The 55533-nt window shown below is 68.9% G+C and carries 56 protein-coding genes, 1 tRNA gene and 1 riboswitch (2 of these 58 running past the window's edge); of the genes, 33 read left to right on the forward strand and 24 right to left on the reverse strand.

Going from position 1 to position 55533, the window contains the following annotated elements; translation table 11 throughout:
• Both ACZ3IC_RS18140 and ACZ3IC_RS18145 read left to right on the forward strand, forming a co-directional pair.
• Window positions 1–347, forward strand: the 3' portion of a protein-coding gene (locus tag ACZ3IC_RS18140) for a type II toxin-antitoxin system death-on-curing family toxin (protein WP_467417341.1). 22 nt of this gene lie to the left of the window's left edge; 347 of the gene's 369 nt are visible here — the last part of the coding sequence; its start codon lies off the left edge, out of view; its stop codon occupies window positions 345–347.
• A gap of 164 nt (window positions 348–511) precedes the next feature.
• Complete coding sequence (locus tag ACZ3IC_RS18145; protein ID WP_467417343.1) at window positions 512–2293, forward strand: DEAD/DEAH box helicase; 1782 nt, start codon at window positions 512–514, stop codon at window positions 2291–2293.
• A 77-nt stretch (window positions 2294–2370) separates the two neighbouring features.
• Here the strand turns inward: ACZ3IC_RS18145 and ACZ3IC_RS18150 are convergent, their stop codons facing one another.
• The 4 genes from ACZ3IC_RS18150 to ACZ3IC_RS18165 all read right to left on the reverse strand — a co-directional run bounded on the left by ACZ3IC_RS18150 (window position 2371) and on the right by ACZ3IC_RS18165 (window position 6650).
• Complete coding sequence (locus tag ACZ3IC_RS18150; protein WP_467417344.1) at window positions 2371–3036, reverse strand: hypothetical protein; 666 nt, start codon at window positions 3034–3036, stop codon at window positions 2371–2373.
• A 43-nt stretch (window positions 3037–3079) separates the two neighbouring features.
• Window positions 3080–5377, reverse strand: coding sequence for a hypothetical protein (locus ACZ3IC_RS18155; RefSeq protein ID WP_467417345.1), 2298 nt, complete (start codon window positions 5375–5377; stop codon window positions 3080–3082).
• Window positions 5377–5823 carry a hypothetical protein gene (locus tag ACZ3IC_RS18160; protein ID WP_467417346.1) on the reverse strand — a complete coding sequence of 149 codons (447 nt, stop codon included), beginning with the start codon at window positions 5821–5823 and terminating at the stop codon, window positions 5377–5379. Before ACZ3IC_RS18160 ends, ACZ3IC_RS18155 begins: the two co-directional genes overlap by 1 nt.
• A 257-nt stretch (window positions 5824–6080) precedes the next feature.
• Window positions 6081–6650 (reverse strand): hypothetical protein, encoded by a 570-nt coding sequence (locus tag ACZ3IC_RS18165; RefSeq protein ID WP_467417348.1) that lies wholly within the window; start codon window positions 6648–6650, stop codon window positions 6081–6083.
• 312 nt (window positions 6651–6962) lie between these two features.
• On the opposite strand from ACZ3IC_RS18165, the gene ACZ3IC_RS18170 reads away from it, so the two are divergent.
• The 4 genes from ACZ3IC_RS18170 to ACZ3IC_RS18185 all read left to right on the forward strand — a co-directional run bounded on the left by ACZ3IC_RS18170 (window position 6963) and on the right by ACZ3IC_RS18185 (window position 12740).
• Window positions 6963–8579: a WxL domain-containing protein gene (locus ACZ3IC_RS18170; RefSeq protein WP_467417349.1), complete on the forward strand. Its 1617-nt coding sequence runs from the start codon at window positions 6963–6965 to the stop codon at window positions 8577–8579.
• Window positions 8580–8746: 167 nt separating this feature from the next.
• Entirely contained in the window at window positions 8747–10717 is a 1971-nt protein-coding gene (locus tag ACZ3IC_RS18175; RefSeq protein WP_467417350.1) for a hypothetical protein, read from the forward strand.
• 335 nt (window positions 10718–11052) lie between these two features.
• Complete coding sequence (locus ACZ3IC_RS18180; protein WP_467417352.1) at window positions 11053–11694, forward strand: IclR family transcriptional regulator; 642 nt, start codon at window positions 11053–11055, stop codon at window positions 11692–11694.
• Window positions 11695–11963: 269 nt separating this feature from the next.
• A complete protein-coding gene (locus ACZ3IC_RS18185; RefSeq protein ID WP_467417354.1) occupies window positions 11964–12740 on the forward strand; it encodes a YlbL family protein in 777 nt (258 codons plus the stop codon).
• Here the strand turns inward: ACZ3IC_RS18185 and ACZ3IC_RS18190 are convergent.
• The 8 genes from ACZ3IC_RS18190 to ACZ3IC_RS18225 form a co-directional block, all read right to left on the reverse strand.
• Window positions 12670–14046 (reverse strand): MFS transporter, encoded by a 1377-nt coding sequence (locus ACZ3IC_RS18190; protein ID WP_467417355.1) that lies wholly within the window; start codon window positions 14044–14046, stop codon window positions 12670–12672. The genes ACZ3IC_RS18185 and ACZ3IC_RS18190 overlap by 71 nt on opposite strands.
• Window positions 14043–14240 carry a hypothetical protein gene (locus tag ACZ3IC_RS18195; RefSeq protein WP_467417356.1) on the reverse strand — a complete coding sequence of 66 codons (198 nt, stop codon included), beginning with the start codon at window positions 14238–14240 and terminating at the stop codon, window positions 14043–14045. The genes ACZ3IC_RS18190 and ACZ3IC_RS18195 overlap by 4 nt, the downstream gene beginning before the upstream one ends.
• A gap of 45 nt (window positions 14241–14285) precedes the next feature.
• Entirely contained in the window at window positions 14286–14894 is a 609-nt protein-coding gene (locus ACZ3IC_RS18200; RefSeq protein ID WP_467417358.1) for a helix-turn-helix domain-containing protein, read from the reverse strand.
• A gap of 97 nt (window positions 14895–14991) precedes the next feature.
• Window positions 14992–15972 (reverse strand): glycine betaine ABC transporter substrate-binding protein, encoded by a 981-nt coding sequence (locus ACZ3IC_RS18205; RefSeq protein ID WP_467417359.1) that lies wholly within the window; start codon window positions 15970–15972, stop codon window positions 14992–14994.
• A gap of 1 nt (window position 15973) precedes the next feature.
• Complete coding sequence (locus tag ACZ3IC_RS18210) at window positions 15974–16870, reverse strand: ABC transporter permease (RefSeq protein WP_467417361.1); 897 nt, start codon at window positions 16868–16870, stop codon at window positions 15974–15976.
• The gene (locus ACZ3IC_RS18215) at window positions 16867–18066 is read right to left on the reverse strand and encodes an ABC transporter ATP-binding protein (protein WP_467417574.1); all 1200 of its coding nucleotides are present in this window, start codon (window positions 18064–18066) and stop codon (window positions 16867–16869) included. Before ACZ3IC_RS18215 ends, ACZ3IC_RS18210 begins: the two co-directional genes overlap by 4 nt.
• Before the next feature lie 79 nt (window positions 18067–18145).
• The gene (locus ACZ3IC_RS18220) at window positions 18146–18793 is read right to left on the reverse strand and encodes an ABC transporter permease (RefSeq protein ID WP_467417362.1); all 648 of its coding nucleotides are present in this window, start codon (window positions 18791–18793) and stop codon (window positions 18146–18148) included.
• A 15-nt stretch (window positions 18794–18808) separates the two neighbouring features.
• Complete coding sequence (locus tag ACZ3IC_RS18225) at window positions 18809–19282, reverse strand: Lrp/AsnC family transcriptional regulator (protein ID WP_467417364.1); 474 nt, start codon at window positions 19280–19282, stop codon at window positions 18809–18811.
• Between the two features lie 134 nt (window positions 19283–19416).
• On the opposite strand from ACZ3IC_RS18225, the gene hppD reads away from it, so the two are divergent.
• Entirely contained in the window at window positions 19417–20562 is a 1146-nt protein-coding gene (hppD, locus tag ACZ3IC_RS18230) for a 4-hydroxyphenylpyruvate dioxygenase (protein ID WP_467417366.1), read from the forward strand.
• Between the two features lie 126 nt (window positions 20563–20688).
• Here the strand turns inward: hppD and ACZ3IC_RS18235 are convergent, their stop codons facing one another.
• Entirely contained in the window at window positions 20689–22557 is a 1869-nt protein-coding gene (locus ACZ3IC_RS18235; protein WP_467417368.1) for a tetratricopeptide repeat protein, read from the reverse strand.
• A gap of 98 nt (window positions 22558–22655) precedes the next feature.
• Between ACZ3IC_RS18235 and ACZ3IC_RS18240 the strand changes: the two genes are divergently transcribed.
• Window positions 22656–24023: an FAD-binding oxidoreductase gene (locus ACZ3IC_RS18240; protein WP_467417369.1), complete on the forward strand. Its 1368-nt coding sequence runs from the start codon at window positions 22656–22658 to the stop codon at window positions 24021–24023.
• Window positions 24024–24046: 23 nt separating this feature from the next.
• Here ACZ3IC_RS18240 and ACZ3IC_RS18245 read toward each other — a convergent pair whose 3' ends face one another.
• Window positions 24047–24523, reverse strand: a complete 477-nt coding sequence (locus tag ACZ3IC_RS18245) for an SsgA family sporulation/cell division regulator (RefSeq protein ID WP_467417370.1) — start codon at window positions 24521–24523, stop codon at window positions 24047–24049.
• Window positions 24524–24734: 211 nt separating this feature from the next.
• Here ACZ3IC_RS18245 and ACZ3IC_RS18250 point away from each other — a divergent pair, with 211 nt between their 5' ends.
• Both ACZ3IC_RS18250 and ACZ3IC_RS18255 read left to right on the forward strand, forming a co-directional pair.
• Window positions 24735–26483, forward strand: coding sequence for an RDD family protein (locus ACZ3IC_RS18250; RefSeq protein WP_467417371.1), 1749 nt, complete (start codon window positions 24735–24737; stop codon window positions 26481–26483).
• Window positions 26484–26546: 63 nt separating this feature from the next.
• Window positions 26547–27296 carry an RDD family protein gene (locus ACZ3IC_RS18255; RefSeq protein WP_467417373.1) on the forward strand — a complete coding sequence of 250 codons (750 nt, stop codon included), beginning with the start codon at window positions 26547–26549 and terminating at the stop codon, window positions 27294–27296.
• A gap of 73 nt (window positions 27297–27369) precedes the next feature.
• Here ACZ3IC_RS18255 and ACZ3IC_RS18260 read toward each other — a convergent pair whose 3' ends face one another.
• A complete protein-coding gene (locus ACZ3IC_RS18260; protein WP_467417374.1) occupies window positions 27370–27735 on the reverse strand; it encodes a hypothetical protein in 366 nt (121 codons plus the stop codon).
• A 370-nt stretch (window positions 27736–28105) separates the two neighbouring features.
• Here ACZ3IC_RS18260 and ACZ3IC_RS18265 point away from each other — a divergent pair, with 370 nt between their 5' ends.
• Together ACZ3IC_RS18265 and ACZ3IC_RS18270 are read left to right on the forward strand one after the other, a co-directional pair.
• On the forward strand, window positions 28106–30505 hold the full coding sequence (locus ACZ3IC_RS18265; protein WP_467417375.1) for an immune inhibitor A domain-containing protein: 2400 nt from the start codon (window positions 28106–28108) through the stop codon (window positions 30503–30505).
• A gap of 124 nt (window positions 30506–30629) precedes the next feature.
• Complete coding sequence (locus tag ACZ3IC_RS18270) at window positions 30630–30974, forward strand: hypothetical protein (RefSeq protein WP_467417377.1); 345 nt, start codon at window positions 30630–30632, stop codon at window positions 30972–30974.
• Between the two features lie 69 nt (window positions 30975–31043).
• On the opposite strand, the gene ACZ3IC_RS18275 is transcribed toward ACZ3IC_RS18270, so the two are convergent.
• Window positions 31044–31628: an isochorismatase family protein gene (locus ACZ3IC_RS18275; protein ID WP_467417378.1), complete on the reverse strand. Its 585-nt coding sequence runs from the start codon at window positions 31626–31628 to the stop codon at window positions 31044–31046.
• Window positions 31629–31855: 227 nt separating this feature from the next.
• The gene (locus tag ACZ3IC_RS18280) at window positions 31856–33184 is read right to left on the reverse strand and encodes a nicotinate phosphoribosyltransferase (RefSeq protein WP_467417379.1); all 1329 of its coding nucleotides are present in this window, start codon (window positions 33182–33184) and stop codon (window positions 31856–31858) included.
• 78 nt (window positions 33185–33262) lie between these two features.
• Between ACZ3IC_RS18280 and clpS the strand changes: the two genes are divergently transcribed.
• The 7 genes from clpS to ACZ3IC_RS18315 all read left to right on the forward strand — a co-directional run bounded on the left by clpS (window position 33263) and on the right by ACZ3IC_RS18315 (window position 38146).
• Window positions 33263–33577 carry an ATP-dependent Clp protease adapter ClpS gene (clpS, locus tag ACZ3IC_RS18285; RefSeq protein WP_467417381.1) on the forward strand — a complete coding sequence of 105 codons (315 nt, stop codon included), beginning with the start codon at window positions 33263–33265 and terminating at the stop codon, window positions 33575–33577.
• Window positions 33578–33623: 46 nt separating this feature from the next.
• Entirely contained in the window at window positions 33624–34208 is a 585-nt protein-coding gene (locus tag ACZ3IC_RS18290) for a DUF2017 domain-containing protein (protein WP_467417383.1), read from the forward strand.
• A 328-nt stretch (window positions 34209–34536) separates the two neighbouring features.
• Window positions 34537–35976 (forward strand): amino acid permease, encoded by a 1440-nt coding sequence (locus ACZ3IC_RS18295; RefSeq protein WP_467417384.1) that lies wholly within the window; start codon window positions 34537–34539, stop codon window positions 35974–35976.
• Window positions 35977–36113: 137 nt separating this feature from the next.
• Window positions 36114–36545 carry a M67 family metallopeptidase gene (locus tag ACZ3IC_RS18300; protein WP_351201419.1) on the forward strand — a complete coding sequence of 144 codons (432 nt, stop codon included), beginning with the start codon at window positions 36114–36116 and terminating at the stop codon, window positions 36543–36545.
• Between the two features lie 143 nt (window positions 36546–36688).
• Window positions 36689–36814 carry a putative leader peptide gene (locus tag ACZ3IC_RS18305; protein ID WP_467417386.1) on the forward strand — a complete coding sequence of 42 codons (126 nt, stop codon included), beginning with the start codon at window positions 36689–36691 and terminating at the stop codon, window positions 36812–36814.
• A gap of 103 nt (window positions 36815–36917) precedes the next feature.
• Entirely contained in the window at window positions 36918–37196 is a 279-nt protein-coding gene (locus ACZ3IC_RS18310; protein ID WP_467417388.1) for a MoaD/ThiS family protein, read from the forward strand.
• On the forward strand, window positions 37196–38146 hold the full coding sequence (locus ACZ3IC_RS18315; protein ID WP_467417389.1) for a PLP-dependent cysteine synthase family protein: 951 nt from the start codon (window positions 37196–37198) through the stop codon (window positions 38144–38146). The genes ACZ3IC_RS18310 and ACZ3IC_RS18315 overlap by 1 nt, the downstream gene beginning before the upstream one ends.
• A gap of 241 nt (window positions 38147–38387) precedes the next feature.
• Here the strand turns inward: ACZ3IC_RS18315 and ACZ3IC_RS18320 are convergent, their stop codons facing one another.
• On the reverse strand, window positions 38388–38894 hold the full coding sequence (locus ACZ3IC_RS18320) for a type II toxin-antitoxin system PemK/MazF family toxin (protein WP_467417391.1): 507 nt from the start codon (window positions 38892–38894) through the stop codon (window positions 38388–38390).
• Window positions 38895–39071: 177 nt separating this feature from the next.
• On the opposite strand from ACZ3IC_RS18320, the gene ACZ3IC_RS18325 reads away from it, so the two are divergent.
• From ACZ3IC_RS18325 to rdgB, 5 genes are all read left to right on the forward strand, one after another.
• On the forward strand, window positions 39072–39824 hold the full coding sequence (locus ACZ3IC_RS18325; RefSeq protein ID WP_467417392.1) for an MBL fold metallo-hydrolase: 753 nt from the start codon (window positions 39072–39074) through the stop codon (window positions 39822–39824).
• A 264-nt stretch (window positions 39825–40088) separates the two neighbouring features.
• Window positions 40089–40322 carry a PTS sugar transporter subunit IIB gene (locus ACZ3IC_RS18330; RefSeq protein WP_467417393.1) on the forward strand — a complete coding sequence of 78 codons (234 nt, stop codon included), beginning with the start codon at window positions 40089–40091 and terminating at the stop codon, window positions 40320–40322.
• Between the two features lie 113 nt (window positions 40323–40435).
• Window positions 40436–41173, forward strand: a complete 738-nt coding sequence (gene rph / locus ACZ3IC_RS18335) for a ribonuclease PH (RefSeq protein WP_467417395.1) — start codon at window positions 40436–40438, stop codon at window positions 41171–41173.
• Window positions 41174–41296: 123 nt separating this feature from the next.
• Window positions 41297–41689 carry a hypothetical protein gene (locus ACZ3IC_RS18340; RefSeq protein WP_467417397.1) on the forward strand — a complete coding sequence of 131 codons (393 nt, stop codon included), beginning with the start codon at window positions 41297–41299 and terminating at the stop codon, window positions 41687–41689.
• A gap of 21 nt (window positions 41690–41710) precedes the next feature.
• Window positions 41711–42313: an RdgB/HAM1 family non-canonical purine NTP pyrophosphatase gene (rdgB, locus tag ACZ3IC_RS18345; RefSeq protein ID WP_467417398.1), complete on the forward strand. Its 603-nt coding sequence runs from the start codon at window positions 41711–41713 to the stop codon at window positions 42311–42313.
• A 54-nt stretch (window positions 42314–42367) separates the two neighbouring features.
• Here the strand turns inward: rdgB and ACZ3IC_RS18350 are convergent.
• Window positions 42368–42443, reverse strand: a tRNA-Leu gene (locus ACZ3IC_RS18350).
• Window positions 42444–42525: 82 nt separating this feature from the next.
• The gene (gene bcp / locus ACZ3IC_RS18355) at window positions 42526–42993 is read right to left on the reverse strand and encodes a thioredoxin-dependent thiol peroxidase (protein ID WP_467417400.1); all 468 of its coding nucleotides are present in this window, start codon (window positions 42991–42993) and stop codon (window positions 42526–42528) included.
• 128 nt (window positions 42994–43121) lie between these two features.
• Here bcp and ACZ3IC_RS18360 point away from each other — a divergent pair, with 128 nt between their 5' ends.
• The 3 genes from ACZ3IC_RS18360 (at window position 43122) to ACZ3IC_RS18370 (ending at window position 44339) form a co-directional block, all read left to right on the forward strand.
• On the forward strand, window positions 43122–43442 hold the full coding sequence (locus tag ACZ3IC_RS18360) for a DUF3618 domain-containing protein (RefSeq protein WP_467417401.1): 321 nt from the start codon (window positions 43122–43124) through the stop codon (window positions 43440–43442).
• A 61-nt stretch (window positions 43443–43503) separates the two neighbouring features.
• Window positions 43504–43842 (forward strand): GroES family chaperonin, encoded by a 339-nt coding sequence (locus ACZ3IC_RS18365; RefSeq protein ID WP_030923137.1) that lies wholly within the window; start codon window positions 43504–43506, stop codon window positions 43840–43842.
• Window positions 43843–43912: 70 nt separating this feature from the next.
• A riboswitch (guanidine-III (ykkC-III) riboswitch) is annotated at window positions 43913–43978 on the forward strand.
• Between the two features lie 40 nt (window positions 43979–44018).
• Window positions 44019–44339, forward strand: a complete 321-nt coding sequence (locus ACZ3IC_RS18370) for a DMT family transporter (protein WP_467417403.1) — start codon at window positions 44019–44021, stop codon at window positions 44337–44339.
• On the opposite strand, the gene ACZ3IC_RS18375 is transcribed toward ACZ3IC_RS18370, so the two are convergent.
• Window positions 44333–46732: a transglycosylase domain-containing protein gene (locus ACZ3IC_RS18375; protein ID WP_467417404.1), complete on the reverse strand. Its 2400-nt coding sequence runs from the start codon at window positions 46730–46732 to the stop codon at window positions 44333–44335. The genes ACZ3IC_RS18370 and ACZ3IC_RS18375 overlap by 7 nt on opposite strands.
• 170 nt (window positions 46733–46902) lie before the next feature.
• Here ACZ3IC_RS18375 and ACZ3IC_RS18380 point away from each other — a divergent pair, with 170 nt between their 5' ends.
• The 4 genes from ACZ3IC_RS18380 (at window position 46903) to ACZ3IC_RS18395 (ending at window position 50392) form a co-directional block, all read left to right on the forward strand.
• On the forward strand, window positions 46903–47703 hold the full coding sequence (locus tag ACZ3IC_RS18380) for an ABC transporter permease (RefSeq protein ID WP_467417576.1): 801 nt from the start codon (window positions 46903–46905) through the stop codon (window positions 47701–47703).
• Window positions 47696–48577, forward strand: a complete 882-nt coding sequence (locus tag ACZ3IC_RS18385; RefSeq protein ID WP_467417406.1) for an ABC transporter permease — start codon at window positions 47696–47698, stop codon at window positions 48575–48577. Before ACZ3IC_RS18380 ends, ACZ3IC_RS18385 begins: the two co-directional genes overlap by 8 nt.
• Before the next feature lie 38 nt (window positions 48578–48615).
• Window positions 48616–49650 (forward strand): ABC transporter ATP-binding protein, encoded by a 1035-nt coding sequence (locus tag ACZ3IC_RS18390; protein WP_467417407.1) that lies wholly within the window; start codon window positions 48616–48618, stop codon window positions 49648–49650.
• 61 nt (window positions 49651–49711) lie between these two features.
• Window positions 49712–50392 carry a DUF1707 SHOCT-like domain-containing protein gene (locus ACZ3IC_RS18395; RefSeq protein WP_467417578.1) on the forward strand — a complete coding sequence of 227 codons (681 nt, stop codon included), beginning with the start codon at window positions 49712–49714 and terminating at the stop codon, window positions 50390–50392.
• Window positions 50393–50615: 223 nt separating this feature from the next.
• Here the strand turns inward: ACZ3IC_RS18395 and ACZ3IC_RS18400 are convergent, their stop codons facing one another.
• Window positions 50616–51866: an SGNH/GDSL hydrolase family protein gene (locus ACZ3IC_RS18400; RefSeq protein ID WP_467417409.1), complete on the reverse strand. Its 1251-nt coding sequence runs from the start codon at window positions 51864–51866 to the stop codon at window positions 50616–50618.
• A 150-nt stretch (window positions 51867–52016) separates the two neighbouring features.
• On the opposite strand from ACZ3IC_RS18400, the gene ACZ3IC_RS18405 reads away from it, so the two are divergent.
• Complete coding sequence (locus ACZ3IC_RS18405) at window positions 52017–53399, forward strand: DUF445 domain-containing protein (protein WP_467417411.1); 1383 nt, start codon at window positions 52017–52019, stop codon at window positions 53397–53399.
• A 224-nt stretch (window positions 53400–53623) separates the two neighbouring features.
• Here ACZ3IC_RS18405 and ACZ3IC_RS18410 read toward each other — a convergent pair whose 3' ends face one another.
• Together ACZ3IC_RS18410 and ACZ3IC_RS18415 are read right to left on the reverse strand one after the other, a co-directional pair.
• Window positions 53624–53926 carry a hypothetical protein gene (locus ACZ3IC_RS18410; protein WP_467417412.1) on the reverse strand — a complete coding sequence of 101 codons (303 nt, stop codon included), beginning with the start codon at window positions 53924–53926 and terminating at the stop codon, window positions 53624–53626.
• A gap of 192 nt (window positions 53927–54118) precedes the next feature.
• On the reverse strand, window positions 54119–55138 hold the full coding sequence (locus ACZ3IC_RS18415; protein ID WP_467417414.1) for a GlxA family transcriptional regulator: 1020 nt from the start codon (window positions 55136–55138) through the stop codon (window positions 54119–54121).
• Between the two features lie 164 nt (window positions 55139–55302).
• On the opposite strand from ACZ3IC_RS18415, the gene ACZ3IC_RS18420 reads away from it, so the two are divergent.
• On the forward strand, window positions 55303–55533 hold the 5' portion of the coding sequence (locus ACZ3IC_RS18420) for a DJ-1/PfpI family protein (protein ID WP_467417416.1). Its footprint extends 492 nt past the window's final position; only the first 231 of its 723 coding nucleotides appear in the window; the start codon lies at window positions 55303–55305; its stop codon lies beyond the right edge, outside the window.

The following is a 55533-nucleotide window of genomic DNA, read 5'->3' on the forward strand; positions in this document are numbered from 1 at the left end:
AGCTGCTCAGCCTTGCAGAGCGTCTCGGGGCGGCCGAAGTGCGTGACTTCGGGCTGCTTGATTCGGCACTCGCCCGCCCGCAGGCGAGCGTATTCGGCCAGGACGCCTATCCGGACGTGTGGCAGAAGGCCGCAGCGCTCATGGAGTCCCTCGCGCGAAACCACGCGCTCGTCGATGGCAACAAGCGCATCGCCTGGTACGCCACCTGGGTCTTCCTGCACATCAACGGGCACCGGCTGAGCGCGGAATTCGATGTCGACGAGGCCGAGAAGTTCGTGCTGGACGTGTGCCAGGGAGTTCTCGACATGCCCAGGATCGCTGAACGGCTCCCCGGTTTCGCGGCGTGAGGCCGCTCTGTGAAGAGGGTCTCAGCGGGCCCGAACCGCCGCTCGTCCATACGGGGGTCCGGTCGGCCCCCCGGTAGGGTGGCCCGGTTGTCGTATCGCGTACGAGTCCGTCTCGGCCCGTACGGACAGCGCCCCACGTACCCGAGAGCCCCGAACCGGAGACCGTGACTACTACCGCCTCCCACCACCTCTCACCCGCCTTTCCCGGCCGTGCCCCTTGGGGCACGGCCGGGAAGCTGCGAGCCTGGCAGCAGGGCGCCATGGAGAAGTACATCCAGGAACAGCCGCGCGACTTCCTCGCGGTCGCCACCCCCGGCGCGGGGAAGACCACCTTCGCGCTGACCCTCGCGTCATGGTTGCTGCACCACCACGTCGTGCAGCAGGTCACCGTCGTCGCGCCGACCGAGCACCTGAAGAAGCAGTGGGCCGAGGCCGCGGCCCGGATAGGGATCAAGCTCGACCCCGAGTACAGCGCGGGCCCGCTGAGCAAGGAGTACAACGGGGTCGCGGTCACTTACGCGGGTGTCGGCGTCCGGCCGATGCTGCACCGCAACCGGTGCGAGCAGCGCAAGACCCTCGTGATCCTCGACGAGATCCACCACGCCGGTGACTCGAAGTCCTGGGGCGAGGCCTGCCAGGAGGCGTTCGACCCGGCCACCCGGCGGCTCGCGCTCACCGGTACGCCGTTCCGGTCCGACACCAACCCGATCCCCTTCGTCGTGTACGAGGAAGGCAACGACGGCATCCGGCGCTCCTCGGCCGACTACACCTACGGCTACGGCAACGCACTCGCCGACGGCGTCGTCCGGCCCGTGATCTTCCTCAGCTACAGCGGCAACATGCGATGGCGCACCAAGGCCGGAGACGAGATCGCCGCCCGGCTCGGCGAGCCGATGACCAAGGACGCCATCGGGCAGGCCTGGCGCACCGCCCTGTCGCCCACCGGCGACTGGATCCCCAATGTGCTGAGCGCCGCCGACAAGCGGCTGACCGAGGTCCGCAAGGGCATTCCGGATGCGGGTGGGCTCGTCATCGCCACCGATCAGGAGTCGGCGCGCGAGTACGCCAAGATCCTGAAGAGGGTCACGGGCGAGAAGGCCACCGTGGTCCTCTCCGACGAGAAGGCCGCGTCCAAGAAGATCGACCAGTTCAGCGAGGACGAATCGCGCTGGATGGTCGCGGTCCGCATGGTGTCGGAGGGCGTCGACGTGCCGCGCCTCGCCGTGGGTGTGTACGCCACCACCATCTCCACGCCGCTCTTCTTCGCGCAGGCCGTCGGCCGTTTCGTGCGCTCGCGCAGACGCGGCGAGACGGCCTCCGTCTTCGTGCCGACGATTCCGATGCTCCTCGACTTCGCCAACGAGATGGAGGTCGAGCGGGACCACGTCCTCGACAAGCCCAAGAAGGGCAGCGACGAGGAGAACCCGTTCGCGGAGGAGGACAAGCTTCTCGCCGACGCCGAGAAGCTGGAGGACGAGGAGACCGAGGACCAGCTGCCCTTCGAGGCCCTCGAATCCGACGCGGTCTTCGACCGGGTGCTGTACGACGGTGCCGAATTCGGCATGCAGGCACACCCCGGGAGCGAGGAGGAGCAGGACTACCTGGGGATTCCGGGGCTGCTGGAACCCGACCAGGTGCAGTTGCTGCTCCAGAAGCGGCAGACCCGGCAGATCGCGCACAGCCGCCAGAAGCCGGCCGTGGACGCCGATCTGTTGGAGAAGCCGGCCGAGGCGCGGCCGGTGGTCACCCACAAGCAGCTGCTGGGGCTGCGCAAGCAGCTCAACACGATGGTGTCGGCATACACGCACCAGAGCGGAAAGCCGCACGGGGTGATCCACACCGAGCTGCGGCGGGTGTGCGGCGGGCCGCCGAGCGCGGAGGCGACGGCCGGGCAGATCCAGCAGCGGATCCAGAAAGTGCAGGAGTGGGCCACCCGGATGAGGTGACGGGTGGAGTGGTCGGCCCGGGGCAGAGAGCGTCTTCCTGCCCCGGGCCGGCCCGTCTTCCCGGACGAGGGCAGCTCTCACGTACCACCGGAGGTGGCAGCGGGCACCTCGGCGGGCAGCTGTGCTTGGGCGGCGCAGCCCAGTTCCTTGGCCAGGCTTCGGGACACGGCGTTGAGGATCATCATCCGGTCCTTGCCAGTGCTGTCGGCGTTCATCTGCCCTTCCGAGGAGTACATGTCTGCCTTTACATACGGCGTGTTTCCCTCGGGCCCCTCAGTGGGGCATGAGAAATACAGATACGCGCCGTTGTCCGCTGCTGTATATGCGAACAGGCCGAGGGGGAAGACGGTCTCGTCCCTGTCCATGTTCTTCGCAGCCTTGTCCGGGTCCGGGTGCTTCGCCACCGGCTCGAAGTCGATCTTCATCAGCGGATACCCGCTGTCATTGCCGACCTTGTACAGGTTGCACTGGCTCCGCCGACCCCGCTCCTCATGGAGACGCTTCGCGGCCAATTCCACGGAGAACTTGTTCGGGTCCCCCATGTCATTGGTGCCGGTGAGTTCAGTGAACCGGTCGGTGTCGGCGATCCGTTCGAGCGCGGTCGCTGCCGATGCGGTCAGCGTTCCGTCGCAGACCTGGGACGCGGAGAGACCGCCTGGTCCCTTGTCGCTCCCGCCGCTGCACCCGGTGCCCGCAGCCAGCACCAGAGCTCCGGACACGGCCCAGCGCAGTGCTTTCCTCACCGATTTTCCGCCTTATGCATGTTTGGTCGTCCCAGTCCGTCGGTCAGTCCTTGTACGGGGCCCGGCCGCGATAGTCGTCCTGAGCCGAACCGGTGTTGAGGTAGCTGCTCTCGATGTCCCTCGTCCAGTTCTGGGGATCGCCACTCTGGTCCCATTTCGGGTTGCTGTCGATGTAGGCGTCATATGCCTTGCCCAGTTCGTTGGCGCCCTTCCCGTAGAACTCCTGACTGGTCAGCTGGGCCTTCTCCGTCGCGTCCTGCTCGGAGCCGTCGATGCTCTTGTCGACCTCGTGACCGATGAATGTATTCACCATGTCACCGACGGTGTCTGCCGCCATGGGGGCGACCACCAGGGCTGCGGCGGTGGAGCCGGGCAGCGGGATCGCCGCGATTCCGCCTGCCACCACCACGCCGGCGCCCAGCTTGACCCAGTCCCCGGACCGGCCGAGAGACTTGTTGGCCTGCTCGGCGTCGTCCTTGTACGTGGTCTCCGCCTGCTGCACGCGCGAGTGGTCCAGGATGCCGCGTGCCTCCGCGCCCGTCGTGAGCGCGTCCTTGGCGTGGTTGATGTTCTCCTCGCTCGTGGCCGGGTTGGCGTCCAGAGCACTCAGCGTGTAGAGGTGCTGCGCCGCCGTGACGACACCGTGCGAGGTCTCGTCCTGTCCCAGCACGCTGAGGAAGTTGATGGCGCCCTGCTCGCCGAAGTTCGCCCGTCCTTCGTACTTGGCGGGGAAGGATTCGCTGTCCTTCCCGTGGTCCCCGATTCCCGACAGGCTGTAGTCGATGTCGTCGATGTACGCCGCGCCCATCTTCCCCAGGCTGTCGGCCAGTTGTGACTGCTCGTGCAGCATTTTGGGGCCGTCCTCGCTCCCGTACAGGAACGCCACCTGCTCCATGACGCCTGCCGTAGCGGCCGTCCGGTGGTCTCTGCTGCCGGGGACCATGGGGTCCTTGCCGGACATCGGGTCGGCGTCGTACGCGTATCCGGTGGTGGCCGCTTCCAGAGCGTGACCGAGCGAGTCATGGCCGGCGATGACCTTGTTGTCGCCGTCGAGGGTGGCGTCCGGGAGCCAGATGCGGTCCTTGGTCAGGTACTTGAGGTGATCGTTCACCTCGCCTTCCTTGTCGACCGTCGCCCCCGCCCCGTCGGGCTGTGCGAAGAACTGGGTCGAGGCGTCGGGGTTGTGGCCCAGGGCTTCCATGAAGCCGGTCATCGGGTCCCGACCGCGGTCGTTCTTGCCGTAGAAGTTGAGGTCTCCCTGATTCCAGTTGTTGACCCAGGGACTCATGTCCTTGACGTTGCGTTCCTTGTCGTAGGCGATGAGCTTGTCGCCGTAGTCGTTGAGGAACTGGTCGTCGTAGTCGCCGAAGCGCATGAGGTTGCTCATGACGCCGAAGCCCGTCGGGTCGTTGGCGTCGTCGATGCCGAGCCGGTCCGGGCCCAGCTTCACCATCTTCTCTTCCCAGCCCTGCATCTTGTCGCTGTCGGAGAGCGTGGCCGTGCCCAGCGTGATGCCGAGATTCTTCTGGAGCTGTTTCGCCTGTTCGAAAAACTTCGGGTCCCTCCCGAAGCCCTGGTACGGGTCGGCGACTCCGGCGTAGAACTCGAGAACCTTCTTCGGTTCCACCTGAGTGGCGAACCGCTCGGCGAAGAGCGGGTCGTTCTTGTATGCGGCCAGGGTGGTGTTGAGAGTGTTGAGCTCGGTCAGCGTGACGTCATGCGGGTCCTTCTTGAGGATCTTCGCCACCTTCTCCGCCTCCGCCACCGCCTTGGCCGCGGAGTCGCGGTCCGAGTAGCTGGCATCGGAGAAGCCGTACTTGGCCTGGTCGACGATGAGTTTGAGTACGTCCGCCGCCGATGTGTCGCTCTCCGTGGCGTTCTTCAGAATGTTCTGGATTTCGTCCCGGAACGCTTCGACGTCCTGCTGGGTGTGCTCGGGCAGCGTGGTGCCCTTCGCTGCCCGGTCTGGGTGGATGTTCATGGTGACGGTGAAGGAGCCCTCGCCCATGTCCCGGACGGTGAGGTTCTTCTGCGCCCCGCGGTGGATCGCGGCGTTGAGCTGTGTGCGGTAACTGACGAGTTCCCCACGGGTGTCGGTGAGGATCTTTGTGATGGTTTCGGCCTGGGTGTGGGCGTCGGAGAACTCTCCGGCCGTCTTGTCCACGAAAGCGCGGGTCACGGTGGCATTTTCGCCGGCCCAGTTCGCTTTGTCCGACTTGGCTTTGAGGTCGTCCTTGGCGTCGCCCTGGAGGGTTTTGAGCTTTGCGACCATTTGTTCCCAGTCGGTGATGGCCGCGTCCAGGTCGGAGAAGTTCGCAAAGCGTAGGGAATCGAGGTCCATCAGTGGCCCGACCTCTCGTCGAAGCCCTTGTCGAGCGTGTCGATGTTGCTGACGATCGTGCTGATGTAGACCTCGTCGCCGGCGTGGGCGCCCTTGGTGTAATCGAGGTGGTTCGAGATGTGGGCGCAGGCGTCCAGCAGGGAGCGGACCTGGTCGATCCACCGTGAGGCCACGTGATCGAGGGCCGCGCCTATGGCGAAGGTCTCCGTCTTGAGGCCTCCGGCAGCCTTCTGGGTGGCGGCGCGGGCGTGGTCACCGGCCTTCTCGAGATCTCCGTACATCCGGTATGCGGTATTGCCGATCGCCGCCAGGTCCTGCTGATTGACCTTCAGATCGCCTTGGGGAGCCGGCCCTCCGCCGCCTGGTTCGACTTGGTTCAATTGCATCTGATTCGAGCGTCTCTCTGACGCCTCGGATTTCAGCTGCTCCCACTCGGCCCACGCCACTGTGGTTACCCTCCCCGTCGTCCCAATGATTCCCGTATGTCGCCCCTGCGGGCGATATGCGGCGCGTCATTTTATCAATGAGGTCGGGCAGTTGCTGTAAAAGTTGACCACGAATTGAAATGGTCAATCGCGGGGATGTGTGTCCGGCGTGGAGACGCCTGTGTGCCGGACGTGCGGCGGGCCGGCCTGGGGCGGGGACCGCGGTCCCCGCCCCAGGCCGGTGTCGTCGATGCGGATCGGGTGCGGCTCGGGCTCGGCTACCAGGTGAACGATGCGGACTGGTTGGCCGTGGCCACGCACGGAACCGTGGCCGACGTCGGGGACGAGGCCACGATCTGCAGTGACCAGTTGGTGGCGCTCGGAGGAGTGGCCAGCACCACGGAATTCGTGCTGTCACCCGCCGCCAGGGTGCCGGAGGTGAGCTTCAGCGGGCCCAGGGTGATCGGGTTGCCGCCGCTCATACCGGGGTTGGTCTTTCCGGAGAACTGCACCTGGCTGGTGACGCCGCCCGAGGTCTTGGTGAGCTTGAGCGTCGTCGTGATGCTGTTCGGGTCGGCGCTGGTACCGGCCGGCATCCTGATCGCGGTGGACGTGATCTTGATGGTCTTGGCCGTGCCCGAGTCGGCCGCGGTCAGGGTGGCGAGACCGCTGCCCCAGGCCCCGCAGTCGTACGTGGCCGTCGCGGTGAGCGGGGTCACCGCCTGGGCCGTCGGCGCCAGGGCGAGCGCGGCGGCCGCGGAACAGGCCGCGGCGAGCACGAGCGGGACGCGGACGCGTCTTCGGTTCGACGGCCGTACTCTCGACGGCCATAAAGAAGTGATCGACATGACGGGAGGAACTCCTTCCGGTTGAATTCAGCAGATTCGAAGAAATCGCCGTATGCGATCTCCTTGCGGATCTGCGTGCCGGGCCCGGCATGTCGGGTGCAGTGAAACTGTGATCTTCAGAGATGTCAAGAGATGTCAACCGATGCGTGGAAAGTGCTTGCAGAAATGCTTTTCGGGCGTTTCAGGTAACGATCATTCTCCGGATAAGGATCAGTCAATTCTCTCTTGACTTCTCTGCGTGCGGCCTCCTCAATGTGCGCAAATCAATGGGCCATGGAGGGGTGTCTGGTGATCCGACGACGAAGACCCGGTGTGACCGGGTTGCTCGCTGCCTGCTTCGTGCTGTCCCTGAGCTGCGTCGGGGCCACCGCCCAGGCAGCCGGGCCGGCCGGGCGACAGGCCGCCGGTACGGTCACCCCGACCGTGCACTGCACCCTGCCCGCCGGTCAGGGCGAGGCGACCGGCCCGCAGGAGATGACCGTCGAGCTGTCGCCCGCGGTCGTCGCCCCGGGCGGCAAGGTGCACGCCGAAGTCACGCTCGGCCCGTCCCCCGCCACCAGCCAACTCGCGCTGGACGACGTGCCGACCATCCCCAGCCTCGACCTCGTCATGTCCGGCGGGGCCACCGGCACCGTCACCGTGCGGGGCGCCGAGTTCACGATGGACATCCCGGCCGGGAAGCCCATTGAACTCCCGCCGTACGAGGGTGACTTCCTGGTCCCGGCGGACGCCTCCGGCGAGATCTCCCTCGCCCCGGTCCGTACGCTGACACAGACCAAGGTGCTCGGCTCGGTCTTCGAGACGCCCTGCGACGTGGTCGACGGGGGCGGCTCCATCGGCACCGTCACGGTGGAGGGCACCGGCTCCGAGCCCGCCACCCTGACCGCCCCTGCCGATCCCGTACGTCCCAACACGCCGGTGACGTTGGGTGGTTCGGGATGGACGCCGACCGGCGCACCCGTGCCTTCGCTCTGCGCGGTGGGCGGTGGTGGCTGCGATCCGCTGAAGTTCAAGGGTCACACCCTCACCATCGACAGTTACGGAACGCTGCACGGCACGGCCACCCTCGCGGAGGCCGGGGCGGTGCCGGACGGTGCGTACGAGGTGAAGGTCAACGACGGTACGAAGGAAGCCACCGCTCCCCTCACCGTCAGGGCCGTCGCGGCCGGCGACCGCGAGATCTCGCTCTCGCGGAGCAGCGGACCGGTCGGCAGCGTGATCACGGTCAGCGGAAAGAACTACAACCCGGACCGCTGGATCAATGTCATCGGCCTCGACGCGACGGGCACCGGGCTCGACGACAGCGCGGTCTACGTCAAGAGCGGCTCGGACGGCACGTTCGCCGTCGAGTTCACCGTGATCTCCGATGCCGTCGTCGCCGTCCAGGCCGACGAGGGCAACGACCCCGCCACCGTACGGACCACCCCGTTCACCGTCACCACGGACGGGGGAGGGGGCGGCGGCAGCGCCGATCAGAAGCTGAACACCTCGGTCCGGGCCGGGACGCTGTCCATGGTCCAGGACGGCGACACCGTCGACTTCGGTACGACGGTGCTGGGCACCGGCAGCGGTGTGCAGCGCTCCCGGCTCAACCGGGTCGAGGTGGAGGACGCCCGCGGCGTCAACAGTGGCTGGTCCCTGACCGCCACCCTCACCGGTTTCACCAGCGCCGACGGGGACACCATCCCGGCGGGCGCCGTGCGGTGGACGCCCAAGTGCACGGCGCAGAACGGAAGCGTGGGGGTGCCGGTGGCCGGATCGCCCGCCGCGCTCGGGAGTGAAGCGGCAAGCCTCTGCCGGATGAATCCGGACGGGTCCCGTCCGTTCACCGGCGGCCGGTTCGACGCCGACGCCGATCTCACACTGACGGTTCCCGGTTCCACCCGGCCCGGAGATTACAGCGCCACCCTGACACTCACTCTTCTCTGAGAGCCGCCAGGGGAAAGTCCCGGAGACGCCCGCCTGCTCCGTATCGCAAGGGAGCAGGCGGGCGTCGCCATTTCGAATACGCAGAATTCCCGTAGTCATGGAGGAGTCAGATGCTCGCCCGACCGAGATCGAGAAGACTGTCGAGACGAACGGAAAGAAAGGGTGCGGTGTTGCGCCGCGCCGTCGCCCTCACCGCAGGGGCCGTGCTCGCCTGGACCGGTGGGACCGTCGCACTCGCCCCCGCCGCCCACGCCGGTACGGTCACCCCGACCGTCCACTGCGCCCTGCCCGCCGGACAGGGCGAGGCCACCGGGCCGCAGCAGATGAGCGTCGACCTCTCACCGGCCGTCGTCGACCCGGGCGGCAAGGTCCACGCCAAGGTCACCCTCGGCCCGTCCCCCGCCACCAGCGGACTCAGCCTGAGCGATGTGCCCACCACCCCCAGCATCGACTTCGCCATGTCGGGCGGCGCGACCGGCACGGTCACCGTCACCGGACCCCAGATCAACCTCGACATCCCCTCCGGGAAGCCGATCGAGATCCCGCCGTACGAAGGGGACTTCATCATCCCCGCCAGTGCGAAGGGGCCGATCTCCTTCACCCCGGTACGCAATCTGACGCGTACGAAGGTGCTCGGCTCCACCTACGAGACCCCGTGCGACGTGATCAGCGGCGGCGGTTCCATCGGCACCGTCACCGCCGAGGGCACCGCGGGCCTGCCCGCCACCCTGACCGCGCCCACCACCGCCGTCCGGCCGTCCACCGCGGTCGCCCTGACGGGCAGCCTGTGGACCGCCGGTGCCACCCCCGTGCCCTCTCTGTGCGCGGCGGACGGCGGTGGCTGCGACACCGGTAAGTTCGCCTCCAGCACCCTCGCCATCAGTAGCTCGGGGGAGCTGACCGGAAGCGCGGTGCTCGCCGCCGCGGGCACGGTGCCCGACGGCTCGTACCTGGTGAAGGTCGGCGACGGTACGAAAGAGGCGACCGCACCCCTGACCGTCAAGGCGTATGTTCCCGGCGGGCCACGGGCCATCGCGCTCTCCCGCGCCGGGGCGCCGCTCGGCAGCGTCGTCCAGGTGACCGGCAGCAACTACTTCCAGGACCAGTGGATCAACACCGTCGGCCTGGACGCGAGCGGGGCGACGCTCGACGACACCGCCGTCTATGTGAAGAGCACCCCCGACGGCACGTTCAGCGCCGACTTCACCGTCTCCGACCCGGCCATCGTCGCGATCCAGGTCGACGAGGGCAACGACCCGGCCACCGTACTGACCACACCGTTCACCGTGACCGACGCCTCCGCGACGCTCTCCGCGGGCGCGGCGAAGGTCAAACCCGGCGGAACGCTCACCCTCTCCGGAGGCGACTGGCCGACCGGCACCACACCCACCGCCGCGCTCTGCGCCGCCGACGGCAGCGCCTGCGACAGCGCCCGGATCAGCGGCTCCACCCTCCGAATCAACGCCGACGGAACGCTCGCCGGTACGGTCACCGTGTCCGGATCCACCCCGCGCGCCGTGTACGCGCTCCAGGTCACCGCGGGAGGAGCGCAGGCCCGCACCCCGCTGACGGTCGCCCCGACCTTTGTCGTCCTCACCCCGTCGGCCGGGCCGAAGGGCACCGCCGTCACCGTCCTCGGACAGGGGTTCGCGAAGGTCGCCACCGTATCCATCGTCGGGCTGCGGGCCGACGGATCGCAGACGTCCGACCCGGTGAGAACGAAGGTGGTCGGGCTGGACGGGGCGTTCTCGCAGACCTTCACGGTCAACGCCACCGACACCGTCGCGATCCGGGTCCGGGAGGTCCTCGTCAACCCGCGCACCGAGACGGCGGCGTTCACCGTCCAGGACGGGACCGTCCCCGCCGGACCGTCCTTCGCGCTCTCGCCGCCCGAGGGGCCCGTCGGCACGGTGGTCCAGGTGGCCGGCCGGGGCTTCGCCCCCGTCGCCACGGTGTCGGTGACCGGCCGCACTGCGGACGGGAAGCAGACCTCGGACTCGTATGTCACCCGGGTCATCGGACTCGACGGCACTTTCGCCCTCAACTTCACCGTCCGCGACCCCGCGACGAAGGCGATCAGGGCCTGCGAGGTGCTTGTGAACGGAAAAATTGTGCAACAGTCGTTCACGGTGAGTTGACGCCCGTTCGCGTCCGGTGTGCGGAGCGACGCCGAGCTATCGGCCGACCTGGACGCGCGTAGACGTCCAGGTTGCGGCCGAGGCTGCGCTGACCGGCACTTATGCTTCACCGCCGCAACTCCGCTTTCGCTGACGCCCGGATTCTGAACGAGGTCTTCCGCTGAGCGGACTGGCTCGCTACTGTCCTAAAAAATGAACGCTTCGTGGCAACGCCGCCGCGGAGCGCAGTCGGTGCCTTGGCCAGGCCGGCGGCTTCTCCGTGTGTCGCCGCTGGGACGGCGGCGCACGTTCCATGGGAACCAGCCGCCGCCGCTCACCAAAGAGGAGAGGGCGTCGTGACCGCGGAGACCTCCCAGACGCTCGACCGGGGACTGAGGGTCCTCAAACTGCTCGCCGACACCGATCACGGCCTGACCGTCACCGAGTTGTCCAACAAACTCGGCGTCAACCGGACCGTGGTCTACCGTCTGCTCGCCACGCTGGAACAACACGCCCTGGTACGCCGCGATCTGGGCGGCCGGGCCAGGGTGGGCCTGGGTGTGCTGCGCCTGGGCCGTCAGGTGCATCCGCTCGTACGGGAAGCCGCGCTGCCCGCGCTGCGGTCCCTCGCCGAGGACATCGGGGCCACCGCCCATCTCACGCTGGTCGACGGCAGCGACGCGCTGGCGGTCGCGGTCGTCGAGCCGACCTGGACCGACTACCACGTGGCCTACCGGGCCGGCTTCCGCCATCCGCTGGACCGGGGCGCCGCGGGCCGGGCGATCCTCGCCGCCCGCCAGAAGCCGGTGGGCGAGACCGCCCTCACCCTCACCCACGGCGAACTGGAAGCCGGGGCGAGCGGGGCCGCGGCCGCACTGGTGGGGGTGACGGGGGTCGAGGGCAGCGTGGGTGTGGTGATGCTCACGGACTCCGTACCCGAACGGGTCGGCCCCCGCGTCGTGGACGCGGCCCGCGAGGTGGCGGACGCGCTCCGGTAGCCACCGGGGTAGCCGATCCAAGTCCGTCGGGATGGGCCGATCCAAGTCCGTCGGATGGGCCGATCCAAGTCCGCCGAGCAAATCAAGCCTGCCCGCATCCAGGCCCGTCCGGGTATCCGAGCCTGCCTGTCCGCATCCAGGCCCGTCCGCATCCAGGCCCGTCCGCATCCAGGCCCGTCCGGCGTTTGAGGGCGAAGCGGCCGGCCAGACGGCCGCGGGTGCCCCCACCGCCCCGCCCGCACCAGCGCCCCGGCGGTTAGATTGGGCGGGTGCTCACTCGTCTCTCGCGCCCCCGCACCCTCGCCCTGTGCGCCCTGCCAATCCTCGCCCTGTTCGGCGTGGCCGCATTCGCGCCGCTGCCGTTCACGCTGGCGCAGCCCGGCACGACCGCGAACGTGCTCGGGGACGATCACGACACCCCCGTGATCAGCATCAAGGGCGCGCCCACCCACCCCACCAAGGGCGAACTGCGGATGACGACGATCCTCGCCACCGGTCCCACCGCCGATGTCGGCGTCGGCGATGTGATCGACGGCTGGTTCCGTACGGACCGGGCGGTCATGCCCCGCGATTCCGTCTACCCGACCGGCGGCTCCGAGAAGGAGATCGAGAAGCACAACCTCGAAGACATGAAAAAGTCGCAGAACTCCGCCGTCGACGCGGCCCTGAACTACCTCGACATGCCCAAGGGCTCGGTCGACGTCACCCTGCACCTCGCCGATGTGGGCGGCCCCAGTGCGGGCCTGTTCTTCGCGCTCGGCATCGTCGACAAACTCGACGGCGGCGATCTCACCGGTGGCCGCACCATCGCGGGCACCGGCACGATCCAGGCGAACGGCGAGGTCGGCCCGGTCGGCGGGGTGTCGCTGAAGACCCAGGCCGCGCACCGCGACGGTGCAACCGTCTTCCTCGTCCCGAAGGCCGAGTGCAGGGAGGCGAGCGTCGAGCTCCCCGAGGGGCTCCGGCTGATCCCGGTCACGACCCTGGAGGGCGCGGTCTCCTCGCTCCAGGCGCTGGAGCAGGGTCGCAAGGTCCCGAGCTGCTGACCTCGGCGGCCGACGACGGTACGGAGGCCTTCGCCGCCGTGTCCCCGGACCCGGACCCGGCCCCGGAATCGGCGGTGTCCATCGTGCGCCACACCGGGAACACCAACGGGCTCAGCGTCGCCAGCAGGTACACCGTGCCCATCGCCAGCAGCGCGCCTCTCACGCCTGCGCTCTCCACCAGCAGGCCGGCCGCGAGACCGCCCACCGGCATGGCCAGTTCGCCGCCCGCCGTGAGGACCCCGGAGACCCGGCTGCGCAGCTCGTCGGGCACGCTCCCGTAGATCACCGTCGTCAGGATCGGGTTCAGCACCCCGCCCGCGATGCCGCTGAGCGCCATGGTCACGGCGAGCGGCAGCGTCGTCCCGGTCAGTGCCGCGACCGCATACCTGGGCGCGCCGCACAGCACCACGCACACCGTGAAGACGGCCCGTCGCGAGAAACGGTGCCCGAACGCCCCGTACAGCAGTGCCCCGGTCAGCCCGCCCGCGCCGAACAGTGCGGTGAGCAGCCCGATGTCCCTGGCCCCGCCCAGTTCGGCGGAGGCGTGCACCGGCAGCAGGACGGCGTTCCAGCCCTGATCGGTGCCGTTCATGAAGAGGACCATCACCACGACGGCCAGCAGCAGCCGGTTGCTCAGCAAGTAGGTGTATCCCTCGCGCAGTTCGGCGCGGTACGCCCGCAGCGAGACGGGCGCCGCGGCCTTGCGGGGCTCGGCCGCGCGTACCCCCCTCACCCCGGCCACGATCAGCAGCGCGGACGTCAGGAACGTCGCGGCATCCAGCAGCAGTACGGTCTCCGCGCCGACCAGTGCGATCAGTACGCCGGCCAGCGCCGCCCCGACCATCCGGGCGCCGCGCGAGACGGCGTCGAAGAGGCTGGCGGCGCGGGCGAGGGTGGTGCCGGCGTGTTCGGCGAGATCCGGTACGAGGACGTAGCGGGCCGTGTTGCCCGGGGTGTGCAGGAGTCCGCTGACCGCCATCAGCGCGCACAGCGTCCAGAACGCCAGGGCGTCCGCGTAGTGCAGCAGCGGGATGGCGGCCACGGCGACGCCGCACACCAGGTCGGAGGCGACGGAGACCCGGCGGCGTCCGATCCGGTCGATGACGGGTCCGCCGATCAGTGCGGAGACGACGATCGGCAGAGTCGCGCAGAAGGCGACGACGCCGGCCCGTCCCGCGCTGCCCGTGGTCTCCAGGACGAACCACGGGACACCGATGAGAGTGAGTGAAGTACCTGCCGTGGATATGGAGTTGGCGGACAGTACGGCGATGAGCGGTGTGCGGTTCCGGTCTCCCCGGCCGGTCATGCCGTACCGGGCACGACAAAGGTGCGGTCGGTGTGGCGGGGCAGGATGCGCAGCCCCACCTCGACGAGAACCCAGCCCAGTCGGGTGCGCAGCCCGGTGCGCGACGCAGTCGGCGCAAGGTGTGACTCCGCTGCCCGCTGCCGTAGTTCGGCGGCGCGCTGGTGGTGCAGCAGTAAATGCGTTTCGGGGTGCATGGCGGTGTCCTTCCGGTCGGAGGGGCTCGTTGCCCGGCGGGCTCGTTATTCGGCAGGGCGAGGGAAGAAGTGCACATGGCTGCGGACGGTGGCCGAGCCCTCGGTACCCTCCGGGACCCGGTCCCGGTAGCTCTCGATGAGGTCGTGGATCTTCTCGATCAGCTCCGAGGAGAGATCGGGGGTGAGACGCACCTTGAAATCACTGACGTCCCAGCCGCGCTGCCACTCCTCGGGCCATTCGTGCATCGTGCCGAGCCAGGTGTTCAGTTCCTGGGCGTGCGCGGTGGCGATCTCGTGGAGTACGACGCCGATGGCGCCGCGCACCTCGGGATCCGGGTGGCTCAGGAACCTGTCGCTGTTGAAGGCGGTGCCCGTGTGGGCGGCCCGCCACCAGCGTTCGCGGCCCTTGCCGCGTTCCGGGTCGTCCTCGACGAAGCCGTACGCCGCCAGTTGCCTGAGGTGGTAGCTGGTGGCGCCGCTTGACTCGCCGAGCCGGTCCGCGAGGCCTGAGGCAGTGGCGGGGCCGAACTCCCGCAGCGCGCTCAGCAGTCGCAGTCGCAGGGGATGGGCGAGCCCGCGCAGTGTGCGGGCGTCGACCATGTGGACGTTCTGATCGTCGGCGGGGCTGTCGCCGCCGTCCTCTGTTGCGGACATGACTCAACCGTAGAGTTGCAAAGCTCGCTTTGCAACAGGTTCTTTGCAACCACTTCTTTGCGTTCTGCCCCGGAGTACCGCCGGCGGCCGCAGGGATTCATCCCTGCTTGATGAACCCCTCCTGGATCAGCCAGTCCTTCGCCACCCCGTGCGGGTCCTGCCCGTCGACATCCACCTTCGCGTTGAGCACCTGGGCGACCTCCGTCGTCAGCTTCCTGCTGAGAGGGTCGAGCAACTGCGCGATCACGGGGTACTTCTGATAGGTCTTGGTGTGGATGACGGGTGCCGCGTTGTAGTTGGGGAAGAAGTGCTTGTCGTCCACGAGCACTTCGAGGTCCATGGCCTTGATGCGGCCGTCCGTGGTGTACACCTCGCCCAGCAGGCAGGAGTCGGCCTTCGAGACCTGGGTGTAGATGATCCCGGCGTCCATCTTCTTGATGTTGGCGGCCGGCAGAGACATCCCGTATGCCTTCTCCATGCCCGGCAGCCCGTCGTCGCGCGAGGCGAACTCGTTCTCCACGCAGATCGTCACCGCCGACGGGTCCATCTTCGCCAGTGCGGCGACATCGGAGAGCGTCCTCAGGTGGTACTCCGAGTTGTTCTTCCTACTGATGGCGAGCGCGTAGGTGTTGTTGAGGGTGGATGGCGTCAGCCAGGTCACGCCGTTCTTCCGGTCCTCGTCGCGGACCGCCTCCCACTGCTTCAACGGGTCGGCGATCGGGTTCGCATGGCCCAGATAGGTGATCCAGCCGGTGCCCGTGTACTCGTACATCGCATCCGCGTCGCCCTTGATGATCGCCTCGCGCGCACTGATCGAACCGGGCAGGTTCGTCCGGTCCAGGACCTCCGCACCGGCGGCCTTGAAGACCAGGCCGATCATCTCGCCCAGGATGATGTTCTCGCTGAAGTTCTTCGAGGTGACGGTCAGCGAGGCGCCGTCCAGGGGCTGCCCACGGCCGACGGAGCCGGGCACCACGTCGTCCACCATCGGCGAGCCGCTCTTCAGTCCGCACCCGGAGAGCGTCAGCGCCAGGGCCAGCGCCCCCACGAGCCCGGCACGCACCTGCCGCGGGCCCATCTCACCCCACCTCCAGTCCACGTGGCGTCAACGCCACCTCGACCAGCGAGGCCAGCCAGTCCACCAGCAGCGCCAGCACCACCGTCAGTACGGAACCGAGCACCAGCACCGGCATCCGCTGGGTCTGGATGCCCGAGGTGATCAGGTCCCCGAGGCCGCCGCCACCGACGAAGGTGGCCAGGGTCGCCGTGCCGACATTGAGTACCAGCGCCGTCCGCACACCGGCCAGGATCAGCGGCACGGCGAGGGGCAGTTCGACCTTGGTGAGCGTCCCCATCGCCGACATGCCGATGCCGCGCGAAGCCTCGACCAGGCTCGGTTCGATCGCCTTGAGACCGGCCACCGTATTGGAGAACACCGGCAGCACCGCGTAGATCACCATGCCGATGATCGCGGTCGACGGGCCGATGCCCAGCCAGATGACCAGCAGTGCCAGCAGACCGATCGCCGGGGTCGCCTGCCCGATGTTGGCGACCGCCGTGACCAGCGGGGCGCCCCTGCGCAGCGCGCGCCGGGTCAGTGCGATCCCCAGCGGGATGGCGATGATCAGCACCCAGAAAGTCGAGATCGCGGTCAGCCTCACATGCTGCCACCAGCGCAGCCGCACGTTGCCGCCGGTGAGCGAGTTCCTCGCGATCGAGTCGAGGTGGGTGTTGGTGATCCACAGATAGGTGATGGCCAGGACGATCGCGAGCGCGGCCGGCAGCAGCACCAGGTTGCGCCAGGTGATCCGGCGCCGCGGTGCCGGTGGCGGTGGGGGTTCCTCCTCCTCGTCGCGGAAGGCGTGGCCCCTGACGTCGTGATTGCCGGGCGGGCGGTCCTTGTCGGACGCGGGTGCCGGTCGGGGGGAGCGCGGAGTCCGCGCCGATTCGGGATTCCGCGGGGATTCGGGATTCATGAGCCCGCACCGCCCTCCAGCTCCACCTCGGTCTGGTGGGCGCGCATCTCCTCCAGGTCGTGCTGGTGCTCGATGGCGGCGAGCCGGTCGGCCTCCAGCATTTCGTGGACGGAATTCATCAGGGTCTGCATGTCGACGACCCCGATGAACTCGCCGCGCCGCCCGGTCACCGCGACCCGCCCGCCGCTGTCGATCAGCACCGCCTCCAGCGCGTCGTGCAGCGTCGCGTCGCGCGTCACCGTGTCATGGACCAGCTGCCCGGCACGCGCCAGTGAACCCCGGGCCCGCATCAGGTCGCCGCGCCGCAGCCACTTGTACGGGCGGTTCCTGCGGTCCAGCATCAGGAGTTCGTTGTGCATACTGCTGCGCAGCTTGTTGAAGATCGACTGGAGCGGGTCGTCGACCGTCACCGTCGGGAACTGGGCCATCTCCACATCCCGTACGCGGGTGAGGTTGAGCCGCTTCAGCGCCGCCCCGGCGCCGACGAATCCCGAGACGAAGTCGTCCGTCGGGTTGGTGAGGATCGCCTCGGGGGTGTCGAACTGCGCGATGTGCGACCGCTCCCGCAGTACGGCGATCCGGTCACCCAGCTTGATCGCCTCGTCGAAGTCATGGGTGACGAAGACGATCGTCTTGTGCAGCTCGTGCTGGAGCCGGATCAGCTCGTCCTGGAGGTGGTCGCGGGTGATCGGGTCGACCGCGCCGAACGGCTCGTCCATCAGCAGCACCGGCGGGTCGGCCGCCAGTGCCCGTGCCACACCCACCCGCTGCTGCTGTCCGCCGGACAGCGCACGCGGATAGCGCCCGTGGAACTCCCGCGGATCGAGGCCGACGAGATCGAGCATCTCCTCGACCCGGTTCTTCACCTTCGACTTCGACCAGCCGACCATTCTCGGTACGAGAGCGATGTTCTCGGCGACCGTCATGTGGGGGAAGAGCCCGGACGCCTGGATCGCGTAGCCGATTTTGCGGCGCAGCTTCACCGGGTCGATGTCGGTGACGTCCTCGTCGTTGATCCTGATCCGCCCGGACGTCGGCTCGATCAGCCGGTTGATCATCTTCAGGGTGGTGGATTTCCCGCAGCCGGACGGGCCGACGAAGATCACCATTTCGCCGGCCTTGATGTCCATCGTGACGTTGTCGACCACCGGGTTCGGATTGCCCGGATAGCGCTTGGTCAGGTTGTCCAGGTGGATGGTGGCGCCGGAAGCGGTCTTCGTCGCTGCGGCGGCCGTGCTCGCGTCGGCGGGGTCGGCGTTCCCGGAGCCGGTGGTCTCAGACACGAATCCCCCTAGGAATGGTGAGTCGCCCGAGCAGTACGTACGCGGCGTCCAGGAGCAGGGCGAGGATGACGATGCCGAGCGTGCCGGCGAGCACCTGATTGAGCGCGTTGGCGCTGCCCAGCGAGGCGATGCCGCGGAAGATCTCATTGCCCAGGCCGGGCCCCGAGGCATACGCGGCGATGGCGGCGATGCCCATCAGCATCTGTGTGGCGACCCGGATGCCGGTCAGGATCGGCGGCCAGGCGAGCGGCAGCTCCACCCGGAACAGCCGGGCAGGCCGCGACATCCCGATCCCCTTCGCCGCGTCGACGAGCGACGGATCGACGCCGCGCAGCCCCACGATGGAGTTGCGGACGATGGGCAACAGCCCGTACAGCGTCAGGGTGATCACCGTGGGCGCGACCCCGAGCCCGACCAGCGGGATGAGCAGACCGATCGCGGCGAGGGACGGGATGGTGAGGATCATCGCCGTCGACGAGATGGCCAGTGACCCCGCCCATCCGCTGCGATAGGTGACGACTCCGATCAGGATGCCCAGCACGGTGGCGATGACCATGCACTGGAATACCGCACTGACGTGCTGGTACGCGTCGGTGAGCAACTGCTGGTGCTGGTTGCCCAGGTATTCCCAGAAGCTCACACGCCACTCCTCGACTCAGTCGTTGTCCCCCGCGGCCTGCTCGACGAGCGGGATGACGCGCAGCGGCACCGGGTTCTCCATGACGATGGCCGTGGAAGCCCGGACAATGCCATCAAAACCGACAACCCGGTCGATCACCCGCTGGAGATCGGCGTTGGACCGCGCGACGAGACGGCAGAGCATGTCGCCGTGCCCGGTGGTGGTGTGCAGCTCCAGCACCTCCGGAACACCGGCCAAGTGGGCCCGTACATCGGCGCCTTGACCCTGCTTGATCTCCAGGGTCGCGAACGCGGTGACGGGGTAGCCGAGAGCCGCCGGATCGACGGTCGGGCCGAATCCGCGGATGACTCCATTCGACTGAAGCCGGTCGAGGCGCGCCTGCACCGTCCCGCGTGCCACGCCGAGCCGGCGCGATGCCTCCAGGACGCCGATACGGGGTTCGCGGGCCAGAAGTGCGATGAGCCGCCCGTCCAGATGGTCGATCGCCATGGTGCGCCTCCAGGGGGTCGGTGTGGTGGTCATCATGTACAGATAGCCCGGCCATCATGTCCATCCGCTGGGCAGATTGCCCAGCGGATGGGCGAACTGTTGCGCACCTTGCGAAGCGGCGAGAGCCTTCGCATATGACTGAGACTCTGCACACCACCCCCGAAACAGTCCGGCAGGCCGACCCCTTCCCGGTCAAGGGAATGGACGCGGTCGTCTTCGCCGTCGGCAATGCCAAGCAGGCCGCGCACTACTACTCGACGGCCTTCGGCATGAAGCTGGTCGCCTACTCCGGACCGGAGAACGGCAGCCGTGAGACGGCGAGTTACGTCCTGACCAATGGCTCCGCCCGTTTTGTCTTCACCTCCGTCATCAAGGCGTCCACCGACCACGGCCGCTTCCTCGCCGACCACGTCGCCGAGCACGGTGACGGCGTCGTCGACCTGGCCATCGAGGTACCGGACGCCCGCGCGGCCTATGCGTACGCGGTCGAGCACGGCGCCCTCGGCCTCGCCGAGCCGCACGAGGTCAAGGACGAGAACGGCACGGTCGTGCTCGCCGCCATCGCCACGTACGGCAAGACCCGCCACACCCTCGTCGAGCGCACCGGTTACGACGGCCCCTACCTGCCCGGCTTCGTCGCCGCGTCCCCGATCGTCGAGCCGCCCGCCAAGCGCACCTTCCAGGCCATCGACCACTGCGTCGGCAACGTGGAACTCGGCCGGATGAACGAGTGGGTCGGCTTTTACAACAAGGTCATGGGCTTCACCAACATGAAGGAGTTCGTGGGCGACGACATCGCCACCGAGTACTCCGCGCTCATGTCCAAGGTCGTCGCCGACGGCACCCTGAAGGTCAAGTTCCCGATCAACGAACCGGCGATCGCCAAGAAGAAGTCCCAGATCGACGAGTACCTGGAGTTCTACGGCGGCGCGGGCGTCCAGCACATCGCGCTCGCCACGAACGATATCGTCGCCTCGGTGCGCGCGATGCGGGCGGCCGGTGTCCAGTTCCTGGACACCCCCGACTCGTACTACGACACCCTCGGCGAGTGGGCAGGCGAGACCCGCGTCCCCGTGGAGATCCTGCGCGAGCTGAAGATCCTCGTCGACCGCGACGAGGACGGCTACCTGCTGCAGATCTTCACCAAGCCGGTCCAGGACCGTCCGACCGTCTTCTTCGAGATGATCGAACGCCATGGCTCGATGGGCTTCGGCAAGGGCAACTTCAAGGCCCTGTTCGAGGCGATCGAGCGCGAGCAGGAGAAGCGCGGAAACCTCTGATTTCGGGCAGACGATTTCGGGCAGACGGTTCCGGGCGGCCATGGAAATCGCCGGACGGCCCGCACACCGCGGACCCGTCCGGCGACTGAACCGACCCAAGAGTGAGGCGAAGAACCGCGACCCCCGTCAGCGGCGGCCCGACGCCTGCGGGGCCGGGGCCGGGGCCGGGGCCGATTCCGGGGCCGGGGCCTCGGCGGGCGCCTGCTGCTGCGGGGCCGGTGCGGCAGGCTGCGGCTTCGCGGACTCGGATGTATCCGGCTGGGCCTCTGCCGCGGGCTTGGGAGTCGCTGCCCGGTGGGGTGCCGCCGCGGGCCCTGCCGCCGTCGGGCGCTCGGGTGCCGCCGCGGGCCCTGGTCCCATCGGGCGCTCGGGTGCTGCCGCGGGCCCTGCTGCCGCTGCCCGGCCGGGCGCAGGGGCGCGCTCGGGTGCCGCCGCGCGCTTGGGTGCCGGGGCGGCCCGCATGCCCTGTGGGCCGCTTGCCGGAGGGCTTCCCAGGGAGTCCAGGGCCTTCCGGGCGGCCGGGCCTTCCAGCGGTGAGAAGTGCGCATTGGTGCGCAGGGCTTGCTCCAGATTGCGGCGCGCCGGACCGTAGTCCCCCAAGGCCTTCTGGATCGCGCCCAGGTGGGAGCTGTACAAGGCGTTCTGCCCACCCGTGTCGACCGCCCGCTCCGCGTACTCCAGCGCGGAGGACGAGTCGTCGGACAGGTGCAGCGCCCAGCCCAGCGCGTCCGCCACCGCCGCGCTGCGGTGCTGCCGGGCCCACTCCGCCTTCAGCACCTCCACCGCCGCCGCCGGATCCCCGTGAGCGGCCTCGAAACGGCCGCGCAGGAGCGCGTTGTCCACGCCCTGGCCGCCGTCACCCGAGAGGGTCTCGCGCAGCCGCGTGTACTGGCCCTGGGCATCGTCGTCCCGGCCCAGCGACTCGTACAACTCGCCGAGCTCCAGCATGTACTCGGGGCGCGGGAGGTCGGCCAGCGCCGCCTGGTAATCGCGCTCCGCCTCGTCCGTACGGCCGAGCGCCACCAGCGCCCTGGCCCGGCCCGCGAGCGACGGATGGTGGGCGCGGTCGGCCCGCAGCGCCGCGCCGTACTGCTTCACCGCCTCCTCGGGCTCGCCCCGCTCCCAGGCCAGTTCGCCCAGCAGGTACAGGCATTCCGCCTTCTGCGCCGGTGTGACGGCCAGATCCGCCGCGTCCTGCGCGTTGGCCAGCGCGTCCCCGCGCCAGCCGCGATCCCGGTACATCTGCGCCGTGCGCATGAGCGCCGAGGCGCCGGGGCGAAGGGCCGTGAACTTCTCCACCGCCGTGCCTGAGGCCTTGTACTCGCCGAGCCCGTTGTACGCGTCGATCAGGACCGGGTACACCGTCCACTGCTTCGGCTGTCGCGCCCGTACCGTCTCGCCCCACTTCTTCGCCGTGGCGAAGTCCTGCCGGGCATTGGCGAGCGCCGCGAGTGCCACCCAGGCCGCTGTGTTCCCGTTCTCACCCGGCTCGACGTCCAGCGAGCGCTTCAGCGCCTGCTCGGCCCGGCCGAAGTACGCCGCGTCCGCAGAACGCTGCCCCCACTCCACAAAGGCCTTACCGAGCAACGCCCACGACCGCGCGTCGGACGGATGCGTGCCCACCCACCGCTGCCGGTCCCCGATCAGCGCCGTCAGATCGGAGAGCGAGGCGGGATAGCCCATGTCCGACGCCTTCAGAGCACGCGAAACGGGACCCGGAGAGGGCGGCGGCGCGGACTTCTTCTCGTCCTCCGGCACGGCCACCATGGCACCCGTCACCAGCACCGCGCCCGCCACCACACCCATGGCCGCTCTGCGCAGCGTCGTACGCAGCGAGAGGGGTGGCAGCTCGGCCGACGACGCCGGGTCCATGGGCGCCGGGTCCATGGGTTCGGGGTCGGTTCCTGCGGGCTCAAGGGAAGGGCCAGGGGGAGAAACAGGGGGAGGCTTCGTCGAATCGACGGACTCCGGGGGCTGCTGCGGCATGACATCCATGCCGATCACTCTGCGTCAGTACGAAGAGCACACCGCGTCTTGCGAAGGCTGCGGCAGACGGGTTCACACCAATGGGCCCCGGGTGCCACGCTTGGATCATGATTGGTCTTCTCGAACAACTGCGTGCGGGGTTGCCGGTCGAGGCCCTGATCACCGATCCGGACGTCATCGCCTCCTACGCCCACGACATGGCGAGCTTCTGCGACGCGGGCACGCCGGCCGTCGTCGTGCTCCCGCGCACGGTCGAGCAGGTTCAGCACGTCATGCGCACCGCCACGGCCCTGCGCGTCCCGGTCGTCCCGCAGGGAGCCCGTACCGGTCTGTCGGGCGCGGCCAACGCCTCCGACGACTGCATCGTGCTGTCGCTGGTGAAGATGGACCGGATCCTGGAGATCAACCCGGTCGACCGGATCGCGGTCGTCGAGCCGGGCGTCATCAACGCGGTGCTGTCCCGGGCGGTCAACGAGCACGGTCTCTATTACCCGCCGGACCCCTCCAGCTGGGAGATGTGCACCATCGGCGGCAACATCGGCACCGCGTCCGGCGGGCTGTGCTGCGTGAAGTACGGGGTCACCGCCGAATACGTACTCGGCCTGGAGGTCGTCCTCGCCGACGGGCGGCTGCTCACCACCGGCCGCCGTACCGCGAAGGGCGTCGCCGGATACGACCTCACCCGGCTCTTCGTCGGCTCGGAGGGCAGCCTCGGCATCGTCGTCAAGGCCGTGCTCGCGCTGAAGCCCCAACCGCCGCAGCAGCTGGTCCTGGCCGCCGAGTTCCCGAGCGCGGCCACTGCCTGCGATGCGATCTGCCGGATCATGGAACGCGGTCACACTCCGTCACTCCTCGAACTGATGGACCGTACGACGGTCCATGCCGTCAACAGGATGGCCGACATGGGCCTCCCCGACACCACCGAGGCGCTTCTGCTCGCCGCCTTCGACACCCCGGACCCGTCGGCCGACCTGGCCGCCGTCGCCGAGCTGTGCACCGCGGCCGGCGCCACCGAGGTGGTCCCCGCGGATGACGCAGCCGAGTCCGACATGCTGCTCCAGGCCCGGCGGATGTCGCTCACCGCACTGGAGACGGTCAAGTCGGCCACGATGATCGACGATGTCTGCGTACCGCGCTCGAAGCTCGGCGCGATGCTCGAGGGCACCGCGGCCGTCGCGGAGAAGTACGACCTCACCATCGGCGTCTGCGCGCACGCGGGCGACGGCAACACCCACCCCGTCGTCTGCTTCGACCACACCGACGCCGACGAGTCCCGGCGGGCCCGCGAGTCCTTCGACGAGATCATGGCGCTCGGCCTGGAACTCGGTGGCACGATCACCGGCGAGCACGGCGTCGGCGTCCTGAAGAAGGAGTGGCTCGCGCGCGAGCTCGGCGAGGTGAGCGTCGAATTGCACCGGGGCATCAAGCAGGCGTTCGACCCGCTCGGGCTGCTCAACCCGGGCAAGGTGTTCTGACGGCCGGCCAGGGCCGCGCCCGCTCACGCGTCGCCGTCCTGCCACTCGTCCGACATCCACGGGTCGCTCAGCCACAGATCGTCGGCCGGCAGCGGCGCGAGCAGCTCGGCGAGAGCATCATCGATGCCGAGCTGCTCGGTCTCCGTACCCGGCGGAACCAGCCGCAGAGTCCGCTCCACCCAGGTGGCCACCGCGGTGGACGGCAACTCCAGAAGCGCGTCGCCGTCGGGCGAAGTCAGGGCCACGAAAATGACGTCGCGCCGGTCGACCTTGGTGGGCCAGATCCGCACGTCCCCCTGGCCGCACGGCCGGAACACGCCCTCGACCAGCAGATCGCGGGCGAACGTCCAGTGGACGGGGAAGTCGGAGCCGATGTGGAAGGCGACGTGCACGGCGTACGGATCCTCTGTGCGGTACGTCAGCCGGGCAGGGACGGGGATGCTGTGCTCGGGCGACAGGACCAGCTTGAGCTCCAGCTCGCGTTCCACGACGGTGTGCATGAGTGCGTCCTTTCGGTACCTGTGGGCCGGTTCCGCGACCGGCCTGCACAGGGAGAGAGCGCCCTCCCCGCCACCTATTACGCGACTTCTGGAAAAACTTTTGGGTGACCGGAAAGTGGCCCAAACTCCTGGACCGGCCCAGGGGTACGCGGGCGTCTGATAGATGTGGACCCGTTGTATTGAGGCCTCGAAGAGATACGGGACCACGGTGATGAGCGCCCCAACCCCGGCACCCGGTGACAAAAGCCCCCGCGAGGGGTACTACCCCGACCCGTCCATTCCCGGATATGTCCGGTACTGGAACGGCGCTTCGTGGGTGCCCGGCACGAGTCGGCCCGCCCCTCAGCAGGGCGAGACGATGCCCGCGGCGCCTCCCGGACCGTCGGCCGAACCGCAGCCGCAGCAGTCGGCCCCGGCTCCCACGACGGCCGATGCGCCGGTGGACGAGACCGGCCCGGTCTTCCTCGACGAGGAGTCGTACGCGGACAACCGCCCCGAACCGGCCACCGTTTGGCAGGCCGACGCCTCGCGGCAGACCGGCTTCGGCGGCGAACGCGACCGCCGGGTCTCCTGGGGCGGCACCGGGCAGCCCGGCGGGCAGAGCGATCCGGGCCGCCAGGACGATCCGGGCCGGCCGTCGGGTCCGGAGTCCGGGGCGGGGGCCGGACCGGGTCAGGATTCCGGCCGGGGGCAGGATTCCGGCCGGGATTCGCGTACGCCTGCGGACCGGGCCCCGGTCGATCGTGTGCCCGCGAACCGTGTGCCGGCCGACCGTGCGTCGGCCGACCTTGCTCCGGCCGACCTTGCTCCCGCAGTCCGGGAACCCGCCGGCCGTGCCCCTGCGGACCCCCGCCGGCCAGCCTCTCCGGATCCGACGGACGGTGCGCTGCCGGGCTTGCGTGACAGCAGCGGCCAGGCCCCCGAGAACACCGTTGCGATCCGGGTCGACCGCCCGGGCCGCCCCGGCGGCGCTGACGCGGGCGGACCGCCCGCCGACGGTACGGTCACGATGCGCGCCGTGGGACGGGGCGCCCGCCTGCCCGCTCCCCGGACGGCGGAACAGGCGCCTGCGGACGGGACGATGGCGATCCGCGCGATCACTCCCGAAACCGACGCGCGGCCCCCCGCCCCTGCCCCCGTGCAGAACCCGGCCCAGAACCCGGCCACCCGGAATCCCGCTACGGCCCCCGCCCCCGCCGAGCTCAACAGCCCTCTCACCCAGCGCCCCGGCGGCGGTGACGCCTCCTGGGTGCAGCAGGTCCACCAGCTCGCCCAGCCCACCCCGGCGTCCCTCCCGCAGCCGCAGCCGCAGCCTCAGCAACCCCAACCCCAACCCCAACCCCAATCCCACCTCCCGCTTCAGCCCCAGCAGCCTCAACCACAGCTCGGTGCGCAGGGTGGACAGCCGGATCAGCCCGTCGTGCCCTGGAAGCCCCCGGTCAACGACCACTTCCAGCAGCTCGCGCAGGCCCAGGCATCGGCCAGGCCCGCCGGTCTCGGCAAGCGGTTCGCCGCTCGGCTCGTCGACACGGTGGTGCTGGCCGCGCTCGTCGGCGCGATCGGCTTCCCGCTCGTTTCGCGGGCGATGGACCACATCGACGAGAAGATCAGCGCGGCGAAGCTGTCCGGTGAGACGGTCACCGTCTGGCTGGTGGACTCCACCACGGCCGGCCTGTTCGGTGGGGTGCTCGGCGCGTTCCTCGTGCTCGGCGTCCTGCTGGAGGCGCTGCCGACCGCGAAGTGGGGCCGTACGCTCGGCAAGAAGCTCTGCGGACTCGAAGTGCGGGACATCGAGTCCCACGGGGCCCCGTCCTTCGGCGCCGCGCTGCGCCGCTGGCTGGTCTACAGCGTGCTGGGCATCCTGGTGGTCGGGGTGGCCAATGTGCTCTGGTGCCTCTTCGACCGGCCCTGGCGCCAGTGCTGGCACGACAAGGCGGCGCACACCTTCGTCGCGGGCTGAGACCGTTCCCCCGAACGCACCTGAGCCGTTGCGGGCGCCCATGGGCCGGGGTGCACTGCCCCCATGAGCAACGATCAGCCGACGTCCGGTCAGCCGCCCGAGGACGACCCGTTCCTCAAGAAGCCGCAGGAGCCGACGGAGCCGCAGGGATCGCAGGGGCCGCAGGGGCCGCAGGGGCCGCAGGGACCTCAGGAGCCGCAGGGACCTCAGGGGCCTCAGGGACCGCAGGGACCGTCATCGGGTTCGCCCTACGACAGCGCTCCGCCTCCGCCGCCGTACGAACCCGGTGCCTACGGCGGTATCCCGTACGGGGGCGCTGATCCGCTGGCCGGTATGCCACCGCTCGCCGATCCCGGCAAGCGGATTCTGGCCCGACTGATCGACTTCCTGATCATCTCGGTCCCGCTGTACCTGATCTCGTTGCCGTGGGGCGGCGCGGTCGAGATGACGGACAACAAAGCTGACAACACCGACTTCAGCGATGTCTTCAGCCAGACGTACAGCGGACACCAACTGCTCTGGTCGCTGATCGGGCTCGTGGTCTACGTCGCGTACGACACGTACTTCGCGCACAAGGACGGCCGGACCATCGGCAAGCGGCTGCTGAAGATGCGGGTCGCGATGCTCAACGACGGCCGGGTGCCGGATACCGGTGCGGCGTTCCTGCGGGCCGTGGTGCTGTGGCTGCCGGCGCTGCTGTGCTGTGCGTGCCTGTGGTGGCTGATCAACATCGTGCTCATGTTCACGGACAAGCCGTACCGGCAGGGCGTCCACGACAAGGCGGCGAAGACGGTGGTCGTCCAGACCAACTGAGGCCCCGCTCACGGCCTCGGTCTCCGCACAGGCTCGGTTCTCGAACCCGTACGGAGACCGAGGCCGTTGTCCGTCAGTGCCGCAGGGAATGCTCGCCCAGGAGCTCGTTCACACGCGCCGCGGCACGCTGCTCGGCCGTGCGCGCCGCCGGGATCGGGGCATGGACCCCGTCGTGGGCGAGGCCCTCGGCCTCGACGGCGGCGGAGACCGCATCCTGGTTCGTTCGAACTGCGGCTCCGCCCCTCGCCGACTTCGCTGTTTTCGCCGGGGACGGGTGGGGTACGGTCACGGCCACCAGCAGGCCGAGCGCGAGCGCCGCGGTCCCGATGACGGCGATACCGAAGCCCGAACCCGTACGGGACAGCAGCAGCATGGCGAGGGTCGAGAAGACGACGGTGACCGTACCGTAGGAGAGCTGTGCAGCAGTGATACGCGGCATGGCGGTATCCGTCCTCGGGGCGTCGGATGGGCAGTCTCTCAACACGGTCGCGTGTCAAGCGACTCTATGACGGTGGATGCCCGAGAGAAACCGGTAGTAAGCACCACCTAACCCACGGTACCGGTGCACGGGGGGCGCACGGAGTCATACCGTGCCCCAAACGCAGTACGTGACGCGCCGGTTGCCCGCACGGTGAACGTCCGGATAACGGAAATGTGCTCCTGCATAGTGCACTTGGCCTGTTCAAGTCAAGGTCTGTCTTTTCTCGCGCAACTCCGGTCGAATGTCGTCACTTGTGACGCGTATCCGCGCGCGGCCGCTCCACACCACCCCAGGCCGCAGCCGCGGGCGCCGGGGAGGACTGCATCAAGTGACCACCAATAGACGGGCGCTTCGCGCCGCAGCGGTTGCCGTGGCCATGGCCGCCACCGCTGCCACGGCGTCAGCTTTTGCCACTGCCCAGGCAGATGACCGGACATCGGCCGCGAAGACGTCTGTAGTCGACCGCCGCGACCCGGGTTCGGGCAAGGGCGTCGAGCATGACCTCAAGGGCCCCTTCAGCGAGCAGCAGGCCGCGCAGCGTCAGGCCGCGCTGGAGCAGGTCCTGGCGGGCGACAAGAAGGTGTCGACGCGCAACGGCTCCAAGGTCGTCAAGCTCGACGACGAGAAGTACGTCGAGCTCGGCCGCGAGAAGACAGACAAGATCTTCACGGTCCTGGTCGAGTTCGGTGACCAGGTCGACAACACGACCATGTTCGACCCGGACGGCGACGGCCCCGAGCCGGCCGTTCCGAAGTACGGCGGCACGCCCGGCCCGGCGCACAACCAGATAGCCAAGCCGGACCCCAAGAAGGACAACAGCACCGCCTGGCAGGCCGACTACAACCAGGAGCACTTCCAGGACCTCTACTTCGGTGAGGGCGCCGGCAAGGACTCGCTGAAGACGTACTACGAGAAGACGTCCTCCGGGCGCTACTCGGTCGACGGCGAGGTCTCCGACTGGGTCAAGGTGCCGTACAACGAGGCCCGTTACGGTTCCAACTACTGCGGCTCCAGCAACTGCGCCAACTCCTGGGACATGATCAGGGACGGCGTGAACGCCTGGGCCGCCGACCAGAAGGCCAAGGGCCGGACGCCGGAGCAGATCAAGGCGGATCTGGCCACGTACGACCAGTGGGACCGCTACGACCACGACAACGACGGCAACTTCAACGAGCGCGACGGCTACATCGACCACTTCCAGGTCGTGCACGCGGGTGAGGACGAGTCGGCCGGTGGCGGCGTCGAGGGCGAGAACGCCATCTGGGCGCACCGCTGGTACGCGTACGGCACCAACGCCGGTGCGACCGGCCCGGAAGGCAACAAGGCCGGCGGTACCGAGATCGGTGACACCGGCGTCTGGGTCGGTGACTACACCGCGCAGCCCGAGAACGGCGGCCTGGGCGTCTTCGCCCACGAGTACGGCCACGACCTGGGCCTGCCCGACCTGTACGACACCACCGGCCGCGCCGAGAACTCGGTCGGCTTCTGGTCCCTGATGTCGGCCGGTTCCTGGCTCGGCACCGGCAAGAACCAGATCGGTGACCTGCCCGGCGACATGACCGCCTGGGACAAGCTCCAGCTGGGCTGGCTCAACTACGGCGAGGCCAAGGCCGCGACGAGCTCCATCCACAAGCTGGGCGTGTCCGAGTACAACACCGAGGACAAGCAGGCGCTCGTCGTCTCGCTGCCCGACAAGCCCGTCACCACCGCTGTCACGAAGCCCGCCGAGGGCTCCAACCAGTGGTGGAGCGACATGGGCGACAACCTGAACAACACCCTGTCCCGTTCGGTCGACCTGACCGGCAAGTCCCAGGCCTCCCTGGACCTCGCGGGCTGGTGGGACATCGAGAAGGACTACGACTACCTCTACACCGAGGTGTCGGAGAACGGCGGCACCAGCTGGACCGCGCTCGACGGCACGGCCGACGGCAAGGCGATCCCGCGCGACGCCAGTGACAAGCCGGCCCTGACCGATGTCTCCGGCAAGTACCAGACCCTCTCCTACCCGCTGGACGCCTACGCGGGCAAGAAGATCGACATCCGCTTCCGTTACACCACCGACGGCGGCGCGGGCGGCGTCGGCTTCGCGGCCGACACGATCTCGGTCAACGCCGACGGTGCCGTGCTCTTCACGGACAACGCCGAGGGTGACGACAACGGCTGGACCGCCAAGGGCTTCTCCCGCGTCGGCGAGTCGTTCACCAAGGACTACCCGCAGTTCTACATCGCGGAGAACCGCCAGTACGTCAGCTACGACCAGACCCTCAAGGTCGGCCCGTACAACTTCGGCTTCTCCAAGACCCGTCCGGACTGGGTCGAGCACTACCCGTACCAGAACGGTCTGCTCATCTGGCTCTGGGACACCTCCCAGAAGGACAACAACGTCTCGACCCACCCGGGCAAGGGCCTGATCCTGCCGATCGACTCGCACGCCAAGCCGCTGAAGTGGGCGGACGGCACGGTCATCCGCAACAAGATCCAGCCCTTCGACGCGCCGTTCAGCCGGTACCGGACCGACGGCTTCACGCTCCACAACGCCGACGTGCCGGTGAAGATCAAGTCGCAGCTCGGCATCCCGGTCTTCGACGACCACAAGGGAACCTACTGGTACAAGGAGAACAGGACCGGAAGTGTTCAGGTCGCTGACACGAACACCCGGATCACGATCGTCAGCGAGCCGCGCGACGGCTCGTCGATGATCGTCAAGGTCGGGGCGTCGCAGAAGTAGCCCCGTATCACCGCAGGTCAGAGCATGATCGGCCGTCGCCCTCTAGCGGGCGGCGGCCGATCATGTTTAGGTGCGTCTTGTTCAGATCCTTATTGACACGATGTCTCACGGGGGAGCGCGGACCATGGCAGGCGGAGGGTTCAGCAAGTTGCCGAACGGCAGTGTGGTCGTGGCGATCACCCTGATCGGTCCGACGGACGGCACGGTTCCCGGCACCCCGGTCCGGGTCCTGGTGCACGCGGCCAACCGGGCCCGCGCGCTGACCCGGCTGCGTAACCTGGGCCTGCGTGCCGTCTACCTCCGCGGCAACGCCGAACCACCCACCCCGGACGAGATCACCGCAGTGCTGCACCACCCGGACGGGGTGCTCTGGCGGGGAAGACCGGAGCGGGCCCAGGAGCTCTGGCACCCGATCCGGGCCCTGCTCCGCCCGGCGGTACCCGCCGTACCGGTCCGCCGTCCGGCCTGAGGCACGGCGGCGGTGCACGGCGGCGGTGCACGGCGGGTGGGAGCCCCGAGGACGGGGACTCCCTCCCGGCTACACCACGGGCCTGCCGGAAAGCTTCACGCCCGCCCTGCGGAGCTCCTCCAGCGTCCGCTCCGTGGTCTCCTCGGCGACCCCCGCGGTCAGGTCGAGCAGCACGTGCGTCGTGAAGCCCGCCCGGACAGCGTCCAGCGCCGTCGCGCGCACACAGTGGTCGGTCGCGATGCCGACCACGTCGACCTCGGTGACCCCGCGGTCCCGCAGCCAGTCGGCCAGCCCCACACCGTTCTCGTCGAGGCCCTCGAAGCCGCTGTACGCCGCGGCGTAGGCACCCTTGTCGAACACCGCGTCGATCGCCCCCGAGGCGACCGCGGGGGCGAAATTCGGGTGGAAGCCCACCCCCTCCGTACCGGCGACACAGTGCGCCGGCCAGGAGTGCTCGAAGTCCGGCTGCGCGGAGAAGTGGCTGCCCGGGTCGACGTGGTGGTCACGGGTGGCCACCACATGGCGGTACCCGGCCTGGGCCTCTCCGATCAGGTCGGTGATGGCGGCGGCGACATGGGAGCCCCCCGTCACGGCGAGGCTGCCGCCCTCGCAGAAGTCGTTCTGAACGTCCACGACGATCAAGGCGCGGTGCATGGCGGGTGTCCTTCGGTGGGGGACGGCCGGCGGTCATGGGGGGGCGTATTCGAGCCTAGAGACTCGGGAGCGGCTCCGGGAGGGGGCGTAGTCAAGCCGGTCCGGGATCGAGGCCGGTCCGGCGATCGAGGCCGGTCCGGCGGTCGAGGCCGGTCCGGCGATCGAGGCCGGAGCGGCGGTCGAGGCCGGAGCGGCAATCGGGCGTCCCCGCCCTCGCCCCGGCCCCCTCACACGTATTCCGTGGGGATCACCGGCTCCCCGCGGGACAGCTGCGTCGCCGACATCGGCAGTCCCGCCCGCGCCGCTACGTGTCGCTCCCGCGCCGCGTCCAGTGGCTCACGGGCGATCACCTCACCGCCGCTGACCAGCTCGGCCAGCAGTTGCCGGTCGGCCAGCTCCGCCGGTACGGGACCGGTGCCGATCACCTCCGCCTCGGCCACCCCGTTCTTGTCCAGTCGGCGTGCCGCCCACTTGCGGCCGCCCACGGACGTCTTCGCGCCGAGCGACTTCTTGGCAACCGGACGCAGCGGTTCCGCGGGGTCGGTGGATAGTGCGCGGGCGACCAGCTTGTAGACCATCGAGCAGGTGGGCTGCCCGCTGCCGGTCACCAGCTGCGTGCCCACCCCGTACGCGTCGACCGGCGCCGCGGCCAGCGACGCGATCGCGTACTCGTCCAGATCCGACGTCACCACGATCTTCGTGCCGGTGGCGCCCAGCTCGTCCAGCTGCTGCCGCACCCGGTGCGCGACCAGCAGCAGGTCCCCGGAGTCGATCCGTACCGCACCCAGCTCGGTCCCGGCGACCTCGACCGCCGTACGGACCGCCTCGGCGACGTCGTACGTGTCGACCAGCAGCGTCGTGCCCCGGCCCAGTGAGTCGACCTGGGCCCGGAACGCGTCGCGCTCGGTGTCGTGGAGCAGCGTGAAGGCGTGGGCGCTCGTCCCGACGGTCGGGATGTTGTAGCGGAAGCCCGCGGCCAGGTCGGAGGTGGTGTTGAAGCCGCCGATGTACGCGGCACGCGCCGAAGCCACCGCGGACAGTTCATGGGTGCGTCGCGCACCCATCTCGATCAGCCCGCGCCCGCCCGCCGCGACGGACATCCGCGATGCCGCGGCGGCGATCGCCGAGTCGTGGTTGAGGATGGAGAGGATCACCGTCTCCAGCAGTACGCACTCGGCGAAGGAGCCCTCGACCCGCAGGATCGGCGAGCCGGGGAAGTACACCTCGCCCTCCGGGTAGCCCCAGATGTCACCACTGAAGCGGTAGTCGGCCAGCCAGGCGAGCGTGGGCCCGTCGACGATGTGGTGCTCGCGCAGGAAGGAGAGCATCTCGTCGTCGAAGTGGAAATTTTCCACCGCGTCCAGCACCCGTCCGATGCCCGCGACGACGCCGTAGCGCCGCCCCTCCGGCAGCCGGCGGGTGAACGCCTCGAAGACCGAGCGCCGGTCGGCCGTGCCGGCCTTCAGCGCGGCCTGCACCATCGTGAGCTCGTACTGGTCGGTGAAGAGCGCTGTCGACGGCACGCCGACCCGTCGCCCGAGGTCCGCTGAGTTCATGTTCCGGATGCTACCCCTATGTCGTCAGAGTGACGAGATCTCGGGTCGTTTATGCGATGACCCCTCCCGAGTGGCAGCATGGGGTGGGTGAGTGTCGCCCCCACAGAGATCGAGCGCCCCGAATCGGCCGAGGAGAGCCTCGTCGTCCCCGAGCCCGACGTCCCCTGGGTGACGTTGGTCCACAACGACCCGGTCAACCTCATGAGCTATGTGACCTATGTCTTCCAGGCCTACTTCGGCTACTCCAAGGACAAGGCCCACAAGCTGATGCTGGACGTCCACCGGAAGGGCCGTGCCGTCGTCTCCAGCGGCAGTCGCGAGGAGATGGAGCGCGATGTCCAGGCCATGCACGGCTACGGGCTGTGGGCCACCCTCACACAGGACCGCAATTAGACCGATCCTCCCTCTGCCCCGCCCGACCCACCATCGGAGTAAACCCATGGCCGGCCACTTCGAGGCCACCCCCGGCGGCGGCGCGGCCGTCGCGCTCGACGAGGTGGAGATCGCGATTCTGCGCTCCCTCGCCGTCCAGCTGCTGGAACTGATCGGCCCCGGCGACGAACGCGCCGAGGGCGAGGACCCGCTCGCCGCCCTCTTCGCCGAGGGGCCCAGCGAACCGCCCACCGACCCTGCGCTGGCCCGGCTCTTCCCCGAGGCGTACGGCAACGAGGACAGCGAACTGCGCGCCGCTTCCGCCGAGTTCCGCCGCTTCACCGAGAACGATCTGCGCACCCGCAAGCGCGATGACGCCCTCACCGTCGTACGCACCCTGGACGCCCTCTCCATCGCCGGGGACGGCAGCGCCGTGCTGGAGCTCACCGGCGACGAATGCCGTAAGTGGCTCGGCGCCCTCAATGACCTCCGGCTCACCATCGGCACCCGCCTGGAGGTGTCCGACGACGACGAGGACGAGGCCGACTCGCTCTACCGGCTTCCCGACAGCGACCCGCGCAAGCCGATGGTCATGGCCTATCTCTGGCTCGGTGCGCTTCAGGAAACCCTCGTGGAAACCCTGATGCCGTAGTCCCCGCGCACGCGGGATTCCCGAGTACGCGCGCCTTGTGTTCGCTCAACGGTCGCTCAAACCCGAATGACGATCCCGTCACCCGAACGGTCTTTTTTGCAGCGGCTGGAAAGCCTTGTCCGCTTCTTCCTGTGGTGTGCGCCACATAATGTCCGGTGGATCGCCCGTGTGCCCGTGAAAAACCTTCACGACCACGTGGGGAAGCCACCCCTGTTTCCGAGGGCGCTACAGGCCGGTGACCGCCGGCGGCACTCCATCCATATCCGGGGGATCAGGACCGGATCCGCAGCCTCGACGGCGCGGAGCGGCGTGGAGAGAGGCGCAGCACATGACATCGGCGCAGGTCGACGAGGGACAGGGTGGCCGCAAGGCCGCAGCGGTCGCGGATGCCGAAACGGCGGGCGAGGGATACCGGCGGGCCCTCGGTGCCCGCCAGATCCAGATGATCGCCATCGGCGGGGCCATCGGCACGGGCCTCTTCCTCGGCGCGGGAAAGGCGATCGCCAAGGCCGGCCCCAGTCTCATCCTGGCTTATGCCGTCGCGGGCCTGGTGATCTTCTTCATCATGCGGGCCCTGGGTGAACTCCTCATGTACCGCCCGGTGTCGGGTTCCTTCTCGGAGTACGCCCGCGAATTCGTCGGCCCCTTCGCCGGCTTTGTCACCGGCTGGACCTACTGGCTGTTCTGGGTCGTCACCGGAATCACCGAAGTCACCGCGGCCGCCCAGTACATGACATTCTGGTTCGACATTCCCCCATGGGTGTCGGCGCTGATCTTCACGGTCATCCTTTACGGCGTGAACCTGATCTCCGTAAAGCTCTTCGGGGAACTCGAATTCTGGTTCTCGATGGTCAAGGTGACCGCCATCGTCGGCATGATCCTCATCTGTGCCGGAATTCTCACCCTCGGCTTCTCCGACGCCGGGGACACCGCGTCCGTCACCCACCTCTGGGCCGATGGCGGCTTCTTCCCCAAGGGCATCGGCGGCACGCTGATGACCCTGCAGATCGTGATGTTCGCCTTCCTCGCCGTCGAACTCGTCGGCGTCACCGCGGGCGAGTCCAAGGACCCGAAGACCGTCCTGCCCAAGGCCATCAATACCGTGCCGTGGCGCATCGCCGTCTTCTACGTCGGCGCCCTCATCATGATTCTTTCCGTGGTCCCGTGGACCGAGTTCCAGCCCGGCATCTCGCCGTTCGTCGCCGCCTTCCAGAAGATGGGCCTCGGCGTCGGCGCCGGCATCGTCAACTTCGTCGTGCTGACCGCGGCCCTCTCCTCCTGCAACTCCGGCATGTACTCCACCGGCCGCATGCTCCGCGACCTCGCGCTCAACGGCCAGGGCCCGAAGTTCTTCACCAGACTGACGAGGAACGGCACCCCGCTCATCGGCACCACCTTCTCCGCCGCCCTGATGCTTGTCGGCGTCTGGATCAACTACCAGTGGCCCGGCGACGCCTTCACCTACGTCGTCTCCTTCGCCACCATCTCCGGCATGTGGGCCTGGATCATGATCCTCATCTGCCAGATCCGCTACCGCGCCCTCGCCGACCGCGGTGTGCTCCCGCAGTCCACCTTCCGGGCCCCCGGCGCCCCGTACACCAGCGTCTTCGCACTGGCCTTCATCGGCCTGGTCATCGTGATGATGGGCATCGACAAGGACACCAGGGTCTCGCTGTACTGCGCTCCGCTCTGGGCGGTGATTCTCGGCGTCTCGTACCTGGTGCTCAAGGCCCGTAACCCCGAGAACAAGGCCTTCGCGAAGAACTGAGACCACGGCCGCACGAGGCCCCACCCACCCCTGAACCGTCCTCGGACGACCGGCCGCCGCAACGGCCGCGTCCACCATGCGGGCCCCGGCGTACCACACCTCGGTACACCGGGGCCCGCATGCCTATCCTGGGCGCCATGCTGACCATCACCCAGGCGCTCTACGACCAGATCGTCGCGCACTCCCGCGCCGACCACCCCGACGAGGCGTGCGGCGTGGTCGCGGGCCCGGCCGGAACCGGCCGCGCCGAACGGTTCATCCCCATGCTCAACGCCGCCCGCTCACCCACCTTCTACGAGTTCGACTCGGGCGACCTCCTCAAGCTCTACCGCGAGATGGACGACCGCGACGAGGAGCCGGTGATCGTCTACCACTCCCACACCGCGACCGAGGCCTACCCCTCCCGCACCGACGTCACGTACGCCAACGAACCCGGCGCCCACTACGTCCTCGTCTCCACCGCGGACACCGACGACGCGGGCCCCTTCCAGTTCCGCTCGTACCGCATCGTGGACGGCGAGATCACCGAGGAGGACGTCGAGGTCGTCGAGGCGTACGAGGCTGCCTGACCTCCTCGAACCGCCCGACCCCGGCACTCCACCGACCGGACGGGACCGGGCCCACCGCGGGCCCGTCCACCTGTCGAACGCCAGCCATCCATCAGGTGAGATCACATTCCGGATCACGGACCGGGAATCGATACGATGACCGCATGGTTCCCCATGACGTGAGCGACAGGACGCCGGGCACGCTGCTCGTGGCGCGGTTGCACGTCGACCTGTGCAGGCTCTCCAGCGCGATCTGTACGAGCCGCCTGCCCGCCGGCCGCAAGGCCTGAGCCGGGCTCGCGGCCCGAGCACCACACGTACGCACCAACCCCCGCGCGGGGGCAGAGCCGCGCGCTCTGCGCCACCTCTCCGCTTTCGACAGGAGCCCACGCCATGGCCATCGAGGTCCGCATTCCGACCATCCTCCGCACCTACACCGACGGCGCCAAGACCGTCGCGGGCAACGGGGAGACCCTCGCCGACCTCTTCACGGACCTGGACAGCCGCCACAACGGCATCCGTGAGCGCATCGTCGACGGCAATGAACTCCGCCGCTTCGTGAACGTCTACCTCAACGACGAGGATGTCCGTTTCCTCGACGGCATCTCCACCAAGCTCAGCGACGGCGACAGCGTCACCATCCTCCCGGCCGTCGCCGGCGGCATGAACTGATGCGGTACGACAGCCCGCTCGCCGCAGTGGGCAACACCCCGCTCGTCCGCCTGCCGCGGCTGTCACCGTCGGACGACGTCCGGATCTGGGCCAAGCTGGAGGACCGCAACCCCACCGGCTCGATCAAGGACCGCCCCGCGCTCCACATGGTCGAACGGGCCGAGAAGGACGGCCGGTTGACCCCCGGCTGCACGATCCTGGAGCCCACCAGCGGCAACACCGGCATCTCGCTCGCCATGGCGGCCAAGCTCAAGGGCTACCGCATCGTGTGCGTCATGCCGGAGAACACCTCCCAGGAACGGCGCGACCTGCTCGCCATGTGGGGTGCCGAGATCATCTCCTCCCCGGCGGCGGGCGGCTCCAACACGGCCGTACGCGTCGCCAAGGAGCTGGCCGCCGAGCACCCCGACTGGGTCATGCTCTACCAGTACGGCAACCCGGACAACGCAGGTGCCCACTACGCCACCACCGGCCCGGAGATCCTCACCGACCTCCCGTCCGTCACCCACTTCGTGGCGGGTCTCGGCACCACCGGCACCCTCATGGGTGTCGGCCGCTACCTGCGCGAGCACAAACCCGACATCAAGATCGTCGCCGCCGAGCCGCGCTACGACGACCTGGTCTACGGGCTCCGCAACCTCGACGAGGGCTTCGTGCCCGAGCTCTACGACGCCTCGGTCCTCACCACCCGCTTCTCCGTCGGCTCGGTGGACGCCGTCACCCGTACTCGCGAACTCCTCCAGCGGGAGGGCATCTTCGCGGGCGTCTCCACCGGTGCCGCACTCCACGCCGCGATCGGGGTGGGAAACAAGGCCGTCAAGGCGGGGGAGTCGGCCGACATCGTCTTCGTCGTCGCGGACGGCGGCTGGAAGTACCTGTCGACGGGCGTCTACACGGCCCCGACGACGGAAGCGGCCATCGAAACGCTGCACGGCCAGCTCTGGGCGTAGCCCGTACCGAATCGCCGGACGGGCCGGAAGATCAGGCCCGCCCGGTGACCGGGGAGCAGGGTCCGGGGCGGAGCCCCGGTCACGGGAAGGGGCGGGCAGGGGACCAGCCCGCCGCGGGCGCCCGTCCCGCCCGCCGGCCCGGGACATCGCTCAGGACGTGTGGTTCGACGTGGCTAGGGAGACACCAAGCCGTTCATGGCCGCGCTCTCACCCCCCGCCCCCACCGCCTCCCCGCCCCACCTCACCCAAGGCCCCGCACCCGCTCCCACACCCCCGGATCCACCACCCCCACCCGCCGCCGGAACCCCCGCACGGCAACCTCCCGCAACTCATCCGTCTCCAGGAAGCTCGCCCGCCCCCGCGCATCCGCCACCGTCCCCGCAGGCAGTGCGATCACCCCGGGCCGCTCCTCAGGATGCTTGCTGGTGATCTTCGCGACCACCGCCGAGTCACCCCGTACCGACAACACCAGACAGGGCCGGTCCTTCGCCCCGGGCCCGTCCTCGTACGGCACCTCGGCCCACCAGATCTCACCCGGCCGCGGCCCGCGCTCCGGTCCCGGCCCGCGTCCCGGCCCCGCCGGCGGACGTGTCCGCCCGCCCGGACGCCCGCCGGAGCGCTTACCCGCCGACCTGCCGAAGCGGCCCCGCGGCCGTTGCTCGCCCCGCCACCGCCCATCGGCGAGCGCCACCACGAGCGCGAGCAGGACGACAACGGCAAACGCGATCCACCACCAGGACATGTCCATGTCTCGACCGTACCGACGTCCCCGCCTCTTCCATCGAACCGGTGACAGAGCAGGTGAGTTCCCCCACAACGGACGGCCGTGGAGGAGCGACCGGCTGTTTCGCGCCTTAGGCTCGACGAACCGTTCAACAGACCGCACGAACCCTCCCCGTTCCCACGTCTCGGAGGTTCACGCTTCATGAAGCTCACCGTCGTCGGCTGCTCCGGCTCGTTCCCGTCCGCGGGATCAGCGTGTTCGAGCTACCTCGTAGAGGCCGACGGCTTCAGGCTGCTCCTCGACATGGGCAACGGAGCCCTCGGCGAGCTGCAGCGCCATGTCGGTCTCTACGACCTCGACGCCATCTTCCTCAGCCACCTCCATGCCGATCACTGCATCGACATGTGCGCGTACTTCGTCGTCCGCTACTACCGGCACGACGGGGGCCGTCCCAGCCCCATCCCGGTCTACGGCCCCGACGGCACCGAGCAGCGGCTGACCACCGCCCACGCCGACACCCCGTCCGAGCGGGCGATGAGCGAGGTCTTCGACTTCCACACGCTGAAGCCCGGCTCGTTCGAGATCGGCCCCTTCTCGGTCCGTACGGAGAAGGTCTGCCACCCCGTCGACTCCTACGCCATCCGGATCGAGCACGGCGGACGCTCGCTCACGTACTCCGGTGACACGGGTCCCTGCGAAGCCTTGGGCGAACTTGCCGAGGGCGTCGATCTGTTCCTCTGCGAAGCGTCGTTCACCCATGGCAAGGAGGACATCCCGGACCTCCATCTCAACGGCCGTGAGGCGGGCGGGGTCGCTGCCCGCGCCGGAGTGGGACGGCTCGTCCTCACCCACATCCCGCCGTGGACCGACGCCGACCGCAACCTGGCCGATGCCCGCCTGCTCTACGGCGGGCCGGTGGCGGTGGCGGCACCGGGCGCGGTCTACGAGATCTAGCCGTACCGCACATCCGGTGCACGACGAGGCCCTCACCTTCTTACCGGGAAGGCGAGGGCCTCGTCGTGCACCGGATGAGGCCGCGCTGGTACAGGCCGGTTGAGGTGCGGTGCGTAACCCGCCCGGAAGGCAGGGCGCCAGTGATCGTCGTCGTTGGGAACGGTCCAGTTGCCCGCCCGAGAAGCTGGGCAAAACGTGCGTTACCGTGACGAAACGGACCCAGGGTGGGCCGTCGCATGCATGTGAACAACCAGGGAGAAGGCCATGGCCAGCAAGGCTGAGAAGATCGTCGCCGGGCTCGGCGGTATCGAGAACATCGACGAGATCGAAGGCTGCATCACGCGCCTCCGCACCGAGGTGCACGACCCCGGCAAGGTCGACGAAGCCGCGCTCAAGGCCGCCGGAGCCCACGGTGTCGTCAAGATGGGCACTGCCATCCAGGTCGTCATCGGCACCGACGCCGACCCCATCGCCGCCGACATCGAAGACATGATGTGACCGGCCGCCGGACCTGAGCCGAACGGCTCAGCACCCCGCAGGCCCCGACCACCCGGACGGGGCCTATGCCGCACCCGAACGGGCGCCACCCTTCACCCGATAAAGTCGACACCATGTCTCGTATCGACGGCCGCACCCCCGAACAGCTCCGCCCCGTCACCATCGAACGCGGATGGAGCAAGCACGCCGAAGGCTCCGTACTCATCTCCTTCGGCGACACCAAGGTCTTCTGCACCGCCTCCGTCACCGAAGGCGTCCCCCGCTGGCGCAAGGGCAGCGGCGAAGGCTGGGTCACCGCCGAATACTCCATGCTGCCCCGCTCCACCAACACCCGGGGCGACCGCGAATCCGTACGCGGCAAGATCGGCGGCCGCACCCACGAGATCAGCCGGCTCATCGGCCGCTCCCTGCGCGCCGTCATCGATTACAAGGCCCTCGGCGAGAACACCATCGTCCTCGACTGCGACGTCCTCCAGGCCGACGGCGGCACCCGCACCGCCGCCATCACCGGCGCCTATGTCGCCCTCGCCGACGCCGTCACCTGGGCCCAGCACAAGAAGCTCGTCAAGCACGGCCGCAAGCCCCTGACCGACACCGTCTCCGCGATCAGTGTCGGCATCGTCGACGGCACCCCCCTCCTCGACCTCTGCTACGAGGAGGACGTCCGCGCCGAGACCGACATGAACGTCGTCTGCACCGGCGACGGCCGCTTCGTCGAAGTCCAGGGCACCGCCGAGGCCACCCCCTTCGACCGCAAGGAACTGGGCGCCCTCCTCGACCTCGCCACCGCAGGCTGCGCAGACCTCACCGTCTTCCAGAACGACGCCCTCGCCCGCACCCTCGGCGAGTAGTTCCCCGCTCGACGCGGGTGAAGAAGCAACCAAGTACGCACCACAGCGCGTCGTTACGAACACGGGCGCACGGGTCGAACCGTGCGCCCGTCCGCGTATCCGCATCCGGGGAGGAACCGAACCATGGCCAAGGCCGCCCGCCACCGCCGCATCACCGTCGCGCTGACCCTGACCGCCGTCACCCTCACCGCGGCAGTCGGCTGCGGCGCCGTGGACACGGCACTCGACTGTGTCCGCACCGCCGACGCCATCGCCACCAGCGTCGACAACCTCCAGCAGGCTGTCTCCAACGCCTCGAACGATCCCACCCAGGCGTCCGAAGCCCTCGACGACATCGAGAAGGAACTCGGCAACCTCGGCGACAAGACCGACAACGCCGACCTCAGCAAGGCCGTCGACGACCTCCGGTCCGGCGTCGGTAACGTCCGCGACTCCATCGACAAGGGCGACGCCACCCCCGACATCACCCCGGTCACCGACGCCGCCACGGAAATCGGCAAGGTCTGCACGCCCTGACCACCCCCGATACTGGGTGACATGACCCGCCTCATCCTCGCCACCCGCAACGCCGGGAAGATCAACGAACTCCGCGCGATCCTCGCCGACGCAGGCCTCACCCATGAACTCGTCGGCGCGGAGGAGTACCCCCACGTCCCCGACGTCAAGGAAACCGGTGTCACCTTCGCCGAGAACGCCCTCCTCAAGGCCCACGCCCTCGCCGAGGCCACCGGCCACCCCGCCATCGCCGACGACTCCGGCCTCTGCGTGGACGTACTCGGCGGTGCCCCCGGCATCTTCTCCGCCCGCTGGGCCGGCACCCACGGCGACGACCGGGCCAACCTGGACCTTCTCCTGGCCCAGCTTGCCGACATCGACAACCCCCACCGCCGGGCCCACTTCGCCTGCGCGGCAGCCCTCGCCCTCCCCGACGGCACGGAACGCGTGGTCGAGGGCCGCCTGACGGGCACCCTGCGCCACACCCCGTCCGGCACGAACGGCTTCGGCTACGACCCGATCCTCGAGCCGGAGGGCGACACCCGCACCTGCGCGGAACTGACCCCGGCGGAGAAGAACGCGATCAGCCACCGGGGCAAGGCGTTCCGGGCGCTGGTGCCGGTGGTGCGGGAGCTGGTGGGGTGAGACCAAGAAGAGGTCGTCGTCTTCGAGACGAAGGCGACGACCTCTTCTTACCTGTGGGCCCGGTGGGACTCGAACCCACGACACACCGGACCTAAACCGGCGCCCTCTAGGCCAGCTGGGGTACGGACCCTCGGACCCCACTCTACTGTGCGCCGTGGCGTCGCTTCGAGAAGGTTTCGGTCGTCCGGGTCCGTCGTCGGCGGGTTCAGCTTTCAGATGCTGAGATCTTTGATGATCTTGGCTACGTGGCCGGTGGCCTTGACGTTGTAGAGGGCCCGTTCCACCTTGCCCTCTTCGTCGACGACGATTGTGGAGCGGATGACGCCGGTCACTGTTTTGCCATAGAGCTTCTTCTCGCCGAAGGCGCCGTACGCCTCAAGGGTCTCCTTGGAGGGGTCGCCGACCAGAGTGACCTTGAGGCTTTCCTTCTCGCGGAACTTGGCGAGCTTCTCGGGCTTGTCGGGGGAGACGCCGATGACGTCGTATCCGGCGCCGGCCAGCAGGTCGAGGTTGTCGGTGAAGTCGCAGGCCTGCTTGGTGCAGCCGGGGGTGAGGGCGGCCGGGTAGAAGTAGACGATGACCTTGCGGCCCTTGTGGTCGGCGAGCGAGATCTCGTTGCCGTCGGCGTCGGGGAGGGTGAAGGCGGGGGCGGTGTCGCCGGGCTGGAGTCGCTCGCTCATGGTTCTCCTCAGGTGGTACATGGGGTGTACGGGACCGAGCGTAATAGGGGTGCCGCCGGGTGAGTGGTCGGTCGAGCTGACAGACTGTCGATGAAGGTTTACCGGACGAGAACCACGGAGGCGGCGCAGTGTCGGATGCCAGGACCCCTGCGCAGATCGAGGCGGACATCATCAGCAGGCGTGAGCAGCTCGCGGTGGTGCTCGATGAGATCGGGGTGCGCATGCACCCGAAGACGATCATGGGTGATGCGAAGGCCAAGGCCGCCGAGGCCGTGGACCGGACGGCCGGGCGGGCTTTTGTCGCGGTGAACCGGACGGTGTCGGACATGAAGGTGCAGTTTGTGTCCGAGGACGGTGCTCCGCGTCTGGAGCGGGTGGTTCCGGCGGCGATGCTCGCGGTGGGTGTGGTGGGTCTGCTCGTGGTGTCGAAGCGGCGCCGGAAGAGTTGATGCGGACGCCCGTGGACCCCGGAGGCGTGCGGAGCCTCGGTGGGCAGGTAGGTTGCGGGGCGTGAGCGAGAACACCGACGACAAGCTGCCCATCCGCATGCTGCATGACCGTGTGCTGGTCCGGTCCGATACGCCGGAGGGCGAGCGGCGTTCCGGCGGCGGCATTCTGATTCCGGCGACGGCCGCGGTCGGCCGCCGACTGGCCTGGGCCGTGGTGGTTGCCGTGGGGCAGAACGTGCGGACGGTGGAGCCCGGCGACCGCGTGCTGTACGACCCCGAGGACCGTGCGGAGGTCGAGGTGCGGGGTGTGGCGTACGTGCTGATGCGCGAGCGGGATCTGCATGCGGTGGCGGCGGACCGGTTCGAGGGGTCGGTGGATTCGACCGGCCTGTATCTGTAGATCTGCGGGCCGTCCGCGGCAGTGACCGACGTAAGGCCTGGTGACCAGTGTCACCAGGCCTTTTACCTGTTCTTTGCTACGGTTGAGTGACCCCCGACGAGACGCGCCGTACCGGGATATGCAAAGACGACGCACCCCCTGTTGTTCGCGTGTTCTGTCTTGTCGGAGGTGCTGTCGTGGCGTGGGTTCTGCTGATTGTCGCCGGTCTGCTGGAAGTGGCCTGGTCGATCGGGTTGAAGTACACCGAGGGGTTCACCCGGCTGTGGCCGAGTGTGTTCACGGGTCTCGGGATCGTGATGAGCATGGTGTTGCTGTCCCAGGCCGCCAAGACGCTGCCGATCGGTACGGCGTACGGCGTGTGGGTCGGTATCGGTGCCGCCGGTGCGGCGCTGCTCGGCATGGTGGTGCTCAATGAGCCGGTGACCGCAGCCCGAATATTCTTCATCTGTCTGCTGCTGGTGGCCGTCGTGGGGCTGAAGGTGACCTCGGGTCACTGACGCGGTGCCGGGGTGCCCGAGGGGCCCGGGAGGAAGTCGTAGCCGCCCTCGCCGCCGTTGTCGCTGCCGCGGGGCCCGCCGATCTCCACGCCGCCGTTGTCGCTGCCGCGGGGCCCGCCGTTCTCCACGCCGTTGATTCCGCCGCCGTTCTCCGTTCCGCCGACGGTTGGGCTGCCGGTGTTCGTGCCACCGGTGGCGGGTTCGCTGCTCCCGGGACTCGTCGGGCTGCCGGGCGGGGTGCTCCCGGGACTGCTGGGCGGGGCGCTGGAAGGGGGCTGGGACGGTGCCTCGGTGTAGCCGGGGCTGGTGTTCTGCCCGGTGGGCGGTGCGGTCTCGTCGGCGCCTTCTTCGAGGATGAGGTCGAAGTCCTCGACGGCGGTGCCGCGCAGGGCGGCCTCGGTGTACTGGGCCCAGGTCTCGGCGGGTGCGCCGCCGCCGCCGATGCGGGCCAGTCCGAGTGCTCCGTAGAGCGGTTTCTGCACGCCGGTGTCGGGGTCCTGGCCCATGATGGCGATGACGGTGGTGAGGTCGGTCGTGTAGCCGGCGAACCAGGCCGCCTTGTCCTCCTCGGCGGTGCCTGTCTTGCCCGCGGCGGGACGGTCGGCGCCCTGGGCGGCGGTGCCGGTGCCGTCCTCGACGACGCTGCGGAGGATCGAGGTGGTGGTGTCGGCGGCCTCGCGGCTGACGGCCCGTTCGGTGTGCCTGGAGGGAAGGTCCAGGTCCTCGCCGCCCTTGCTGATCCTGTCGACGAGGGTGTACGCGCTGTGCCTGCCGTGGTTGGCGAGGGTGGCGTACGCCTCGGCCATGTCGAGGACGCTGGCGGTGGCGACGCCGAGAGCGACGGACGGTGATGCGGTGAAGTCGGGGGTGTTCTCGGGGATGCCGAGGTCGATGGCGGTCCGCTTGACCATGCCGGGGCCGACGTCCTCGGCCATCTGGGCGTAGACGGCGTTGACGGACTTGTCGGTGGCGGTGCGGACGGTGATGGGTCCGTAGCTGACGTCGTCCTCGTTGGCGGGGGCGTATCCGGTGGGGCCGTCGGGGCCCTGAACCATGCGTTTGTTGGTGCCGTCGTACACGGTGTTGGGGGTGATGCGCCGACCGTCCTGGGTGATGGAATTGTTGGCGACGGCGGAGGTGAAGACGAACGGCTTGAAGGTGGAGCCGACCTGGTAGTCGCGGCGGGTCGCGTTGTTCACGTACTGCTTGGTGTAGTCGACGCCGCCGTACATGGCGACGACCCGGCCGGTGGCGGAGTCGATGGAGGCGCCGCCGACGCGGATGTTGCGATCGACCTCGCGGTCCGTGCTCGTCTGGGACATGACGTTGTCGTCGACGGCTTTGACGAGCGCGTTCTGTTTTTCCTTCTCCAGTGTGGTGGTGATCCGGTAGCCGCCGGTGGCCAGGGTGTTCTCGTCGATGACCTGGTTGCCGGTGAGGTAGTCCTCGACGGCCTGGACGATGTAGCCGCGTTGTCCGGCGAGCCCGGTGGACGGCTTCACCTTGCCGGGTACCGGGAACTCCATGGCGGCGCGTTCGCCGGGGCTGAGCCACTTCTCCTTGACCATGCCGTCGAGTACGTAGTTCCAGCGCGCGAGGACCGAGGCCTTGTTCTCGGGGTGGACGACGACGTCGTACGCGCTGGGGGCGTTGAGCAGGGAGGCGAGGTAGGCGCCCTCGGCGGTGGTGATGTCGCCGATGTCCTTGCCGTAGTAGGCCTGCGCGGCGGCCTGGATGCCATAGGCGTTGCGGCCGAAGTAGCTGGTGTTGAGGTAGCCCTCGAGGATCTGGCTCTTGGACTGCTCGCGGTTGAGTTTGACCGCGATGAAGAACTCCTTGATCTTGCGGACGATGGTCTGTTCCTGGCCGAGGTAGTAGTTCTTGACGTACTGCTGGGTGATGGTCGAGCCGCCCTGTTTGCCCTTGCCGGTGAGGGTGTTCCAGGCGGCGCGGGCCATGGCTGTGAGGTCGACGGCCCGTTCGGAGTAGAAGTCGCGGTCCTCGGCGGCGAGGACCGCGTGCTGGACGGTGAGCGGGACCTGGGCGAGCTCGACGTTCTCCCGGTTGACCTCGCCCGAGCGGGCGATGACGCTGCCGTCCTTGTAGAGGTAGACGTTGGACTGCGCGGTGGCGCTGACGTTGGCGGGCGGGATGTCGACGAGCTGGTATCCGGCGATGAAGCCGCCGATGAGGAGCAGCGCGACGGCGAGGACGGTGCCGAGGACCATGCGCCAGGTGGGGACGACGCGACGCCAGCCGGTGCGCTTGGGCTTCTGTCCCCTGCTGCCTTCGCCGGCCTGCTCTCCGCTGTGGCTGCCGTGGGCGGACGGGTCCCTGTAGGACCAGCCCCGGGGCTCGTGTCCCCCGTTCGGCTGCTGTGGCTCGTCGCTCATGTCTGTGCAGACTCCTCGGCCGCGGTCAGTTCCCCCATAGTGCCCTTTTCTGTGGAATAAGCGCCGGATCGACCCCCGAAAAGCGGTCGCGGCGGCCGTCTGGGCTGGACTAGGGTCTCGTGCTTTGGTGTCCAACGCCGTTGGGCGCCCGGGAGATGGGGGTGAATGCGGTGCGCCTGTACGCGGTGGTGGCGGCGGGAGGGTTCCGGCGCTACGCCACTTACCGGACCGCGACGGCGGCGGGAGTGTTCACCAACACTGTTTTCGGTTTCATCATGGCGTACGCCTGGGTGGCGCTGTGGGACGAGCGTTCGCAACTCGGCGGTTACGACATGTCCCAGGCGCTCACCTATGTGTGGCTGGGTCAGGCGCTGCTGATGACCTGCGCCATGATGGGCGGCGGTTTCGAGGACGAGCTGATCGAGCGGATCCGCACGGGCGATGTCGCGGTGGATCTCTACCGGCCGGTGGATCTCCAACTGTGGTGGCTGGCCAGCGACTTGGGGCGGGCGGCGTTCCATCTGGTGGGCCGCGGTATCGTGCCGATGCTGTTGGGCTCGCTCGCCTTCGATCTGGCGCTGCCCGCCTCGCCGGGGATCTGGCTGGCCTTTCTCGTCTCGGTGGCGCTCGGTGTCGTGGTCAGTTTCGCGATCCGCTATCTGGTGGCGCTGTCCGCGTTCTGGCTGCTGGACGGGGCGGGAGTGTCGCAGATGACGGCCCTGGCCGGGATGTTCTTCTCCGGGATGCTGCTGCCGCTGACGCTGTTCCCCGGGGCGCTGGGCGATGTGGCGCGGGTGCTGCCGTGGTCGTCGCTGCTCCAGGTGCCGGCCGATGTGCTGCTCGGCAAGAGCACGGGGTGGGGGCTGGTGGAGGCGTACGTCTTCCAGGGCGGCTGGGCGCTGACGCTGCTGTTCGCGGGGCGGTTGGTGCAGTCGGTGGCGACGAGGAGGGTGGTGGTCCAGGGTGGCTGAAACGGCCGGTGCGGTGAAGGTGGCCGAGGCGGCGGACACGCCCGAGGTGGTGTTCGTCGAGCGGTCGAGGCTCGTCGAAGGGGTCCGGGCGTACGGGCTGATCGTGGCGATGTGGCTGCGCTCGACGATGGCGTACCGCGCCTCGTTCGCGATGACGGCGTTCGGGAACTTCGCGGTGACCGCCTTCGACTTCGTCACGATCCTGCTGATGTTCCAGCACGTGGACGCGCTGGGTGGTTACACGCTGGCGGAGATCGCGCTGCTGTACGGGGCCTCGGGTACCGCGTTCGGTCTTGCCGACCTGGTGATGGGCTCGATGGGCCGACTGGGGCGGCGGGTGCGCGACGGCACGCTGGACACGCTGCTGGTACGGCCGGCGCCGGTGCTCGCCCAGGTCGCGGCGGACCGGTTCGCGTTGCGCAGGTTGGGGCGGATCACCCAGGGGGCGCTGGTCCTCGGGTACGCGCTGGTGACGCTGGACATCGCGTGGACTCCGCTGAAGGTGGCGATGATTCCGATGATGCTGCTGAGCGGGGCGGCGATTTTCGCGGCGGTGTACGTGGCCGGGGCGGCGTTCCAGTTCGTCTCGCAGGACGCCTCCGAGGTGCAGAACTCCTTCACGTACGGAGGGAACACGCTGCTCCAGTACCCGCCGTCGATCTTCGCGAAGGACCTGGTGCGCGGGGTGACGTTCGTGGTGCCGCTGGCCTTCGTGAACTGGCTGCCCGCGCTGTATGTGCTGGGCCGGGACTACCCGCTTGCCCTGCCGGACTGGGTGGCGTTCCTGCCCCCGGTGGTGGCGGGCCTGTGCTGCCTGCTCGCGGGCCTGGCCTGGCGCTCGGGGCTGCGCGCGTACCGCAGCACGGGAAGTTGACGGAAAAACCGAGCAAGGCAAGGGCAAGGGCATCGAACATGAAAGCAAGGACAGGCACCGGAACCGAAACCGGAACCGAAACCGGCACCGAAACCGACATCGACACCGACCTCATCGTGCTCGACAACGTCGAAAAGGTCTTCGACGTGCGCCGCAAGACCGGCTTCATGCGCAGTGAACGCCGCCAGGTGCGGGCCGTCGACTCCATCAGCTTCCGCGTCCCGCGCGGCGAGATGGTCGGCTACATCGGCCCGAACGGTGCCGGGAAGTCGACCACGATCAAGATGCTGACCGGCATCCTCACCCCGAGCGGCGGCCGGCTGCGAGTGGCAGGCATCGACCCGTCCAGGGAGCGTACGAGGCTGGCGCACCGGATCGGTGTGGTGTTCGGCCAGCGCACCACGCTCTGGTGGGACCTGCCGCTGCGCGACTCGTACCGGCTGATGCATCGGATGTACCGGATTCCCGACGCCCGCTATCGGGAGAATCTGGATCGTTGTATCGAACTCCTCGATCTGGGCGAGCTGTTGGACGTACCCGTACGGCAGCTGTCGCTGGGTCAGCGGATGCGCGGCGACATCGCGGCGGCTCTGCTGCACGACCCCGAGGTGTTGTACCTGGACGAGCCGACGATCGGCCTGGATGTCGTTTCCAAGGCCAAAGTCCGCGGATTCCTGCGGGACTTGAACGTCGAGCGAGGTATGACCGTGCTGCTCACCACCCACGATCTGACGGACATCGAGCAGCTCTGCAAGCGCGTGATGGTGATCGACCACGGCCGGCTGATGTACGACGGGACGCTCGCCGGACTCCACGAGGTGGGCGAGAGCGAGCGGACGCTGGTGGTCGATCTGGATCGTCAACTCCCCCCGATCCAGTTGGAGTCGGCACCCTCGGTCCGTACTGTGAAGGTGGAGGGGCCGCGCCAGTGGCTGGCCTTCCCGGCCTCGGATTCGGCCGCGCCGCTGGTCGCCCGGATCGCGGCGGACTACCCGCTGGTCGACCTTTCTGTGCGGGAGCCCGACATCGAGGCTGTGATCGCGAAGATGTACGCGTCGGTCGGCGACATGTAGATCGGTGACGGAAGCGTACGCGTTCAATAGGCTGTGCGGTATGACAAGTGACCTGCCGGACATGCGTGCTTCCGATGCCGAGCGTGAGAGTGTTGCCGAGACCCTGCGCGAGGCGGTGGCCGAAGGTCGGCTGGAGATGGAGGAGTTCGAGCAGCGGCTCGAAGCGGCCTACAAGGCGCGTACGCATGGGGAGTTGGAACCGCTCGTCCGCGACCTTCCGGCGCCGGGCACGGAAGTGGCCCCGTTGGGTTCGGCCCCGGTGCCGACCGGTTCGGCGGTGCGCTGGGCGGACCGCATCGGCAGGCCCGCCACGTCGAGCGGGGCGTTCGCGTTCTGGGGAGGGTTCAGCCGCCGGGGAAACTGGACGGTGGGCCGGAAGTTCACCGCGTTCGCGATGTGGGGCGGTGGCGAGATCGATCTCCGTGAGGCGAACTTCGAGGACCGCGAGGTGGTCATCCGCTGCGTCACGATCATGGGCGGTATCCAGGTGACGGTCCCGCCGGAGCTGAACGCCGACGTCAGGGGCATCGGCATCATGGGCGGCTTCGGTGAGCACGCGAAGGACGAGGGGATCGTGTCCCCGGGCTCCCCGCGGGTGCGGATCAACGGCTTCGCGCTGATGGGCGGTGTCGGAGTGGAGCGCAAGCGGAGCAAGGCGGAGAAGCAGCGGCTGAGGGACGCGGAGCGGACGCGGGGCCGACTGGAGAAAGGCCGGGGGCCGTCGGACCGGTCCGACGACTGAGCCACGACTGAGTCCGAGACGGCCACCGGCCGTCGACCACCGGCCGTCGACCACCGACCACCGGCCGTCGACCACCGACCACCGGCCGTCGACCACCGACCACCGGCCGTCGACCACCGACCACCGGCCGTCGACCACCGACCACCAGCCGTCGACCACCAGCCGTCGACCACCGGCCGTCGACATCCGGCCGTCGAACCGACTACCTGGCCACCGGCCGTCGTCACAGCTCGTCGGAGGCGGGCCCGTTGTTCCGCAGGGCAGAAAGGTCCACCAGTGAGCCCAGCCGCTGGTAGCCCGTGTCGTTCAAGTGGAGATGGTCGCCGGAGTCGTAGGCGGGCAGGAGCCGGGTCGGGTGGTACGGATCGCGGGCCGCTTCGTCGAAGTCGATGACCGAGTCGAAGATCCCGCCTGCCCGGATCAGCTCGTTGACCTGTTCCCGTACGGCGTTCTGCGCGGGTGTCCAGGTGCGGAACCCCTCGTACGGCATCAGCGTCGCCCCGACGACCCGCAGCCCGCGCGCGTGGGCCTGCCGGGTCATGGACCGCAGGGCGTCCGCGATGCGCTGCGCGTCGGTCTCCTGCGGGAACTGCTGTACGTCGTTGATGCCGAGCGCGATGACGACGGTCTTCACCCCGGCGACATCCAGTACGTCGCGGTCGAAGCGGGCGCTCGCCCGTACGCCGCGTCCGTCGCGCAGAATACGGTTGCCCGCGATGCCCGCGTTGACCACTCCGTACCGGCCGTGCAGCCGGTCGGCGAGCACGTCGGGCCAGCGGCTGTTCGCGTCGAGGGTGGAGCCGGTGCCCGCGGTGAGCGAATCGCCGATCACCGCGATCGTTCCGGCGGCGGTCTCGTTGCGTACGTCGACGGCGGTGAGGTAGCGCCAGTCGGTGGTGCGCCGGGTGCCCCGCTCGTCCTCCACGTACGACGTCTGGTGGGCGCCGGGGTGGATGGTGACGGGGCCCTCGGCCGCGGGGGTGCGCAGGGTGACGACAAGATCGGCGTCGGCGGCGACCGGGACGACGACCGGGTCGCTGACGATCTGCCCGCCCGCGGCGACGGTCGTGGCGGCGGCGCCCCGGAAGGTCACGGGGCGGCTGTTCACCGTGGCGTGGTCTATGACCAGCGGGTGCGTACCGAAGAGGTTGGAGAGGGTGATGCGGGCCGCGTCACCGCCGATACTGGTGTGCACGACGTTACGGATGGTGCGCCGGGTCAGGTCGCTGCCGTTGTACGTGTCGATCACGCCGACGGTGGGCGCCGCCGCCCAGGTGCCGGTCCAGAGGTCGGTGGAGCGGGCCGGTGCGGCGGGCGTACGGGCCACGGACCGCGGATCGGGTGCGGTGATCTGCTGCGACCGGGTGCCGGAGCCGGAGAAGAGCAGGGAGCCGGCGAACGCCACGCCGGCGGCGAGCGCGGTGGTGCCGGCCACGAGGGCGATGGGCAGGGCTGGCCCCTGGCGCCTGGGCATGGGTGGTGTGTCTCCTCGTGGTCGATCGGGCTGATCTCATGATGGGGCAGGGAAGGCGTCGGGAACTCGGCGTGTGGCCCGGGAGTAGGTCAGGTATGGACAATGCGTACGGGACACCGGGGGCGATGCGTACGCGGACGGGTGGAGCGGATGGAACGGATCGATCGGACCGGACCCGGGGAACAGGGTGTGGGGCAGCCGGGGCGTGCCCGGGAGCGGGCGGCGGGCGCGGCCCGTCCCGTGCCCGGTGGCCGCCCGGCCTCCCTGGCCTCGTTCGCGTACACCGCGGCGGACGAGGAGAAGCGGCGCGGCGTACGCCGGATGAAGGCCACGGCCACGGGCCTCCTTCTGCTGGTCGCGCTCGTGTACGTCCTCGCCACCTGGGCGAAGAACGCGGGTGTGGGTGGCTGGCCGGGCTTCGTCGCCGCGGCCGCCGAGGCGGGGATGGTGGGTGCGCTGGCCGATTGGTTCGCCGTCACGGCGCTGTTCAAGCGTCCGCTCGGCCTGCCGATTCCGCACACTGCCATCATCCCCACCAAAAAGGACCAGCTCGGAGCCTCTTTGGGTTCCTTCGTCGGCGAGAATTTTCTCTCCGGTGATGTCGTACGGAGCCGTATCCATGCCCTCGGTATCGGTGGCCGGCTCGGGGCCTGGCTCGCCGAGCCGGCTCACGCCGACCGGGTCACCGCCGAGCTGTCGACCGCGCTGCGCGGTGCGCTGACGGTGCTGCGGGACTCCGATGTGCAGGCGGTGGTGGCTGAGGCGATCACCCGGCGGGCCAATGCGGCGGAGATCGCCCCCGGCCTCGGCAAGATGCTGGAGAAGATCGTCGCCGACGGCGGCCACCGCAGGATGGTGGACCTGATCTGTGTGCGCGCCCACGACTGGCTGGTGCTGCACGGCGATTCGGTGATGGACGCGGTGCAGGGCGGGGCGCCGGGCTGGACGCCTCGGTTCGTCGACAAGCGGGTGGGGGAGCGGGTCTACAAGGAACTGCTGCGTTTCATCACGGAGATGCGGGACATGCCGGAGCACCCGGCGCGCGACGCGATCGACACCTTCCTGACGGACTTCGCGGCCGACCTCCAGACAGACTCCGACACCCGGGCGCGGGTCGAGCGGCTGAAGTCGGAGATTCTGGGGCGCGGTGAGGTCCAGGACGTCATCGCGTCGGCCTGGTCGTCGATGCGCACGATGATGATCGCGGCGGCGGAGGACGAGCAGAGCGAGCTGCGGCTGCGGGCGCGGGCCTCACTGCTGACGTTCGGCGCGCGGCTGGCGACGGACGGGCGGATGCAGGCCAAGCTGGAGGGCTGGCTGGAGGACGCGGCGGTCTATGTCGTCACGACGTACCGCGCGGAGATCACGTCGCTGATCAGTGACACGGTCGCGAGCTGGGACGCGGACCAGACGTCGAAGAAGATCGAGGCGCACATCGGCCGTGACCTGCAGTTCATTCGGATCAACGGCACGGTGGTGGGTGCGCTGGCGGGGCTGATGATCTATTCGGTGTCGTTGGCGCTGGGGGCGTAGGGCACGGGGTGTAAAGCACGGGGCGTAGGGCCCGGGAACCTTGAGGGTTCCGGGCCTTCCGCGTTCCTGGAGAGGGGCCGGTTCCCGGAGAGGGCTCCGGGTGCGTACCCGTCCTGCCGTGGGGATACGCACCCGGCTTACACGGGGGATGCCCTTGTATACGCTCCTGATCCCGCCCGCGTTCAACGCGTCCGGCAGATAATTTCCGGCAATCCGTACGCGATTCAGGCGGCCCGGCGGGTGACCGCCCAGGACGCGGCGGCCACGCCGCCCGCCACGGCGAAGACGGCGGGCCACGCGCCGATCTTCCTGGCCAGTGGGTGCGAGCCGGCGAACGCGGCGACATACGCGGTGGTCAGCCCGACGGCCGCGCGCGGTCCGGCCTGCCGGTTCCACTCGTACGCGGCGACGCTACCCGCGCCGGCCAGGGCGACCCCGCCCAGCGGTCGCTTCTTGGTCCACCGTGCGACGGCGTACCCGCCGACCAGCCCGCTCGCCGCCACCGCCGCTGCCGGAACCTTCGTCATCGCAGCCACCTCCGCCTTCTTGTCTGAGTTGTCCGGACGTGGAGCCCGGATCTTCGAGGCTAACGCGACGCCCGGGCTTTCTGCCGCCGAGGGAGTGCACATGCGTTTACCCCCTGAAGGGTGAACAGACGCGCACCCCTGTGCCGCGCCCTTGCCCCACGGCGGGCACGGACTCCCGGTTACCTTCCGCACCTACGCCTGACCCGCCGGGGGATCGTGCTGCTCGTTGCAGGGAGCGCCGCGACCAGTGCTGTGGACCGCGCGGTGCCGGCTGGGTGTAGTCCCGTAGTGGTCCAGGAACACCTGCCGCATCGTCTCGGCGGAGCTGAACCCGCAGCGCCTCGCGATCGAAGCCAGCGGCAGTGCCGTGGAGACGAGGAGCTGTGAGGCCGCCTCGACGCGGGCGGTCCGTACAAACTGCGCCGGTGTCTGTCCGACGTGGCCGAGGAACAGCCGAGCCAGGTGACGTCCACTGACACCCGCGAGCGCGGCGAGCGCGGTCGTGCCGAGATCGCTGTCCAGATGCTCCATGACGTGCTCGACAGTCCGCTGCACGGTCCGGTGTTCCGGGGCCGGTGCGTTGACGAACGTGCTGATCTGGGCCTGGTTGCCCGATCGTTGGAGGTAGGTCACCATCATCCGGGCCAGCGACCGCGCCAGGGCCGGGCCATGGTCCTCCTCGACGAACGCGAGGGTGAGGTCGAGTGCTCCGGTGACCCCGGCCGACGTGCAGACGTGCTCGTCGCGGAGGTACAGCGGAGCGGCATCGACATGGACGGCCGGGTAGCGCTGCGCCAGGTCGCGGGCGAACGCCCAATGGGTCGTTGCGCGTCGGCCGTCGAGCAGCCCCGTCGCCGCCAGCACACTCGCGCCCGTGCACACCGACGCCACCCGACGGCTGACACCGGCCAGGCGGCGGACATGCTCGACCAGCGAGGTGTTCTGAGCTGCCGCAGCGTGGCCCGGCCCGCCGACCACCAACAGCGTGTCGATCGGCCCGCGGGTACGCTCCAGCGCCGCCTGCCCTCCCAGGACGAGTCCTGAGGAGCAGCGCACCGGACGGCCCCCGGGTGTGACCAGGCAGGCGTCGTACGGCGGACTCGCACCGAGGCGGTTCGAGCCGTCGAAGGCGCTGGTCACGCAGGCGATCTCCACGAGTTCGGCATCGTCGTAGGCCACGACCACCACGCGGTGGCGGACAGCTTTCGTCATGCCGACGACGTTACCCAACCTGTCTTCAGGACTGGTATCCCAGGATTTCAGACATGGGCCTCGGAGGTTTCCGTCTCCGATGGCGGCGGTGGGTGAGGGTTGTTCTCAAGGTGGCAGTCGGCCCCCCGGCGAACGTCCACCCATCGACACTCAGGAGTCCTTCCATGACCGAAACCTCGCCCGCGCCCTCCGAGGCCCCGGTGAAGACCATCGCCTTCGTGCTGTATCCCGGCCTCACCCCGCTGGACATCGTCGGCCCGCTGCAGGTCTTCGCGGTACTGGGCGATCTGGTCCCCGGCTACCGCACCGTCGTGGTCGGCGAGCGAATCGAGCCGATGGCCAGCGACACCCCGCTGCACCTGGTACCCAGCCACATCTTCGAGGACATGCCGGAT

The organism is Streptomyces sp. NPDC002958 (assembly GCF_055563255.1).

Excerpts from the sequence above, each read along its gene's own strand:
- ACZ3IC_RS18305 (WP_467417386.1), top strand. The coding sequence starts at position 36,689 with ATGGTTCCCCATGACGTGAGCGACAGGACGCCGGGCACGCTGCTCGTG.
- ACZ3IC_RS18340 (WP_467417397.1), top strand. The coding sequence starts at position 41,297 with ATGGCCAAGGCCGCCCGCCACCGCCGCATCACCGTCGCGCTGACCCTG.
- ACZ3IC_RS18195 (WP_467417356.1), bottom strand. The coding sequence starts at position 14,240 with ATGCACCCCGAAACGCATTTACTGCTGCACCACCAGCGCGCCGCCGAA.
- ACZ3IC_RS18310 (WP_467417388.1), top strand. The coding sequence starts at position 36,918 with ATGGCCATCGAGGTCCGCATTCCGACCATCCTCCGCACCTACACCGAC.
- ACZ3IC_RS18400 (WP_467417409.1), bottom strand. The coding sequence starts at position 51,866 with ATGCCCAGGCGCCAGGGGCCAGCCCTGCCCATCGCCCTCGTGGCCGGC.
- ACZ3IC_RS18390 (WP_467417407.1), top strand. The coding sequence starts at position 48,616 with ATGAAAGCAAGGACAGGCACCGGAACCGAAACCGGAACCGAAACCGGC.
- ACZ3IC_RS18240 (WP_467417369.1), top strand. The coding sequence starts at position 22,656 with ATGATTGGTCTTCTCGAACAACTGCGTGCGGGGTTGCCGGTCGAGGCC.
- ACZ3IC_RS18235 (WP_467417368.1), bottom strand. The coding sequence starts at position 22,557 with ATGGATGTCATGCCGCAGCAGCCCCCGGAGTCCGTCGATTCGACGAAG.
- ACZ3IC_RS18270 (WP_467417377.1), top strand. The coding sequence starts at position 30,630 with ATGGCAGGCGGAGGGTTCAGCAAGTTGCCGAACGGCAGTGTGGTCGTG.
- ACZ3IC_RS18245 (WP_467417370.1), bottom strand. The coding sequence starts at position 24,523 with ATGCACACCGTCGTGGAACGCGAGCTGGAGCTCAAGCTGGTCCTGTCG.
- ACZ3IC_RS18200 (WP_467417358.1), bottom strand. The coding sequence starts at position 14,894 with ATGTCCGCAACAGAGGACGGCGGCGACAGCCCCGCCGACGATCAGAAC.
- ACZ3IC_RS18275 (WP_467417378.1), bottom strand. The coding sequence starts at position 31,628 with ATGCACCGCGCCTTGATCGTCGTGGACGTTCAGAACGACTTCTGCGAG.
- rdgB (WP_467417398.1), top strand. The coding sequence starts at position 41,711 with ATGACCCGCCTCATCCTCGCCACCCGCAACGCCGGGAAGATCAACGAA.
- rph (WP_467417395.1), top strand. The coding sequence starts at position 40,436 with ATGTCTCGTATCGACGGCCGCACCCCCGAACAGCTCCGCCCCGTCACC.
- ACZ3IC_RS18225 (WP_467417364.1), bottom strand. The coding sequence starts at position 19,282 with ATGGCGATCGACCATCTGGACGGGCGGCTCATCGCACTTCTGGCCCGC.
- ACZ3IC_RS18190 (WP_467417355.1), bottom strand. The coding sequence starts at position 14,046 with ATGACCGGCCGGGGAGACCGGAACCGCACACCGCTCATCGCCGTACTG.
- ACZ3IC_RS18280 (WP_467417379.1), bottom strand. The coding sequence starts at position 33,184 with ATGAACTCAGCGGACCTCGGGCGACGGGTCGGCGTGCCGTCGACAGCG.
- clpS (WP_467417381.1), top strand. The coding sequence starts at position 33,263 with ATGGGGTGGGTGAGTGTCGCCCCCACAGAGATCGAGCGCCCCGAATCG.
- bcp (WP_467417400.1), bottom strand. The coding sequence starts at position 42,993 with ATGAGCGAGCGACTCCAGCCCGGCGACACCGCCCCCGCCTTCACCCTC.
- ACZ3IC_RS18155 (WP_467417345.1), bottom strand. The coding sequence starts at position 5,377 with ATGGACCTCGATTCCCTACGCTTTGCGAACTTCTCCGACCTGGACGCG.
- ACZ3IC_RS18300 (WP_351201419.1), top strand. The coding sequence starts at position 36,114 with ATGCTGACCATCACCCAGGCGCTCTACGACCAGATCGTCGCGCACTCC.
- ACZ3IC_RS18255 (WP_467417373.1), top strand. The coding sequence starts at position 26,547 with ATGAGCAACGATCAGCCGACGTCCGGTCAGCCGCCCGAGGACGACCCG.
- ACZ3IC_RS18320 (WP_467417391.1), bottom strand. The coding sequence starts at position 38,894 with ATGGACATGTCCTGGTGGTGGATCGCGTTTGCCGTTGTCGTCCTGCTC.
- ACZ3IC_RS18315 (WP_467417389.1), top strand. The coding sequence starts at position 37,196 with ATGCGGTACGACAGCCCGCTCGCCGCAGTGGGCAACACCCCGCTCGTC.
- ACZ3IC_RS18395 (WP_467417578.1), top strand. The coding sequence starts at position 49,712 with ATGCGTGCTTCCGATGCCGAGCGTGAGAGTGTTGCCGAGACCCTGCGC.
- ACZ3IC_RS18295 (WP_467417384.1), top strand. The coding sequence starts at position 34,537 with ATGACATCGGCGCAGGTCGACGAGGGACAGGGTGGCCGCAAGGCCGCA.
- ACZ3IC_RS18260 (WP_467417374.1), bottom strand. The coding sequence starts at position 27,735 with ATGCCGCGTATCACTGCTGCACAGCTCTCCTACGGTACGGTCACCGTC.
- ACZ3IC_RS18410 (WP_467417412.1), bottom strand. The coding sequence starts at position 53,926 with ATGACGAAGGTTCCGGCAGCGGCGGTGGCGGCGAGCGGGCTGGTCGGC.
- ACZ3IC_RS18250 (WP_467417371.1), top strand. The coding sequence starts at position 24,735 with ATGAGCGCCCCAACCCCGGCACCCGGTGACAAAAGCCCCCGCGAGGGG.
- ACZ3IC_RS18210 (WP_467417361.1), bottom strand. The coding sequence starts at position 16,870 with ATGAATCCCGAATCCCCGCGGAATCCCGAATCGGCGCGGACTCCGCGC.
- ACZ3IC_RS18325 (WP_467417392.1), top strand. The coding sequence starts at position 39,072 with ATGAAGCTCACCGTCGTCGGCTGCTCCGGCTCGTTCCCGTCCGCGGGA.
- ACZ3IC_RS18290 (WP_467417383.1), top strand. The coding sequence starts at position 33,624 with ATGGCCGGCCACTTCGAGGCCACCCCCGGCGGCGGCGCGGCCGTCGCG.
- hppD (WP_467417366.1), top strand. The coding sequence starts at position 19,417 with ATGACTGAGACTCTGCACACCACCCCCGAAACAGTCCGGCAGGCCGAC.
- ACZ3IC_RS18330 (WP_467417393.1), top strand. The coding sequence starts at position 40,089 with ATGGCCAGCAAGGCTGAGAAGATCGTCGCCGGGCTCGGCGGTATCGAG.
- ACZ3IC_RS18375 (WP_467417404.1), bottom strand. The coding sequence starts at position 46,732 with ATGAGCGACGAGCCACAGCAGCCGAACGGGGGACACGAGCCCCGGGGC.
- ACZ3IC_RS18415 (WP_467417414.1), bottom strand. The coding sequence starts at position 55,138 with ATGACGAAAGCTGTCCGCCACCGCGTGGTGGTCGTGGCCTACGACGAT.
- ACZ3IC_RS18405 (WP_467417411.1), top strand. The coding sequence starts at position 52,017 with ATGGAACGGATCGATCGGACCGGACCCGGGGAACAGGGTGTGGGGCAG.
- ACZ3IC_RS18165 (WP_467417348.1), bottom strand. The coding sequence starts at position 6,650 with ATGTCGATCACTTCTTTATGGCCGTCGAGAGTACGGCCGTCGAACCGA.
- ACZ3IC_RS18205 (WP_467417359.1), bottom strand. The coding sequence starts at position 15,972 with ATGGGCCCGCGGCAGGTGCGTGCCGGGCTCGTGGGGGCGCTGGCCCTG.